Annotated in this window: 51 protein-coding genes and 2 pseudogenes (2 of these 53 cut by a window edge); 25 read left to right on the forward strand and 28 right to left on the reverse strand. The window is 65.1% G+C overall.

Annotation, left to right across the window (positions count from 1 at the left end; genetic code table 11):
- Positions 1–554 (forward strand): annotated as a pseudogene (locus JHW40_RS09870) (IS3 family transposase) (it extends 787 nt beyond the left edge of the window).
- 150 nt (positions 555–704) lie between these two features.
- On the opposite strand, the gene JHW40_RS09875 reads toward JHW40_RS09870, so the two are convergent.
- The 5 genes and pseudogenes from JHW40_RS09875 to JHW40_RS09895 all read right to left on the reverse strand — a co-directional run.
- On the reverse strand, positions 705–1,199 hold the full coding sequence (locus JHW40_RS09875) for an RES family NAD+ phosphorylase (protein WP_090617927.1): 495 nt from the start codon (positions 1,197–1,199) through the stop codon (positions 705–707).
- 6 nt (positions 1,200–1,205) lie between these two features.
- Entirely contained in the window at positions 1,206–1,568 is a 363-nt protein-coding gene (locus JHW40_RS09880; protein WP_244519401.1) for an antitoxin Xre/MbcA/ParS toxin-binding domain-containing protein, read from the reverse strand.
- A gap of 754 nt (positions 1,569–2,322) precedes the next feature.
- The gene (locus tag JHW40_RS09885; protein WP_272848959.1) at positions 2,323–3,309 is read right to left on the reverse strand and encodes a hypothetical protein; all 987 of its coding nucleotides are present in this window, start codon (positions 3,307–3,309) and stop codon (positions 2,323–2,325) included.
- A gap of 106 nt (positions 3,310–3,415) precedes the next feature.
- Positions 3,416–3,895, reverse strand: a complete 480-nt coding sequence (locus JHW40_RS09890) for a TniQ family protein (protein ID WP_139208090.1) — start codon at positions 3,893–3,895, stop codon at positions 3,416–3,418.
- Positions 3,896–3,917: 22 nt separating this feature from the next.
- A pseudogene (locus JHW40_RS09895) lies at positions 3,918–4,557 on the reverse strand (transposase); the annotation flags it as partial.
- 187 nt (positions 4,558–4,744) lie between these two features.
- Here JHW40_RS09895 and obgE point away from each other — a divergent pair.
- Positions 4,745–5,779: a GTPase ObgE gene (gene obgE / locus JHW40_RS09900; RefSeq protein WP_090610201.1), complete on the forward strand. Its 1,035-nt coding sequence runs from the start codon at positions 4,745–4,747 to the stop codon at positions 5,777–5,779.
- Entirely contained in the window at positions 5,767–6,879 is a 1,113-nt protein-coding gene (gene proB, locus JHW40_RS09905; protein WP_090610200.1) for a glutamate 5-kinase, read from the forward strand. Before obgE ends, proB begins: the two co-directional genes overlap by 13 nt.
- A gap of 116 nt (positions 6,880–6,995) precedes the next feature.
- Here the strand turns inward: proB and JHW40_RS09910 are convergent, their stop codons facing one another.
- Entirely contained in the window at positions 6,996–7,361 is a 366-nt protein-coding gene (locus tag JHW40_RS09910) for an SUF system Fe-S cluster assembly protein (RefSeq protein WP_090610199.1), read from the reverse strand.
- Positions 7,362–7,481: 120 nt separating this feature from the next.
- Between JHW40_RS09910 and tgt the strand changes: the two genes are divergently transcribed.
- Entirely contained in the window at positions 7,482–8,612 is a 1,131-nt protein-coding gene (gene tgt, locus JHW40_RS09915) for a tRNA guanosine(34) transglycosylase Tgt (RefSeq protein WP_090610243.1), read from the forward strand.
- Positions 8,613–8,742: 130 nt separating this feature from the next.
- Entirely contained in the window at positions 8,743–9,924 is a 1,182-nt protein-coding gene (rnd, locus tag JHW40_RS09920) for a ribonuclease D (protein ID WP_419182437.1), read from the forward strand.
- Here rnd and JHW40_RS09925 read toward each other — a convergent pair.
- Positions 9,921–10,691: a PAS domain-containing protein gene (locus JHW40_RS09925; RefSeq protein ID WP_244519079.1), complete on the reverse strand. Its 771-nt coding sequence runs from the start codon at positions 10,689–10,691 to the stop codon at positions 9,921–9,923. The two genes, rnd and JHW40_RS09925, sit on opposite strands and share 4 nt — an antisense overlap.
- 205 nt (positions 10,692–10,896) lie before the next feature.
- On the opposite strand from JHW40_RS09925, the gene gmk reads away from it, so the two are divergent.
- The 10 genes from gmk to JHW40_RS09975 all read left to right on the forward strand — a co-directional run bounded on the left by gmk (position 10,897) and on the right by JHW40_RS09975 (position 21,431).
- Positions 10,897–11,562, forward strand: coding sequence for a guanylate kinase (gmk, locus tag JHW40_RS09930; RefSeq protein WP_090610197.1), 666 nt, complete (start codon positions 10,897–10,899; stop codon positions 11,560–11,562).
- Positions 11,559–12,080: a gamma carbonic anhydrase family protein gene (locus tag JHW40_RS09935; RefSeq protein ID WP_090610196.1), complete on the forward strand. Its 522-nt coding sequence runs from the start codon at positions 11,559–11,561 to the stop codon at positions 12,078–12,080. Before gmk ends, JHW40_RS09935 begins: the two co-directional genes overlap by 4 nt.
- Complete coding sequence (locus tag JHW40_RS09940) at positions 12,077–13,186, forward strand: sensor histidine kinase (RefSeq protein WP_090610195.1); 1,110 nt, start codon at positions 12,077–12,079, stop codon at positions 13,184–13,186. Before JHW40_RS09935 ends, JHW40_RS09940 begins: the two co-directional genes overlap by 4 nt.
- Before the next feature lie 87 nt (positions 13,187–13,273).
- Positions 13,274–14,032, forward strand: a complete 759-nt coding sequence (gene rpiA / locus JHW40_RS09945) for a ribose-5-phosphate isomerase RpiA (protein WP_090610194.1) — start codon at positions 13,274–13,276, stop codon at positions 14,030–14,032.
- Positions 14,029–15,417 carry a glutathione-disulfide reductase gene (gene gorA / locus JHW40_RS09950; RefSeq protein WP_090610193.1) on the forward strand — a complete coding sequence of 463 codons (1,389 nt, stop codon included), beginning with the start codon at positions 14,029–14,031 and terminating at the stop codon, positions 15,415–15,417. Before rpiA ends, gorA begins: the two co-directional genes overlap by 4 nt.
- Positions 15,418–15,543: 126 nt before the next feature.
- A complete protein-coding gene (gene hflK, locus JHW40_RS09955; protein ID WP_090610192.1) occupies positions 15,544–16,740 on the forward strand; it encodes an FtsH protease activity modulator HflK in 1,197 nt (398 codons plus the stop codon).
- On the forward strand, positions 16,740–17,996 hold the full coding sequence (hflC, locus tag JHW40_RS09960; RefSeq protein WP_244519078.1) for a protease modulator HflC: 1,257 nt from the start codon (positions 16,740–16,742) through the stop codon (positions 17,994–17,996). Before hflK ends, hflC begins: the two co-directional genes overlap by 1 nt.
- A 393-nt stretch (positions 17,997–18,389) precedes the next feature.
- Positions 18,390–19,766: a DegQ family serine endoprotease gene (locus JHW40_RS09965; RefSeq protein WP_244519082.1), complete on the forward strand. Its 1,377-nt coding sequence runs from the start codon at positions 18,390–18,392 to the stop codon at positions 19,764–19,766.
- A 114-nt stretch (positions 19,767–19,880) separates the two neighbouring features.
- On the forward strand, positions 19,881–20,204 hold the full coding sequence (locus JHW40_RS09970; RefSeq protein ID WP_090610241.1) for a 2Fe-2S iron-sulfur cluster-binding protein: 324 nt from the start codon (positions 19,881–19,883) through the stop codon (positions 20,202–20,204).
- A 477-nt stretch (positions 20,205–20,681) separates the two neighbouring features.
- Positions 20,682–21,431, forward strand: coding sequence for a sugar transferase (locus tag JHW40_RS09975; protein ID WP_244519077.1), 750 nt, complete (start codon positions 20,682–20,684; stop codon positions 21,429–21,431).
- 37 nt (positions 21,432–21,468) lie between these two features.
- On the opposite strand, the gene JHW40_RS09980 is transcribed toward JHW40_RS09975, so the two are convergent.
- Positions 21,469–22,053, reverse strand: a complete 585-nt coding sequence (locus tag JHW40_RS09980) for an ImuA family protein (protein ID WP_244519075.1) — start codon at positions 22,051–22,053, stop codon at positions 21,469–21,471.
- Positions 22,054–22,060: 7 nt separating this feature from the next.
- Positions 22,061–24,472 (reverse strand): penicillin acylase family protein, encoded by a 2,412-nt coding sequence (locus JHW40_RS09985; protein WP_090610189.1) that lies wholly within the window; start codon positions 24,470–24,472, stop codon positions 22,061–22,063.
- A gap of 175 nt (positions 24,473–24,647) precedes the next feature.
- Between JHW40_RS09985 and JHW40_RS09990 the strand changes: the two genes are divergently transcribed.
- The gene (locus tag JHW40_RS09990; protein WP_090610188.1) at positions 24,648–25,514 is read left to right on the forward strand and encodes an NAD(P)-dependent oxidoreductase; all 867 of its coding nucleotides are present in this window, start codon (positions 24,648–24,650) and stop codon (positions 25,512–25,514) included.
- A 6-nt stretch (positions 25,515–25,520) separates the two neighbouring features.
- Here JHW40_RS09990 and JHW40_RS09995 read toward each other — a convergent pair whose 3' ends face one another.
- The 8 genes from JHW40_RS09995 to trpS all read right to left on the reverse strand — a co-directional run bounded on the left by JHW40_RS09995 (position 25,521) and on the right by trpS (position 34,047).
- Entirely contained in the window at positions 25,521–26,207 is a 687-nt protein-coding gene (locus JHW40_RS09995; protein ID WP_090610187.1) for an ABC transporter ATP-binding protein, read from the reverse strand.
- Positions 26,207–26,965, reverse strand: coding sequence for an ABC transporter ATP-binding protein (locus JHW40_RS10000; protein ID WP_090610186.1), 759 nt, complete (start codon positions 26,963–26,965; stop codon positions 26,207–26,209). The genes JHW40_RS09995 and JHW40_RS10000 overlap by 1 nt, the downstream gene beginning before the upstream one ends.
- Positions 26,962–27,891, reverse strand: coding sequence for a branched-chain amino acid ABC transporter permease (locus JHW40_RS10005; protein WP_336390090.1), 930 nt, complete (start codon positions 27,889–27,891; stop codon positions 26,962–26,964). Before JHW40_RS10005 ends, JHW40_RS10000 begins: the two co-directional genes overlap by 4 nt.
- Before the next feature lie 8 nt (positions 27,892–27,899).
- On the reverse strand, positions 27,900–28,817 hold the full coding sequence (locus tag JHW40_RS10010) for a branched-chain amino acid ABC transporter permease (protein ID WP_090610184.1): 918 nt from the start codon (positions 28,815–28,817) through the stop codon (positions 27,900–27,902).
- 38 nt (positions 28,818–28,855) lie between these two features.
- Positions 28,856–30,025 (reverse strand): ABC transporter substrate-binding protein, encoded by a 1,170-nt coding sequence (locus tag JHW40_RS10015; protein ID WP_090610183.1) that lies wholly within the window; start codon positions 30,023–30,025, stop codon positions 28,856–28,858.
- A gap of 167 nt (positions 30,026–30,192) precedes the next feature.
- Positions 30,193–30,930, reverse strand: a complete 738-nt coding sequence (locus JHW40_RS10020; protein ID WP_090610182.1) for a MipA/OmpV family protein — start codon at positions 30,928–30,930, stop codon at positions 30,193–30,195.
- Positions 30,931–31,063: 133 nt separating this feature from the next.
- Positions 31,064–32,917, reverse strand: coding sequence for an ABC-F family ATP-binding cassette domain-containing protein (locus JHW40_RS10025; RefSeq protein WP_090610181.1), 1,854 nt, complete (start codon positions 32,915–32,917; stop codon positions 31,064–31,066).
- A gap of 95 nt (positions 32,918–33,012) precedes the next feature.
- Entirely contained in the window at positions 33,013–34,047 is a 1,035-nt protein-coding gene (trpS, locus tag JHW40_RS10030; protein ID WP_090610180.1) for a tryptophan--tRNA ligase, read from the reverse strand.
- 75 nt (positions 34,048–34,122) lie between these two features.
- Here trpS and JHW40_RS10035 point away from each other — a divergent pair, with 75 nt between their 5' ends.
- Positions 34,123–34,824, forward strand: coding sequence for a rhomboid family intramembrane serine protease (locus JHW40_RS10035; protein WP_090610179.1), 702 nt, complete (start codon positions 34,123–34,125; stop codon positions 34,822–34,824).
- An 84-nt stretch (positions 34,825–34,908) separates the two neighbouring features.
- On the opposite strand, the gene murJ is transcribed toward JHW40_RS10035, so the two are convergent.
- The 3 genes from murJ to JHW40_RS10050 are packed head-to-tail and all read right to left on the reverse strand — an operon-like array spanning position 34,909 to position 40,507.
- Positions 34,909–36,441 (reverse strand): murein biosynthesis integral membrane protein MurJ, encoded by a 1,533-nt coding sequence (gene murJ, locus JHW40_RS10040; protein ID WP_090610178.1) that lies wholly within the window; start codon positions 36,439–36,441, stop codon positions 34,909–34,911.
- 8 nt (positions 36,442–36,449) lie between these two features.
- Entirely contained in the window at positions 36,450–39,233 is a 2,784-nt protein-coding gene (locus JHW40_RS10045; protein WP_090610177.1) for a [protein-PII] uridylyltransferase, read from the reverse strand.
- Positions 39,234–39,244: 11 nt separating this feature from the next.
- A complete protein-coding gene (locus JHW40_RS10050; RefSeq protein ID WP_090610176.1) occupies positions 39,245–40,507 on the reverse strand; it encodes a penicillin-binding protein activator in 1,263 nt (420 codons plus the stop codon).
- Positions 40,508–40,663: 156 nt separating this feature from the next.
- Between JHW40_RS10050 and rsmI the strand changes: the two genes are divergently transcribed.
- The 3 genes from rsmI (at position 40,664) to gshB (ending at position 43,083) form a co-directional block, all read left to right on the forward strand.
- The gene (rsmI, locus tag JHW40_RS10055) at positions 40,664–41,587 is read left to right on the forward strand and encodes a 16S rRNA (cytidine(1402)-2'-O)-methyltransferase (RefSeq protein ID WP_090610175.1); all 924 of its coding nucleotides are present in this window, start codon (positions 40,664–40,666) and stop codon (positions 41,585–41,587) included.
- A 138-nt stretch (positions 41,588–41,725) separates the two neighbouring features.
- Positions 41,726–42,073: a YraN family protein gene (locus JHW40_RS10060; RefSeq protein ID WP_244519074.1), complete on the forward strand. Its 348-nt coding sequence runs from the start codon at positions 41,726–41,728 to the stop codon at positions 42,071–42,073.
- Between the two features lie 68 nt (positions 42,074–42,141).
- On the forward strand, positions 42,142–43,083 hold the full coding sequence (gshB, locus tag JHW40_RS10065; RefSeq protein ID WP_090610174.1) for a glutathione synthase: 942 nt from the start codon (positions 42,142–42,144) through the stop codon (positions 43,081–43,083).
- 48 nt (positions 43,084–43,131) lie between these two features.
- Here gshB and JHW40_RS10070 read toward each other — a convergent pair whose 3' ends face one another.
- The 3 genes from JHW40_RS10070 to JHW40_RS10080 form a co-directional block, all read right to left on the reverse strand.
- On the reverse strand, positions 43,132–44,295 hold the full coding sequence (locus tag JHW40_RS10070; RefSeq protein WP_090610173.1) for an NAD-dependent epimerase/dehydratase family protein: 1,164 nt from the start codon (positions 44,293–44,295) through the stop codon (positions 43,132–43,134).
- Between the two features lie 104 nt (positions 44,296–44,399).
- Positions 44,400–45,065 (reverse strand): ABC transporter ATP-binding protein, encoded by a 666-nt coding sequence (locus JHW40_RS10075; RefSeq protein ID WP_090610172.1) that lies wholly within the window; start codon positions 45,063–45,065, stop codon positions 44,400–44,402.
- Complete coding sequence (locus JHW40_RS10080; protein ID WP_244519073.1) at positions 45,062–46,525, reverse strand: KpsE/RkpR family capsule polysaccharide export protein; 1,464 nt, start codon at positions 46,523–46,525, stop codon at positions 45,062–45,064. Before JHW40_RS10080 ends, JHW40_RS10075 begins: the two co-directional genes overlap by 4 nt.
- 141 nt (positions 46,526–46,666) lie before the next feature.
- On the opposite strand from JHW40_RS10080, the gene JHW40_RS10085 reads away from it, so the two are divergent.
- Complete coding sequence (locus tag JHW40_RS10085; protein ID WP_090610171.1) at positions 46,667–47,494, forward strand: ABC transporter permease; 828 nt, start codon at positions 46,667–46,669, stop codon at positions 47,492–47,494.
- A gap of 9 nt (positions 47,495–47,503) precedes the next feature.
- Here JHW40_RS10085 and choV read toward each other — a convergent pair whose 3' ends face one another.
- From choV to choX, 3 genes are all read right to left on the reverse strand, one after another.
- On the reverse strand, positions 47,504–48,535 hold the full coding sequence (gene choV / locus JHW40_RS10090) for a choline ABC transporter ATP-binding protein (RefSeq protein ID WP_090610170.1): 1,032 nt from the start codon (positions 48,533–48,535) through the stop codon (positions 47,504–47,506).
- Positions 48,532–49,380, reverse strand: a complete 849-nt coding sequence (gene choW, locus JHW40_RS10095) for a choline ABC transporter permease subunit (RefSeq protein WP_090610169.1) — start codon at positions 49,378–49,380, stop codon at positions 48,532–48,534. The genes choV and choW overlap by 4 nt, the downstream gene beginning before the upstream one ends.
- A gap of 105 nt (positions 49,381–49,485) precedes the next feature.
- Positions 49,486–50,430: a choline ABC transporter substrate-binding protein gene (gene choX / locus JHW40_RS10100; RefSeq protein ID WP_090610168.1), complete on the reverse strand. Its 945-nt coding sequence runs from the start codon at positions 50,428–50,430 to the stop codon at positions 49,486–49,488.
- Positions 50,431–50,517: 87 nt separating this feature from the next.
- On the opposite strand from choX, the gene betI reads away from it, so the two are divergent.
- The 3 genes from betI to betA are packed head-to-tail and all read left to right on the forward strand — an operon-like array spanning position 50,518 to position 54,196.
- On the forward strand, positions 50,518–51,084 hold the full coding sequence (gene betI / locus JHW40_RS10105; RefSeq protein ID WP_090610238.1) for a choline-binding transcriptional repressor BetI: 567 nt from the start codon (positions 50,518–50,520) through the stop codon (positions 51,082–51,084).
- 2 nt (positions 51,085–51,086) lie between these two features.
- Positions 51,087–52,526: a betaine-aldehyde dehydrogenase gene (betB, locus tag JHW40_RS10110; RefSeq protein ID WP_170851694.1), complete on the forward strand. Its 1,440-nt coding sequence runs from the start codon at positions 51,087–51,089 to the stop codon at positions 52,524–52,526.
- Positions 52,527–52,552: 26 nt separating this feature from the next.
- Positions 52,553–54,196: a choline dehydrogenase gene (gene betA / locus JHW40_RS10115; RefSeq protein ID WP_090610166.1), complete on the forward strand. Its 1,644-nt coding sequence runs from the start codon at positions 52,553–52,555 to the stop codon at positions 54,194–54,196.
- Positions 54,197–54,309: 113 nt separating this feature from the next.
- Here betA and moaA read toward each other — a convergent pair whose 3' ends face one another.
- Positions 54,310–55,323 (reverse strand): GTP 3',8-cyclase MoaA, encoded by a 1,014-nt coding sequence (moaA, locus tag JHW40_RS10120; protein ID WP_170851693.1) that lies wholly within the window; start codon positions 55,321–55,323, stop codon positions 54,310–54,312.
- 125 nt (positions 55,324–55,448) lie between these two features.
- Here moaA and JHW40_RS10125 point away from each other — a divergent pair, with 125 nt between their 5' ends.
- Positions 55,449–55,952 carry a hypothetical protein gene (locus JHW40_RS10125; RefSeq protein ID WP_090610164.1) on the forward strand — a complete coding sequence of 168 codons (504 nt, stop codon included), beginning with the start codon at positions 55,449–55,451 and terminating at the stop codon, positions 55,950–55,952.
- Here the strand turns inward: JHW40_RS10125 and JHW40_RS10130 are convergent.
- Positions 55,942–56,416, reverse strand: partial view of a DNA alkylation repair protein gene (locus JHW40_RS10130; protein WP_090610163.1) — the 3' portion only. Its footprint extends 197 nt past the window's final position; the window shows 475 of its 672 coding nt (coding positions 198–672); its start codon lies beyond the right edge, outside the window — the gene reads right to left on this strand; the stop codon is at positions 55,942–55,944. The genes JHW40_RS10125 and JHW40_RS10130 overlap by 11 nt on opposite strands.

A 56,416-nucleotide genomic window follows, 5' to 3' on the forward strand; every position in this document is an offset into this window, starting at 1 on the left:
CCGAGCCCAATGGACGACGACTTCACCTATGTCGCCACCTGGAAAGGCTTCGCTTACCTTCGGGTCATGCCCTCGAACCGATGGCGGGCAGACCCTCAACTTTCGTGATCGATGCCTATGCCCGCAAGATCGTCGGCTGGCGCGTTAGCACCTCGGCCCATGCAGGGCTTGTTCTTGATACCGTGGAACAGGCGGTTCACGAACGCCGCCCAACCAAAGGCATGGGGCTGATCCACCATAGCGACCGTGGTTTGCAGTATCTGAGTATTCGCTACAGTGAGCGGCTGGCGGAAGCTGGCATCGAACCATCGGTGGGCAACGTCGGTGACAGCTATGACAATGCCTTGGCCGAGACAATCAACGGCCTGTTCAAAGCCGAGGTGATCCATCGACGGGGATCCTGGCGCGGTTTCGATGCCGTAGAATATGCTACGCTCGAATGGGTCGATTGGTTCAACAACCGCCGTCTGCTCAAACCGATCGGGAACGTCCCGCCAGCCGAAGCCGAGGCAAACTTCTACGCGGCTCTGGGAACTGAAGTCATGGCCGCGTAACTAATCCAAATCAGCCTCCGGCAAACCCGGTGCGGTTCAGACCTAAAGATCGGCCGGTGCGTTTATAATCAATGCTTTCAGGGTGATCACTGCCTGCGACTTGGCCTTTACCGCAATGTCACACTTCCTGGCGATGGCTTTTCACGCTGATCACTGCAGCCGTCCTTCGTCGTCCACAAGGGTGACACAGGCAGGCTGCGTGTTGCCCCACATCCAGAGAACGATGTTCAGGTCGGCATCCGTGGCCCCCTTGGCGAAACTGCGGGCAAGAATACCGGTATACCCATCCCGGATCAGGCGCTCGGCCAATAGCTGCGTCGGGGCCTTGCCGTCTTCGCGCATCCGGATCCGCCAATCTGCAGCAGCCAGATCTGCAGGGCTCAGGCTATAGTGTGCCAGGGCATTCGCGTCCGTGGCATCGAATATCGCTTCAAGATCGGCCTGATAGGCGACCAGCGTCGTCGGCTGCAGGGTGCCGACCTGGTTCGCCTCGCGGATCGCGGTCATGATCGACAGCGCGGTGTAGAGCGCTGGCGTGCCCTTGGGATTGAACCGCCCCCCAAAACGTCGCGCGCCTTCGCCCGACAGCGGGTTGTGTGCCCAGATCGGATTGAGGGCGCGATAGAGCAGGCCACGATAGTGCATGATGCCTCAGGCGTGGACGCCGGCCTCGACCGCGTCGATATAGTCCATGACATCTGCCGCGTGACCATCACGCACCAGTTGCATTGCCGTCAGGCCGCCAAAACCGGCCAGCGGCTCGGAGCGGTACCATGCGTAGGCAATCAGCGAGGAACCGAAACGGGGTTCGACCCTGTTCAGGATCTCGACCATCTCGCGCAGGCGCTTCTGGGTCTTGGCGCTGGCAACGCGATCAGGGCGCATGACGGCGTCGCGGCCGAGGCCGACCGTGCGGGCGACTTCGTCCTTTGTCGTGCGCAGGGTCTCGGCGATCCGACCGGGCGCAAACTGCCCACCTTCTGCAAATGCTTCGATGCGCATCATCGCCTCCATCTATCTTGACTTGATATAGCGTCACTTCAAGTGGTAATCAAGGTGCCGAGGCATGCCACCAGTGCCTGCGCCACGGCACGAGAGACGGCATCTGCCGCGGAGCGCGGACCGTCGGTTCTCTGATGTCGGTCGTGGCACAGCAGTGACAACTGCGACGAGCGACAAGCGGACTGGTGACAATCTGGACGGGGTCTGCAACGTATTCTGCTTGAGGCTAACCTAACAGACTGGATCAGTCGAGCGGCATAGGTGAAGCCTCGACGCAGTGACATGAGATTTCAGGTCATGATAAAGACGGCCGAGAGCGGCAGTCCGGCATTGGTCATAATATCGTGCTGAATCTGGCGGGGCAGATGGCGAGCCCGCCACACCGCCCTGCGTGATAAGGTTTGAGGCTCTGATCACCACCGCTGCTGAAAATTTGATGGATTTGGCCGTTGAGGTCGCGTTTGGACGAAAATTTTGTCAGCGTTTTCATTATATTACACTTGCGCACGTTATTCCTTTTCCGCGCATGAATTTGCTTTCCGCGAGCAACCAAGGGCGAAATATCTCATTGGAATAAAATGACTTTCCAACTCGGCGAATCACCATTGATCCAAGCTTGCGCAAATATTTGCTTTCTCTGGCGCCAGCCAGAAGCCAGAAAAAGGAATAGAGTGCGCAAAAGCAAGCAATAGCGTGCGCAAGCCCGGTCAAGGAAAATCGACGCTGGGGTGGCGATAGTTCGCTTACCTGCTGAATCTGCAGGGTTTCATAGCCCTGTCGAAGCCACACCCTGCAGGAGCGGACCGGTTTCGCTCTTGCGATAGATGCGCAGGCACCCGTCGATCGGCGCGATACCGAAGCCCTCCAGACGCTGGTCGAGCGCATCCCAGGACAGTCCGTGTGCCAGTGCAAGCCGGCGAAAGCTGACGAAACTCTCATGAAAACCCGCGACCTGCTCTGGGGTCAGCATGATCCGGTCCTTGCGTCCGGTTTCGCGTTTGGCAATTTCAGCGGGCGAATGGTCCTTCCTGAAAAAGCTCAGCATCTCGCTGAAGGTCAGCCCCTGCGACTGGGCAAACATCTCCGCCGAAATCTCGCCGCCGTCATGGCCGGACAGATTCACAAGGATCGACGCAAATCCCGACCGCTTCAGATGCCGCCCCACCCATGGCAGCCGGCCGTCCCTGATCCTTTCGACGATCTGGGCTGGAGAGCATCCAAGGTGAACGGCTGCCTGTTCGAGAGGCATCCATTCCGGGGCCAGACGGCCAACCTGCTGAGCCCCCAGAAGCAGCTGCTCGACGATCCCCTGACCTGCAAACACATCCCAGCCCCGATCGTTTTCGCACCGCGCCTCATCAGGAATGCCGCAGCCAGCCAGGTCCTGGAACAGGTCCGGGCTGAGCGACAAGCACTCACAGAACTGGCCGTCGGTCAGCTGGGCCGTCAGGTCGGACAGGGCTGATTTCGCCTTCCTGGCATCGAACAGCGCCCAATCGTCCGGCTTGCGGCGCGAGAACTCGGACAGGTCGGGCCCCAGTTTGTCCCGAAGGGCAGTTGCCTCCACCCGCAAAAGGCGGGCCATGGCACCGACCGAATAATGCCGGCGCTCAAAAACAGGTTCGCCGAGCAGTTCGTCTCCCGGACCGAGCGGCCAGGTTGTGCTGACATGATCCCGCAACAACTGACGGAAGGGGCGAAGGGATTCCGGAACGGCATCACCCGCCAGCAAGGAATGGAGCCCGCCGAACACCCGCTTCTGCCCGTTCCCTGGAGACCAGGCCTCCTGATGCTCGACGAGAAATCCGCGAATGGCCCCCTCGCCAGCCCGCGCCAGGCGAAACCCCAGATCCGCGTGATCAGGGGCGGCTGGGGTCCAGGCCGGGCCCCGCCCCCCTCTCGCGTCCTTCGATCAGACGTCCAAGAGCAGCACAGAACGCCGCCGCGGCCTGCAAGCCAAATTGGTCAAGCCAGTTCGAGTGCTGCTTTTCTTGCGACAACCGCCCATGCACCCATCTGTCATAGATCGTCGCGGAGGTGCTCATTCGCGCAGAAGAAGGGCCAGCGTTTCCTTGAAAATGCTTGGTCAGACGCAGCGCCGTGTCGTGACGCTCAAAGCGATTATAGCGGCTCCATAAAGGCTCAAGCGGAACCCCGTGGCGCGGGCAGGTCCGCAGCAGTTCCAGCATCCAGATGCCGCGGATAAAGCCCTGGCCGGGCTCACCCAAAACATCCTCATTCAGCCAGGTCCGGCACCCCCTGATCGCGGTGCTTCGGAAGGCCTTTGCCGAAAACGGCTCGCCCCGAAACCACCATTGCCCCTTATGCAGTTTCGGCATCGATAACGCCTTGAACGTTTTAGCCGACATGGCCAGTGTGTTGCGCCCGCGTTGCCATGGCACGAGCGTCCGGATCTGTCAGCGATATCTGCCCATCCGGCGCTGTTTCCAGTTCCCGGCGCAAGGTTGCCATGCGGTCTATCTCCAGCCGGACCCGGTGATAATGGCTGGTCAGATGGGCTATTTTTTCCGCGTGTGCCTCGCCAGTTGCCTGCCGATCCGCCCGCCCGGCCTACTCGATATAGCGGCCGAGCTTCTTTTCCAGATGCGCCCGGCGGCGGGCGATCTTCGCCTTGGTACAGTTCCGGTCGGTTCGGCTCGTTCTCGCGCCGGTAATCGGCGATGGTCTTGTGGTCGAGCACCAGACGTCCGGTCAGCCGCATCACCTCGACATTGCCTCCGGTCTCGCGCCCGAGGCGCCGACTGGACGGGATGCGGTTCGGTTAACCGTAGATGAACAGCTTGAGCAGTACTGCCGGATGACGACCCCTCCGTCCCGTCCGGACGGCCGCATGGCGATGAAAATCGAGGGCGGCAAGGTCGAGTTCATCGCCGAAGAGATCAACGACACGGACAAGGTTATCTTCGCCGATCCAGTCCTCCAGACGTACAGGAAAAAGCGTTGTCTGATCCCGGTTCACGCCCTCGATGAAACCCGTCATGCCAAGCCTCAAAACCATGGGGAAATGCAGCATAAACCAGGGTATTTACACCGCCTCCCTCCTGCCGAGGATATTTGCGCACCAGTGATGAAGGCGTTTCGGACGTGGATCCCGGGGCTTTGCGTGGGGTGCCCCTTGCGTTTTGGGGGTGCTTGCGCGTATCGCAATCGGCAAAAGGAGCCGCGACATGAAGTTTCTCGATCTGGCCAAGGTCTATATCCGCTCGGGTGGCGGGGGTGCGGGATGTGTCTCGTTCCGGCGCGAGAAGTTCATCGAATATGGCGGGCCGGATGGCGGCGATGGCGGCAATGGCGGCGATGTCTGGGTCGAAGCCATTCAAGGGCTGAATACGCTGATCGATTTCCGCTATCAGCAGCATTTCTTTGCCAAGTCCGGCCAGCACGGCATGGGCAGCCAGATGACCGGGAAATCGGGCGACGACATCACGCTGAAGGTTCCGGTGGGCACAGAGATCCTGGACGAGGACGAGGAGACCGTCATCGCCGATCTGACCGAGCCCGGAAGCCGGGTGTTGCTGGCCCGGGGTGGCAATGGTGGCTGGGGGAACCTGCATTTCAAGACCTCGACCAATCGCGCGCCGCGCAATGCCAATCCGGGGCAGCAGGGGGTCGAGCGCACCATCTGGCTGCGGCTGAAGCTGATTGCGGATGCCGGGCTGGTCGGTCTGCCCAATGCCGGGAAATCGACCTTTCTGGCCGCGGTCTCCAATGCCCGGCCCAAGATCGCGGATTATCCCTTTACAACGCTGCATCCCAATCTGGGGGTGGTCGGCGTCGATGGGCATGAATTCGTCATGGCCGATATTCCCGGCCTGATCGAAGGTGCCAGCGAAGGCCGGGGCCTGGGCGATCAGTTTCTGGGTCATATCGAGCGTTCGCGGGTGCTGCTGCATCTGGTCGATGGCACTTCGGAGGATGTGGCGGGGGATGCGCGCACCATCCTGACCGAGCTTGCGGCCTATTCCGGGGTGCTGATGGAGAAGCCGCGCGTGACGGCGCTGAACAAGATCGATGCGCTGGATGAAGAGACCCTTGCCGAACGCAGGGCGGCGCTGGAGGCCGAGATCGGCGAGCCGGTGCTGCTGATGTCCGGCGTGGCAAAGACCGGTGTGACCGAGGTGCTGCGCGGGTTGTGGGCCGAGATCGCGCCCACGCGGCAGGTGAGTTCCGATGACGGGTCCGACGCGCCATGGCAGCCCTAGCACCCTTGTTGACGGATGCTCGCAGGCTGGTGATCAAGATCGGTTCGGCCTTGCTGGTCGGGCCCGAGGGGCTGCGCGGCGACTGGTTGCGGGCGCTGTGCGACGATGTGGCCGAATGGCGGGGCCGGGGTGTCGATGTGGCGCTGGTCTCGTCAGGGTCGATCGCGCTGGGGCGGCGGGTGCTGGGCCTGCCCGACGGGCCTTTGCCGCTGGAGCAGGCGCAGGCGGCGGCGGCTGTCGGGCAGATCCGTCTGGCCCGCGCCTATGAAGAGGCGCTGGCGCCGCATGGCGTGACCACGGCGCAGGTTCTGGTCACGCTGGAGGACAGCGCCGACCGTCGCCGCTATCTGAACAGCCGGGCGACCATGCAGACGTTGCTGGGGCTGGGCGTCGTGCCCATCGTGAACGAGAATGACACCATTGCCACGGATGAGATCCGCTTTGGCGACAATGACCGGCTGGCGGCGCAGATTGCCGTGACCTGCGGGGCGGATCAGCTGTTGTTGCTGTCGGATGTGGATGGGCTTTATACCGCCAATCCCAAGACCGACCCGGATGCCCGCCATCTGCCGGTGATCGGGGCGCTGACGCCCGAGATCGAGGCGATGGGCGGCGATCCGGTCTCGGGTCTGTCCAAGGGCGGCATGAAGACCAAGCTGATGGCGGCGCGCACCGCGATTGCCGGGGGCTGTGCGATGGCGATCGCCGAAGGTTCGGTGCTGAGGCCGCTGTCTGCGGTGGCGAATGGTGCACGGGCCAGCTGGTTCCTGCCCGAGAGCGATCCGCAGATTGCCCGCAAGCGCTGGATCGCGGCGATGAAGCCGAAAGGCACGCTGATGATCGACGATGGCGCGGCCGCGGCGCTGGGGCGCGGCAAGTCCCTGCTGCCTGCCGGGGTGCGTCTGGTCATCGGAGAGTTCGGGCGCGGCGATCCGGTGGCGGTGGTGGGTTTGGCCGGGCAGACGCTGGCCATCGGGCTGACCCGCTATACCGGGGATGAGGCGCGGCGCATCGCAGGGCATCGCTCGGCCGATATCGAGGGTATTCTGGGATATAGTGGCCGCGCGGCGTTGATCCATCGCGACGATATGGCGCTGTAGGCGGGTTGAACCGTCGGGAAGGGGGAAGCCTCTGCCTCCCCATCGAGGGGCAGCAGAGGCTCGGGGGGCAAGCCCCCGGTCCCGGCCACCCGCCCGGTCATTCGTGGGGGGCGTGATTACATGAAGCCCAGTTCCAGCCGCGCTTCGTCGGACATCATGTCCATGCCCCATTGCGGCTCGAAGGTCATTTCGACATCGACCTGCTTGACGCCGGGCACGGATTCGACCGCATCGGCGACCCAGCCGGGCATCTCTCCGGCGACGGGGCAGCCGGGGGCGGTCAGTGTCATGATCACCCGGACCTCGCTGGCCTCGTTGATCTCGAGCGTGTAGATCAGGCCCAGATCGAAGATATTGACCGGGATTTCCGGATCATAGACGGTTTTGCAGGCATCGACGATCGGTTCGTAAAGGGCGTGGTCGGTGGTCGAGGGCCGGATCAGGGGCTCTCCTTCCGCGATGGGCTGGTTCATGGGCGTCATCCTGTCAATTCATCCAGATATATAGGGCAGAGACCGGGTCGGGTCCAGTGCGGCGCGTTGCGCCGGCGGCGCAAAAGGGCTAAGGACGGCGCTTCATTTTCGCCCTGATGGATGCCGCAGATGACCGACCGTTTCTCATTCACGCTTGATGCGACCGATGGCAAGGCCCGCACCGGACGGATCGACACCCCGCGCGGCACCATCCGCACGCCCGCCTTCATGCCGGTGGGAACGGCGGCGACGGTCAAGGCGATGTTGCCGGAATCGGTGCGCGCGACCGGGGCCGACATCCTGCTGGGCAACACCTATCACCTGATGCTGAGGCCCGGCGCGGAACGCATCGCGCGTCTGGGTGGGCTGCACCGTTTCATGAACTGGGACCGCCCGATCCTGACCGATTCGGGCGGCTTTCAGGTGATGTCGCTGGCCGGTCTGCGCAAGCTGACCGAAGAGGGCGTGACCTTCGCCAGCCATATCGACGGCTCGAAACACATGCTGTCGCCGGAAACCAGCATGGAAATCCAGCGGCTGCTGGGATCCGATATCGTCATGTGTTTCGACGAATGCCCGGCACTGCCTGCCGATAAGCAGACGGTGGCGGCCTCGATGCGCATGTCGATGCGGTGGGCGCAGCGGTCGCGCGATGCCTTTGGCGACCGGCCCGGGCATGCGCTGTTCGGCATCATGCAGGGCGGTGTCACCCGCGAATTGCGCGAGGAAAGCGCCGAGGCATTGAAGGCCATCGGTTTCGACGGCTATGCCATCGGCGGGCTGGCCGTGGGCGAGGGGCAGGAGGCGATGTTCGGCGTTCTCGACTATGCCCCCGGATGCCTGCCTGCCGACAAGCCGCGCTATCTGATGGGGGTGGGCAAGCCCGACGATATCGTGGGCGCGGTGCAGCGGGGCGTGGACATGATGGATTGCGTGCTGCCCTCTCGCTCGGGGCGGACCGGGCAGGCATGGACCCGGCGCGGGCAGTTGAACATCAAGAACGCGCGTCATGCCGATGATCCGCGCCCGCTGGATGCGGATTGCAGCTGCCCCGCCTGCACCGGCTATTCCCGCGCCTATCTGCACCACGTTTTCCGTGCGCAGGAGATGATCTCGGGCATGCTGCTGACCTGGCACAACCTGCATTATTTCCAGGAATTGATGGCCGGGCTGCGGGCGGCCATCGCGGCGGGCATGCTGGACGATTTCGTGGCGGATTTCCATGCACAGCGGGCCGGGGGGGATATTCCACCGCTTTGACGTGGCGGAACCTGCATCAATCTTTGGCCGGATTCGTTCAGTTTGCATTGCGTGCAGTCTTTTCAAATCCATGACTTGGTCTTATGGCTTGCGGATTGGCGGATGACCCGCCACGAAGTGAAAGAGCTGCATGAGCGCCGACATCATCACGATCACCGAAACCGAGGCTCTGGCGCGTTTCTGTCACACGGCAAAACGCGCGCCCTATGTCACCGTCGATACCGAATTCCTGCGCGAGCGGACCTATTGGTCCAAGCTGTGCCTGATCCAGCTGGCGTTGCCGCCGGTCTCGGATGCCGACAATCAGGGCGGCGAGGCCGTGCTGGTCGATCCGCTGGCCCCCGGACTGTCGCTGGAACCGCTATATGATCTGTTCCGGCACGAGGCCACGGTCAAGGTGTTTCACGCCGCGCGGCAGGATCTGGAAATCTTCTTCCACGATGCCGGGCTGTTTCCCAAGCCGCTGTTCGACACGCAGGTTGCCGCCATGGTCTGCGGCTTTGGCGAGCAGGTGGGATACGAGACATTGGTGCGCAAGATCGCGCGGGCCAGTCTGGACAAATCCTCTCGCTTTACCGACTGGTCGCGCAGACCGCTGTCGGATGCGCAGAAATCCTATGCGCTGGCGGATGTGACGCATCTGCGTTCGATCTATGAATTCCTTGCGGCCGAGCTGCGCCGGAATGATCGCGAAAGCTGGCTGGCCGAGGAACTGGCGGTTCTGGAGAACCCCGAGACCTATATCACCCGGCCCGAGGAAGCCTGGATGAAGGTGCGTACCCGCACCAATTCCCCGCGCTTTCTGGCGATCCTGCGCGAACTGGCCCGCTTTCGCGAAAGCTATGCGCAGGAACGCGACATACCCCGCACGCGCGTTTACAAGGACGATGCGATGATCGAGCTGGCCTCGACCAAACCGGCCTCCGAGGCCGATCTGGGCCGGTCGCGCCTGTTGCTGCGCGATGCGCGCCGGGGCGATATCGCCAATGGCATTCTGGCCGCCGTCCAGCTGGGGCAAGAAACCAAGGACCTGCCCAAACCCAAGGCGGAAGAGCCGGGCAAGCCGGGCAATGCGGCGCTGTCGGATCTGCTGCGCGTGCTGCTGAAGGCCAAGGCGGATGCGGCCGGGGTGGCGCCCAAGCTGATCGCCTCGTCCTCGGATCTGGATGCGATCGCGACCGGAGACCGTGAGGTTCCGGCGCTGAAGGGCTGGCGGGCCGAGGTGTTCGGCAATGACGCGCTGCGGCTGGCGGCGGGCGAAATCGCCCTGTCGGCGCGCGGCGGTGCCGTGCGGGTCGTGCCAGCGGACTAGGTTTCGTCCTTGCCGTCGATCAGGCGGAACATCGCCCGCCGCTCGGCCGGCGTCTGGGGGATGTCGCGCGGCTGGGGCACCGGCTTGCGCGGCGCCCGGGTGGCGTGGCGAAAGTCGAAACGGCCCGGCTCTTCGGCGAATCCGGCCGTGGCGGGGGGGCGTGACAGCGTGGCCGAAGGCGCCATGATGCCGCCGCCGTCGAACAGCGGTTGCAGGTCTTCCCCCACGATGTCGAAGCGGCGCGGCGCGGCGCCCGGATCGCCTTCGGATATCAGGCAGCCAAGCGCCCGCGTCACATCGCCCAGATCCGACCGCAGCGGCAGGACCAGCATGCGTCCGACCAGTTCCGGCCGGGCATAGTCGGCCTGTGCGCGCAGACGGAATTCGGCGATCTGGGGGGCGCGAAAGACGGTTTCCAGCACGTCAGAAAAGCGCCCGCGCGACGAGGGGTTCAGCATCGTGCAGATGGGCATGCCGCGCACCTCCATCCCCATCAGGTCGATCAGATGCCGTCCGGCCAGCCGGAACCGCGCGGCCCCCGGCGCGATCCTTTCCAGCACGAAGGCGTAATCCAGCGCCCGGCTGATGCCATGCGGTTCCACATCGGCGCGGGCGGGAACGGCGCGGCCACGGCGCAGGCTTTGCCAGTAATCGCGCAGGTCGGTCAGGATCCTTGCCATGCCGATGCCGCCGTAATCCGTCAGCCGCAGAAGCTGCGCGCCGTCCGGTTGCTGGCCGGGGGCATCGTCCTCGCCGGGTTCGGACACGATCGGGAAACCTTTCTGACAGTACTTGCACCACGAACGACGCCACCCACCCGCCGGGCCGCAGCCATCCTTGGTGCGAAACATAGCACTGCCCGCCCGCCATGCCGAGTCGCAAGTTAAGAAGAGGTTAAGATGCGGGCACTTGACCGGCGTGGCCTGCTGGTCCATCCCGTCGCCGACGGGAATTTGCGAAGGATGGTGCCTGATGGATCACGCAGCGGATCACAGGACGGGGCCCGGGCAGAGGACGGGGCTGCTGATCATCCTGTCCTCGCCCTCGGGCGCGGGGAAATCGACGCTGGCGCGGCGGCTGATGGAATGGGACCCGCATCTGCGCTTTTCGGTCTCGGCCACGACCCGCCCGCCGCGTCCGGGCGAGGTTGACGGGCAGCATTATCATTTCACCACCGCCGATTCCTTCCGCTCTCTGGTCGGGGCGGGGCAGATGCTGGAACATGCCGAGGTCTTCGGCAATTTCTACGGTACTCCGCGCGGCCCGGTCGAGGTCGCCATGCGCGAGGGTCGTGATACGCTGTTCGACGTGGACTGGCAGGGGGGGCAGCAGATCCGCGCCTCGGCGCTGGGATCGCAGGTGGTGTCGATCTTCGTGCTGCCGCCCTCGCTTGCGGAGCTGGAGCGGCGGCTGCGTACGCGCGGGCAGGACAGTGATCAGGTCATTCGTGGCCGGATGGAAAAATCGCGCGCCGAGATCAGCCATTGGGCGGAATATGACTATGTGCTGATCAATGACGATCTGGATCAGACCGAGGCAAGGCTGCGCACCATACTGATGGCCGAACGGTTGCGCCGTGAACGCCAGACCGGGCTTGGTCCCTTCGTACGGGCGCTGATGGAGGAGAACGAGGCATGATCTGGGAACTGGACGGCATCGCACCGCATCTGGCGCAGGACGCATGGGTGGCGCCGGATGCGCAGTTGGTGGGCAATGTCGTGCTGGAACCGGGCGCTTCGGTCTGGTGGGGCGCGGTGCTGCGTGGCGATAACGAGGAAATCCGCGTGGGCCGGGGCAGCAATGTGCAGGACCTCTGCGTCTGCCATACCGATCCGGGTTATCCGCTGCGCATCGGCACCGATTGCACCATCGGCCATCGCGCCATCCTGCATGGCTGCACCATCGGCGACGGCGCGCTGATCGGCATGGGGGCGACGATTCTGAACGGCGCCCGTATCGGCGCGGGTGCGCTGATCGGGGCGGGCGCGTTGATTGCCGAGGCCAAGGAGATCCCCCCCGGCGCGCTGGTGATGGGCGCGCCCGGCAAGGTCATCCGCACTCTGGACGACGAGGCGCGACAGGGGCTGCTGGCCGCGGCCCGACGTTATCGCGACAATGCCGCCCGGTTCCGCGCCAGCCTGCGGGCGGTGGGATGACGCAGGACCTGTCGCGCCGGATCACCGGGTTGTGGGATGGCGTGCCGGTTCCGGTGCTGATCGTCGATTCCCGCGCAAGGATGATCGGCGCCAACAGCGCCGCGCGGGCGATGTTCGGCGACGATCTGCTGGATCGACCCTTTGTCACCGTCCTGCGTCAGCCCGCCGTTGTGCAGGCCGTGGACTGGGTGCTGAAGCCGGGTCAATATCCCGCGCCGACCCCCGATCCCGCGCTGCCGACCCCGGCCGAAGGCGCGGTGCGGCTGCGCACGGTGATCGGAGCCGACGGGCGCGATCTGGCGGTCGAGGTGACGGTTTCTCCCTTGCCTGACAAGCTGGCGGGGGGCGCGATGATCGTGTTGCAGGACCGCACCGCGGACGAACAGGCCGAACAGATGCGCCGCGATTTCGTCGCCAATGTCAGCCACGAGTTGCGCACGCCGCTGACCGCCATGACCGGCTTTATCGAGACCCTGCGTGGCCCGGCCCGCAATGACAGCGCCGCGCGCGACCGCTTTCTGGACATCATGGAGCGCGAGGCCGCCCGGATGAACCGGCTGATCCACGATCTGCTGTCGCTGACCCGGGTGCAGTCCGATGAACGCCGCCGCCCCGCGACCATGGTGGACCTGCCGCTGTTGCTGCGCGGCGTGGTGGCCACGATGTCACCCGCCGCCAGTGCCGCCGGGGTGCGGATCGAGACGCAGGACATCGACGGCAGCCAGCGCCTGCCTGCCGATCCCGACCAACTGGTGCAGGTGTTCCAGAACCTGATCGAGAACGCGGTGAAATACGGTGGCTCGGGCGGGGTGGTGCGGGTCACCATGTCCCGCATCGACCACGAGCCGTTGCTGCGCGGCCCCGGCTGGGCGGTCGATGTCGAGGATCAGGGCGAGGGGGTCGATGAAATGCACCTGCCGCGCCTGACCGAGCGTTTCTATCGCGTCGATACCCATCGTGCGCGGGCGCAGGGCGGCACCGGGCTGGGGCTGGCCATCGTCAAGCACATCATCAACCGCCATCGCGGCAGGCTGAAGATCGAAAGCCGCAAGGGGCAGGGCAGTCGCTTCACCGTGATCCTGCCCGAGACGCTGACGCGGGGGTGACCCGTGACCCGGTTGCGCGCATCTGGCCCTCGCCCTTGCCGGATGCTTCCCCTATAAATCCCTCGACCCGAGGAACTGGAGGTGCCCATGACGACATCATCGCAACCCGATCCCGCCAAGCTGGCTGCATCCCGCGCGGCTGTGGCACTGGTTCAGGACGGCATGAAGCTGGGGCTTGGCACCGGCTCGACCGCGTCGATCATGGTCGAGGTGCTGGCCGAGAGGGCAAGGACCGAAGGTCTGTCGCTGCGTTGCGCCGCGACCTCGAAGGCGACGGCGGAACTGGCCGCGCGGCTGGGGCTGCGGGTCGAAAGCCTTGACGATATCGGCTGGCTGGACCTGACCATCGACGGCGCCGACGAGGTCGATCCCGACCTGAGCCTGATCAAGGGCGGCGGTGGCGCGCATCTGCGCGAAAAGATCGTCGCCCGCGCCAGCGACCGGATGGTGGTGATCGCCGATCCGGGCAAGGTGGTGGACCGGCTGGGCGCCTTTCATTTGCCGGTCGAGGTCGTGCCCTTCGGCTTTGACGCGACGCGGGTGCTGATCCAGCGCGCGCTGGACGGGCTGGATCTGGCGGATCGTCCGGTCCTGCAACGGATGCGGGGTGATGCGCCCTTCGTGACCGATGAGGGGAATTTCATCCTCGATCTGTCGCTGGAGGTGATCCCGGACGCGCCCGCGCTGGCCCGCGCCCTGTCGGCGATTCCGGGCGTGGTCGAGCATGGCTTGTTTCTGGGCATCTGCGATCTGGCCATCATCGGGCGTCCCGATGGCAGCGTGGCCGAACTGCGCCGCCCCGAAGAAGGCGAAGTGCCGGTCGCGGACGAGGATACCGCGCCATGAGCTTCGACTATGACCTGTTCGTGATCGGCGGCGGTTCGGGCGGGGTTCGGGCGGCGCGGATCGCGGCGTCCCAATACGGTGCGCGGGTCGGTCTGGCCGAGGAAAGCCGCATGGGCGGCACCTGCGTCATTCGTGGCTGCGTGCCCAAGAAGCTGATGATCTTTGCCGCCTCCGCCCCCGGCATGGCCGAGGAGATGCGCGGCTATGGCTGGCAGGGGGCCGCGACGGGACTGTTCGACTGGGAGGTGTTCCGCCAGAAGCTGGATGCCGAACTGGTGCGGCTTGAGACGATCTATGCCTCGGGGCTGGAAAAGGCCGGTGTCACGATCCACAAATGCCGCGCCCGGCTGGCCGATCACCACACGGTCGAGCTGGCGGACGGCGCCCGCGTGACCGCCCGCCATATCCTGATCGCCGTGGGCGGACGCCCTGCGAAACCGGGCATCCCGGGCGAGGATCTGGGCCTGATCTCGGACGATCTGTTCCTGATGGAGCAGCTGCCGCGCCGCGCGCTGCTGGTCGGCGGCGGCTTCATCGCCTGTGAATTCGCCACCATCCTGAACGGGCTGGGGGTGGGCACGGTGCAGGCCTATCGCGGCGATGCGGTGCTGCGCGGCTTTGACCGCGAGGCGCGCGATCTGGCAACCCTGCAACTGTCCACCTGCGGCGTCGATCTGCGCCTTGGCGTCAGCCCGACGCGGCTGGAACGGCAGGGCGACCGGGTGCTGGCGCATTTCGACGACGGTGCCAGCGAGGAATTCGACGCGGTGTTCTTCGCCACCGGCCGCAAGCCCTATACCGGCGATCTGGGGCTGGAAAATACCGGCGTCCGGCTGGGCAAGGGCGGCGCGATCGAGGTTGACGAATGGTCGCAGACGGCGGTTCCCTCGATCTTCGCGGTGGGCGATGTCACCGACCGGGTGAACCTGACCCCGGTCGCGATCCGCGAGGGCCACAGCTTTGCCGACACGATCTTCGGGGCGAAACCGCGCAAGGTCCGTCACGATCCGGTGGCCAGCGCCGTCTATATGCGCCCGCACGAGCTGGGCAGCATCGGCCTGACCGAGGAACAGGCGGCGGAACGCGGACCCGTCGATGTCTATTCCGCGCAGTTCCGGCCGATGCAGTCGATGTTCGCGGGCTCGGACGCGAAGGTGCTGATGAAGCTGCTGGTCGATCCCAGCGACGACCGGGTGCTGGGCTGCCACATCTTCGGCCCCTCGGCCGGAGAGATGATCCAGCTGGCCGCGATCCCGATCACGATGGGTTGCACCAAGGCCGATTTCGACGCCACAATGGCGGTGCATCCGACCATCGCCGAGGAACTGGTCACCATGCGGTCTCGGTCCCGGCGGATCGGCGAAAACGGCGGAAATGATGGCTGATCGGGGCGGGCGCGTCCCTGCGCCGCATCCGCCAGCCATGCAATAGAGGCAAACCGGGGTTGACTTTCCGGTCATCGACCCCAGTTTGCAGGCAACGGAAATCACACGCGAAAGAAGGTCGAGCATATGGCAAATCAAGGCCCTTGGGGCGGCGGAGGCAATGGCGGCGGTGGTGACGACGACCGCGACAAACGTCCGGCGAACCGACCTTGGGACAATCAGCAGCCGCCAAAGGGGCCACGCAAGCCGGGGCAGGGCGATCAGCAGATGCCCGAAATCGAAGAGCTGATGAAGAAGGGGCAAGAGCGTCTGCGCGTCCTGATGGGCGGGCGTGGCGGCGGCGGTGGTGGCGGGCGCGGTGGTGGCCGCGATCCCTCGGGTCCGGGTTTCGGCCTTAACCGCAACACGCTGGTCATTGCCGGTCTGGTGGCGGTCGGGCTGTGGGCCTTCAGCAGCTTCTATCGCGTGCAGACCAACGAAAAGAGCGTCGAGTTCCTGTTCGGCCGCGCCGTCGCCGTGGGGACCGAGGGTCTGAACTTTGCCCCCTGGCCCTTCGTCACGGCCGAGGTGGTGCAGGTCACCAACGAACGTGTGACCGAGATCGGCACCGGCCGGGCCGGGCCGATGGACAGCGGGCTGATGCTGACCCGCGACCAGAATATCGTGGATATGGAATATCAGGTGGTCTGGAACATCACCGACCCCGAAAAATACCTGTTCAACCTGGCCGATCCGGGCGACACGATCCGCGCCGTATCTGAATCGGCCATGCGCGACATCATCGCGCGCTCCGAACTGGCGCCGATCCTGAACCGCGATCGCGGCACCATCGCCAGCGACCTTCAGGACGCGGTGCAGCGCACGCTGGATGCCTATCAATCGGGGATCAGCGTGGTCCGGGTGAACCTTGACCGCGCCGACCCGCCCTCTGAGGTGATCGACAGCTTCCGCGAGGTTCAGGCCGCGCAGCAGGAACGCGACCGGCTTGAGAAAGAGGCCGACGCCTATGCCAACCGGGTTCTGGCCAGCGCCCGCGGTGAAGCCGCCGCGATGCTGGAACAGGCCGAGGGCTATCGCGCCCAGGCGGTCAACAGCGCCCAGGGTGAGGCGTCGCGCTTCAACTCGGTCTATGAGGAATATGTCAAGGCGCCGGAAGTGACCCGCCGCCGCATGTATCTGGAAACGATGGAGAAGGTTCTGGGAGACGTGGACAAGGTCATCCTGACCGAGCAGGGCGAGAATTCGAATATCGTGCCCTATCTGCCGCTTGACCAATTGCGCCGTCAGCCGCCGCAATCCGGCAATGAAGGAGGGTCGAACTGATGGCCCCGCGCAGAAGAATCCCCCTGTCCACCCTGTTGATCCCGGCGCTGGTCGTGGTCGGCGTTCTGGCGGCATCGTCGCTCTATATCGTGGATGAACGCGAAAAGGCGCTGGTGCTGCGCATCGGTCGTGTCGTGTCGGTGCAGGAAGAACCGGGACTGGGCGTCAAGGTGCCGTTCCTTGACAATGTCGAGAAATTCGACGGCCGCATCCTTGGCCTGCCGACGACGCCGCTGGAGGTCACGCCGCTGGATGACCGCCGTCTGGTCGTCGATGCCTTTGCCCGCTGGCGCATCGTCGATGTGGTCCGCTTCCGTCAGGCGGTTGGCCCGAACGGCATTCAAGGCGCGCATGGCCGGCTGGAACCCATCGTCCGCAACGCCATCCGCGAGGTTCTGGGTACCGTTCCTTCGACGCAGGTGCTGTCGGATGACCGGACCGCGCTGATGAACCAGATCCGCGACGAGGCGCGCAACAACTCGGCCGGGCTGGGGGTCGAGATCATCGACGTGCGCCTGACCCGCACCGACCTGCCCGAGCAGAACCTGACCGCGACCTATGCGCGGATGCGGGCCGAACGGCAGCGCGAGGCCGCCGACGAGATCGCCCGTGGTGGCGAGGCCGCGCAGCGTGTCCGCGCCGCCGCCGACCGGACCGTGGTCGAACTGACCTCGGAAGCGACGAAACGGTCCGAGGTGATCCGCGGTGAGGCCGATGCGCAGCGGAACGCGATCTATGCCGATGCCTTTGGCCGCGATCCGGAATTCTTCGCCTTCACCCGCTCGATGACGTCATACGAACGGGCGCTGCGGGGCGAGAACAGCTCGATGGTCATCAGCCCGGATGGCGAGTTCTTCACCTATCTGCGCGATGATGGCGGCAGCCGCGCGACCCCGGCCTCCGAGCCGGTGCCGCCGGGCAACCGCGCGTCGTCCATCGTGCCCGAAGCAAGGACAGAGACCGAGGATGATGACGACGATCTGGTGACGCCGACCGTCACCGACCGCGAGGGCAACCCGCTTGGCGAATCCGCCGGGGTCAGGCTGACGCCGGTGCCGGAAAATCTGGTGACGCCGCCGCAAACGCCCTCCGCCGCAGTCCCGCCCGCCGAGGCCGAGAACGGCGCGGATGAAGCCGCGCCCGCCGCCGACCCCGAAGCGGATCCGGTGCCAGAGGCCGAGCCCGAACCGGATCCCGAACCCGCGCCTGCAGATGCGCCGGACGAGGCCGCTGAGGGTGCGGAACAGACCAACTGAAACCAGAAAGGCGGGCGGAGGTGGTGATCTCCGCCCGTTCTGCATCAAGGTCCTGCCGCGAAAAGTGCGGCTGCAATGAAAATCACGATCACTTCATCTTCCGCGAGCGTGGTTTATTTGTAACATCGACCTATATCCGTTTTGATCGGCGCGTCCCGGCGGCACAATATCGGTCGCAAAGGATCATCCCGACAGATGAGGACACCACGAATGAAAACGCTTTCCCCCCGGCATCTTCTGACGGCCTCGGCCGTTGCCCTGACACTGGGCCTGGGCTTTGCGGGTGCGCAACTGGCCGCCCAGGACATCTCGCCCGAGGCCAGCCAGCAGGCGCAGGAAGCGGCGAACAACAACGAACCGCTTGGCGCGCGCAATGGCGAAGCCCAGCAGGTCATGCCCAACAGCTTTGCCGATCTGGTCGAGCAGGTGGCCCCCGCCGTGGTCAACATCACCACCACCGCCGTCGTTTCGCAGCCGACCAACGGGCCGATGTTCCCCGAGGGCAGCCCGTTTTCGGACCTGTTCCGCGAATTCGGCTTTCCCGGCATGCCCGGACCGGGGCAGCAGGCGCCGGGCGGGCGCGGCATGCCGCCGCAACGCTCGAACGCGCTGGGATCGGGTTTCGTGATCTCGGCCGACGGGTTCATCGTCACCAACAACCACGTCATCGACGGCGCGGACGAGATCGAGATCGAGTTCTATTCCGGCAAGCGCCTGCCCGCCACCGTTGTGGGCCGCGACCCGAATACAGATGTCGCGCTGCTGAAGGTCGAGGGCGACGAGGCGCTGCCCTTCCTTGAATTCGGCGATTCCGATGCCGCGCGGGTGGGCGACTGGGTGCTGGCGCTGGGGAACCCGCTGGGGCAGGGCTTCTCGGCCAGTTCCGGCATCATCTCGGCCCGCAACCGCGAATTGTCGGGCACCTATGACGATTATCTGCAAACGGACGCGGCGATCAACCGGGGCAACTCTGGCGGGCCGCTGTTCAACCTTGAGGGCGAGGTGATCGGGGTGAATACCGCGATCCTGTCGCCCAATGGCGGCTCGATCGGGATCGGTTTCTCGATGGCGTCGAATGTCGTCTCGTCGGTGATCCACCAGTTGCAGGAATATGGCGAGACCCGGCGCGGCTGGTTGGGCGTCAAGATCCAGGACGTTACCCCCGACATGGCCGAGGCGCTTGGCCTGTCCACCGAACACGGCGCGATGGTCACCGATGTGCCCGACGGCCCGGCCAAGGATGCCGGGATGCGCGCGGGCGATGTCATCACCAGCTTTGACGGTGGCGACGTTCAGGATACCCGCAGCCTTGTGCGCCGCGTGGCCGAAGCCCCTGCCGGAGAGGCGGTCGATGTCGTGGTCATGCGCGAGGGCAATCCCGAGACGCTGAGCGTGACGCTGGGGCGCCGTGAACTGGCCGAAGGCACCAGCAGCGGCGAAGAGGGCGGACCAGCGGACAGCAGCGGCTCGTCCGAGGTTCTGGGCATGTCGCTGGCCCCGCTGACGCCCGAAGTCGCGGCCGAGCTGGGCCTGTCGCGTGATGCGACCGGGCTGGTCATCAACGAGGTTAATCCCGAAAGCGCCGCCGCCGAGAAGGGGCTGGCACCGGGTGATGTCATCACCGAGATGGGCCAGCAGCCGGTCGCCACCGTCGCCGATCTGGACAGCCGCATCGACGAGGCGCGCGAGGCGGGCCGCAAATCGGTGCTGGTGCTGATCCGCCGCGCCGGAGAGCCGCGCTTTGTCGCGCTGCCGGTGGGCGAGGAATAAGCGCCCGGGGCGTTCCGACACGGGTTCAAATGGTGGGGCGGTCCTTTGGGGTCGCCCCTTTTCAATGCGGTCCCGATGGCCTATTTCGCTGGCAGGCAAAGGGAAGCAAGCGACATGGCCAGAATTACCTATATCGAGCATAACGGCACCCGTCACGAGGTCGAGGTCAAGCCCGGCATGACGGTGATGGAGGGCGCACGCGACAATGGTATTCCCGGCATCGATGCCGATTGCGGCGGGGCCTGTGCCTGTTCGACCTGTCATGTCTATGTGGATCCCGCCTGGGTGGACCAGTTGCCGCCCAAGGACCCGATGGAAGAGGATATGCTGGATTTCGCCTATCAGCCCGACCCGGAGCGTTCACGGCTGACCTGCCAACTCAAGGTGACCGAGGCGCTGGACGGATTGGTCGTGCAGATGCCGGAACGGCAGATTTAAGCTGAATTTCAACTTGTTTCATTCAGGCGCTGCCCGCGGGCGGCGCCTTTTTCATGATCTGCGTCCGGCGGGCGACCCATTCATGTAACTTGTACCCGCGTCAACATGCAGCGTCCCGCACGGCCCGGGATACGCGATATGTGTATGAGGCCTGCAATTTCGACAATCCGGCCATTCCTGACGCAACGTCGCTGCCACGAATCACCATTCAGTTCCGAATCAGTTTCCGGCGTCGGCGATAGTCCACCAATGGTATACACCCCCTTAGATTGTATTCTATTTCATTCCGTAAATCTAAAGGGGCTTTGCCCCCTCTGACCTATCCCAAAAGTCAGGTTAATTAAACGTTAACTCAAGTTTTAACGATGGGCGGAAAGGTGCCGAAGTGCTAATTTCCATTTCATAGAGACGACCCCCGCCCTTCGATGAAGACAACGCCAGAGATAGGGTATTCAGGCGCGAGAGGCCTGCTGACCTGTGCCAGCAAGTTTCGCCGGGGTGATGAGTGTTATTTTAAGTGGTCTAAGAAGGGCGGGGGACATGAGTGCAGAAAATCAAGCGGTTATCGCTGGTTCCGTTCATGCCGGTCAGACAACTGTTTCGGCATCGCCGCGCCGCACCAGTCTGTATCGGCGCTATGTCAAACGTCCGCTGGATGTTTTTCTGGTTTTACTTGGTTCGCCCATTGTTGTTCCGGTCGTGTTCATCCTTGCCCTGCTGGTTTGGAAGAGCGGGGGGCAGCCGTTTTATTCCCAGCAGCGTGTCGGGCGCGACGGGAAACAATACAGAATGTGGAAGCTGCGCAGCATGGTCATTGATGCCGACCAGCGCCTTGCCACTTATCTGGAGGAGAATGAAGAGGCGCGTCTGGAATGGGAAACGACGCAGAAGCTGCGCCATGATCCGCGCGTGACTCCGGTCGGCCATTTCATCCGCCGCAGTTCGCTGGATGAACTGCCGCAGCTGTGGAACGTACTGAAGGGAGACATGAGCCTGATCGGTCCGCGCCCGATGATGCCCTGTCAGGAAGATATGTATCAATGCGATGCCTATTACGTCATCCGGCCCGGCATCACCGGCTATTGGCAGACGGCGGGCCGCAATGACACCTCTTTCGCTGACCGGGCATGGTTCGACGAACGCTATGAACGGGATCTGAGCTTCGGCAATGATCTGGGAATTCTGGTGCGGACCGTCGGCGTGGTTCTGAAGGCCACCGGTCACTGATCCGAATTGTGCTGTGAAGAGTACCGGCCCCGTCTGTTCAGGTGGGGCCTTTTTCCTTGTCCGGATCAGTGGGCAGGGGCAGCCATTCCGGTTGCGGGCTGCCATGGTGCCAGCGGACCTGCCACGCGCCTGCCGCGCCGGATTTGTTCTTCAGCAGTTCCCACCGCATCAGCGCCCGGTCCATGTCGGGCGGCCCGGGATCAAAGACCGGGCTGGCGCGCCAGCGGGTCTCTGATGCGTTGCTGCCCATGCCCTCGGGGATCAGGCACAGGCCGGTCGCCTGTCCTGCCCTTGCGGCAAGTTGCAGGCGGCGGCCTTCGCGCAGGTCCAGCGGGCGGGTGATCTCGATCACGACAAAGCCGGTGGCACCGTCCTTCAGGGCCTCTTCGGCGGCGGCCAGCGCATCGGTCTGATCGGCGGCCTTGGCGATCAGCAGCCGGTCGGGATCGAGGATGCCGGCCAGCCCCAGCGGGTCCGGGCCACCGCTGCGCCAGCCCTCGCGGATCCACAGGGCCGGGCCGTCGGTTTGGGCGATGGCCAGCAGGGCAAAGCCAAAGGCGCCGGGTCCGAGCACCTCGTGGACGCGGCCCCGGCGCAGGGGAAAAGGGGCGTCGGCGGGCATGGCGGGCCTAACGCGGGATCAGGCGGGTGGTGCCGACCGCCGCCGCGCGGGCCAACTGCGGGTCCAGCGACATCGAGATATATTCGCCCCGCCGCCACAGTCCGGCCAGATCGTCGTAGTGCCGCGACAGCGGATGGCCCGACTGCCCGGTCGAGATGATGAAGACCGAACTGTCTGGATCGGCCAGATCATAGACCCCGCGATAACCCGCGCCGGTGACCGCCTGCCACGGTGCCGGATCGCGGCCCTGACTGGCCGATTGCGCCACGGTGAAATCCCCGCCCGAGACCGATTGCGTCAGGTTCATGATCCAGCCCAGCCCGGTCCTGTCGCCCAGCCCCGGATGGATATGGCGCGCCTGATGCAGGTTGCCCCAGCGCCAGCTGGTGACATCGGGGCCGAAATGCGCCGACAGCTCCAGTATCGCCAGATCCAGCGATTGCCGGGCGATGGTGGTGCAATCCTCGTCCGGGGCGCTTTGCACGATATCGCACCAGCGCGCGGCGCCGCTGCGGTTGCGCAGCACGGCGTCGATGAAGGCGGGATGCAGGCTGTCTATATCATCGGCCAGCGGGCCAAGCTCGTCCCGGATCAGCCGGTCCTGCAAAGCGGCCATCCACGCGGAATAGATCAGCGGCTCCGGCAGGTGTTCGTTCATCTGCCCGTCCCATTCGGCCAGCAGGCGCAAGGCGTCCTGACGCTGGCGTTCGGGGGTGCCGGGGGCGGCGGGCTCTCCGGTGAACCACAGATCGGCGCCAACCAGCGGCAGCAGCGCCCGCGCCGCCGGGCTGACGATATCCAACTGCGAGGACACGAAGCTGTCGCGCGAATGGATCTCGCGTTCCTGCAACAGGTGCTTCAGGCGCGCACGACGCAGGCCGCCGGCGTGCTCTTCGGTTCCGATGACCATGTTGTCATCGCCGAGCGCGACCCTTGCGGCGGGCAGGATGTCGGTCCAGCGCCCCTCTCGCAGCCAGCCGGGCACCGGCATGGCGCCGCGGGTGGGATGGTCGTCGGCGCGTTGCGGCAGCGCCCCCACCAGCGACTGGCTGACGCCCGACGCATCGGCCAGCGTCACCGTCATGGCGGGCGCGACCACCGCCGACAGCACGTCGCGGGCCTGCGACTGGCCCTGCGCCGACATCAGCCCGATCAGCGCCGACATGGTACGGTCATTGGTCGCCAGCCCCGTCCAGCGGACCGAGGCGACATGACCCAGCGGCAGGATATCGCGCAGCCCGGGGTCGATGGTGGTCACCACCGGGCCGTTTTCGGTTTCGCGCAGGGTGATGGTCTGATCGACCCCGTCGCGCACCCGGATCACCTCTCGCCGGGTGGCGAATTCGGTCCAGCCGGTCTGGCCGCGATAGCGCGAGGCATTGCCGGGCTGGACCTCTTCGACATAGATGTCGGTATCGTCGATCCCGGCAGGCGCCATGCCCCATGCCAGTTGCGGATTGCGCCCCGACAGGATCGCCGGAATCCCCGGAATGGTGGCGCCGATCACGCCCCCTGATGCCAGCTCCAGCCGCGCCAGATAGAACAGCGAGGGCGCGGTCAGCGGCACATGCAGGTCATTGGCCAGCAGCGCGCCCCCCGCCGTCGTCCGATCGGCCGAGGTCGCAAAGCTGTTCGCGCCGATGCCCAGACCCGGCGCCAGAAAGCCGATCAGGTCGCGATGGCGGTCGGCGTCGGTCCGGCGGCGTTCCGGCAGGCCAAGACGCGCGCCCGCGAACAGCGCCGCATAGGGTTGCAGCACCGGCCCGCTGCCGCTGAGCGAGACGATCTCGGGGCCATGTTCGGGCCATGCCAGAGACAGCCGGGCGCGCAGGATCTCATCGGCGGCGGCGGTGCTGCTGGCGGCGGCCAGCAGTTTCAGGATGGCGATGGAATCGGCGGGCTGCCAATAGGTGATCTGGTCGGGGAACAGAAAGAACTCGGGCGCGCCCCGGCCCCTTGCCTCAAGGTTGACCTGCGCAATCCATTGGTTGACCCCGGCGGCATAGGCCGCCAGCGCGCGTTTGGTGCCCTCGTCCTGCGCCGCCAGCGAGGCGGTGGCGTGGCGCTGAAATCCCAGTCTGCGGGCCAGATCGTCGGCGGGCAGGCTGCCCGGCCCGAAGATTTCCGACAGGCGGCCCTGCGCGGCGCGGCGCAGCACCGTCATCTGGAACAGCCGGTCCTGCGCATGGGCGACACCAAGGGCAAAGAACACGTCCTCGTCGCTGTCGCCGAAGATATGCGGCACGTTTTCGGTCGAGCGCACGATCTCGACCGGGGCCGAGATCCCCTCGACCCGGAAACTGGCGTCGTAATCGGGCAAAGAGCGGATGGCGAAATACCAGATCAGCACGCCCGAGACCACGCCCAGCACGATCAGCGCCACGGTCAGCCGAAGAAGCCAGCGGAAGATTGTCAGCATCGTAAGGCCACTTCCATGCCTGTCGGGGCTTTGCCCGCTTGGTTATGTTCGCCGCCGCTTGACCCTGACGCGCCGGGATGTTGTCGTGCTGCATAAGACAGCGCCGCGGGCATTTCAACGCAACTGCTGCCGGGCTGCGGCGTGGATCGGAAAAATAGCTGTGAATGAGGGGAAGATGGCGAAACTTGCATTTCTTGGGCTGGGGGTCATGGGGGCCCCGATGGCGGGGCATCTGGCGCGCGCGGGACACGAGGTGACGGTCTATAACCGCACCGCGGCGCGAGCCGAGGCCTGGGTGGCCGAACATGGCGGCCACCACGCGCCAACCCCGCGAGAGGCGGCCGAAGGCGCGCAATTCGTCATGAGCTGCGTGGGCAATGACGACGATCTGCGGCAGGTCTGTCTGGGCCCGGACGGCGCCTTCGCAGGCATGGCGGATGGCGCGGTGTTCGTCGATCACACCACGGTTTCGGCGGCGGTAACGCGCGAACTGGCGGCTGTCGCCTCCGAGGCCGGGCTGGGCTTCGTGGATGCGCCGATCTCGGGCGGGCAGGCGGGGGCCGAGAATGGCCAGCTGTCCATCATGTGCGGCGGCGCGCAGGCCGATTATGACCGGGTCGAGCCGGTTCTGGCGGCCTATGCCCGCATCTGCCGCCGTCTGGGCGATGTCGGCGCGGGGCAGATGACCAAGATGTGCAACCAGATCGCCATAGCCGGGCTGGTGCAGGGGTTGGCGGAATCGCTGGCCTTCGCCCAGAAGGCCGGGTTGGACTCCGATGCCGTGGTCGAGGTCATCAGTCAGGGCGCGGCGGGCAGCTGGCAGATGGCCAATCGCCACAAGACCATGGCCGAGGGCCGGTTCGATTTCGGTTTCGCGGTGGACTGGATGCGCAAGGATCTGGCGATCTGTCTGGCTGCGGGGGATGAGATTGGCGCGCCGCTGCCGGTCACCGCGCTGATCGACCAGTTCTACAAGGAGGTGCAGTCGATGGGTGGCGGGCGTTGGGACACCTCGTCGCTGATCGCGCGGCTGACGCGCTGAGACGGATCAGACATGCAGGAAACGCTCTTTGATGTCGGGCGTTTCCTGCAATTCGCGACTGTCGCCGGTCCAGACGGTGCGACCCTTTTCGATCACCACATGACGGTCGGCCAGACGGCCGAGCGCGTCGATGTTCTTGTCGATGATGAGGATCGATTCGCCCTGCGCCTTCAGCGCGGCAAGGCAGGACCAGATCTCGTCCCGGATCAGCGGCGCCAGCCCCTCGGTCGCTTCGTCCAGCACCAGCAGGCGCGGATTGGTCATCAGCGCCCGGCCGATGGCCAGCATCTGCTGTTCGCCGCCTGACAGCTGGTTGCCCTTGTGGCCCAGCCGCTCGCCCAGACGCGGGAACATCGCCAGCACGCGGGGCAGGGTCCACGCGCCGGGCCGCGCCATGGCAATCAGGTTTTCGCGCACATCCAGCGTCGGAAAGACCTGCCGCCCCTCGGGGACCAGCCCCAGACCGGCCTGAGCGATGCGATGGGGGGCTGCGTTGGTCATGTCGCGCCCGCCGATCCAGACCCGGCCCGCGACGGCGGGCAGCAGGCCGAAAATGGTGCTGATCGTCGTGGTCTTGCCCATGCCGTTGCGGCCCATCAGGGTGACGACCTGACCCTCGGCCACATGCAGGTCAATGTCGAACAGCACATGGCTTTCGCCATAGGCGGCCTGCAATGCCTCGACCTTCAGCATCAGCCCTCCTTTCGGGCGGTTTCCTCGCCCAGATAGGCAGCGCGGACCTGCGGATCGCCGCGGATTTCGGCCGGGCTGCCGGTGGCGATGATGCGGCCATAGACCAGCACGCTGATCCGGTCGGCCAGCGCAAAGACCGCGTCCATGTCATGTTCGATCAGCACCAGCGTCACCTGACGCTTGAGGTTGCGCATGACCCCGATCAGCCGCTCGGCCTCGGACCCCGAGGTGCCCGCCAGAGGTTCATCCAGCAGCAGCAGACGCGGTTCGGTGGCCAGCGCAATCGCCAGTTCCAGCTGCCGCTTTTCGCCATGCGACAGGCGGCCCGCGCGGATACGGGCGCGGCTTTCGATGCCCACCCGTGCCAGCGCCTGCATCGCGGCATCGTTCAGCGCGGTCTCCTCGGCCACCGGCGCCAGAAAGCGGAAGCTGCTGCCTGCGCGGGCCTGCACGGCGGTCGCAACATTTTCCAGCGCGGTGAAGCCCGGCAGGATCGAGGTGATCTGGAAGCTGCGGGACATGCCCGCCCGCACCCGCGCATGCATCGGCTGGCCCATCATCTCGGCCCCGGCAAACCGCACCGAGCCGCCATCGGAACCGCTCTGGCCCGACAGCTGCGCGATCAGCGTCGATTTGCCCGCGCCGTTGGGGCCGATGATGGCATGCAGCTCGCCCTCTTCGACGGCAAGGTTCAGATCGTCGGTCACCTTCAGCGCGCCATAGGATTTGCGCAAGGCCCGGACTTCCAGCAGGCTCATCCGCGATCCCTCCGGAACAACCCGCTGATCCCATCGCGCGAGACCAGCACCACGATCACAAGCATCAGGCCGAAGAACAGCGGCCAATGCTCGGTCAGCATGCCCAGCCCCTCCTCCAGCATCAGGGCGATGGTCGCGCCCGCCACCGCGCCCAGCAGATTGCCGGTGCCGCCAAGGACGACCATCACCACCAGTTCGCCCGAGACATGCCAGTTCATGAAGGCGGGCGAGACGAAGCCGGTCTGATTGGCCAGCATGACCCCCGCGACCGAGGCCATCGCGCCGGAAATCACGAAGGCCGTCAGCTGATAGCGGAAGGGCGAAAAGCCCACGGCCTGCATCCTGACCGGATTTTCGCGCGCCCCGGTCAGCACCCGGCCAAAGCGCGACCGGGTGATCGCCACCGCCAGCAGGTAAAGCCCGATCAGGATCGCCAGCGTGGCAAAATAAAGCGCCCGGTCATCCTCCAGCAGCGGCTGGCCCATCAGGGTCGAGCGCGCCCGCAGCGTCACCCCGTCATCGCCGCCATAGGCTGACAGCGACACGAAAAAGAAGAACGCCATCTGCGCGAAGGCCAGCGTGATCATGATGAAATAGATGCCGCGCGTGCGCAGCGATATCGCCCCCGTCACCAGCGCGAACAGCGCGGCGGCAGCGATCGCCGCCAGCAGATGCGCCCCCAGATCGGTGATGCCCGCCCGGCCAAGGATCGCCACCGAATAGGCGCCGATGCCGATATAGGCGGCATGACCAAAGCTGACCATGCCGCCGTAACCAAGGATCAGGTCCAGCGCCAGCGCGGCGATGGCAAAGCCAAGGATGCGGGTCGCGATCACCACCAGATAGTGGTCGTTCAGCGCCGATGCGATCATCGGCAGCAGCGCGAAGGCGGCAAACAGCAGCAGCGCGGCGGTTTTGCGGGTCATCAGGCGCATCATGTCTTTTGCCCGAACAGACCGGCGGGGCGCAGCACCAGAATCACCGCCATCAGGATATAGACCAGCATCGGCGCCAGCACCCGTCCGGCCTGACCTGCGGCGGCGGGCTCCATCACCAGCCGCAGCAGGATCGGGCCGAAGCTGCGCCCCAGCGTGTCCACGATTCCTACCAGCAGCGCCCCGGCAAAGGCGCCGCGGACCGAGCCGATGCCGCCGATCACGATCACCACGAAGGCCAGGATCAGCACGCTTTCCCCCATGCCCGGATCGACGGTCAGGATCGGCGCGACCATCGCGCCCGCGAAACCCGCCAGCATGGCGCCAAAGGCGAAGATCACCGTGAACAGGCGGCGGATATCCACCCCCAACGCCGCGACCATGGCGCGGTTGGTGGCGCCTGCGCGCAGCCTCATGCCGATGCGGGTGTGGCCGATAATCAGATACAACCCCAGCGCCGTGGCCAGCCCCGCCCCGATCACCGCCAGCCGGAACACCGGATAGCGCATCTGCCCGATCAGCGGGATCGAGCCCGACAGCGCATCAGGCATGGCGACCGACAGCGGCGCGGCGCCCCAGATGATCTCGACCGCCTCGCTGATGATCATCACCAGCCCGAAGGTCGCCAGCACCTGATCCAGATGCGGGCGGTCGTACAGCCTTCGAAAGACCAGCAACTCCAGCACCAGCCCGATCAGCAGCGTGGCGGGCAGCGTCAACAGCAATCCCAGCGCGAAACTGCCGGTCATCTGCGTGAAACTGACCACCAGATAGGCGCCGACCATATAGATCACGCCATGCGCAAGGTTCACGAAATCCATGATCCCGAAAACCAGCGTCAGCCCGGCGGCGATCAGGAACAGCAAGATGCCGAACTGCACCCCGTTCAGGAACTGAAGCAGAAACAATGAGGTCATGGCGGTCGGTCCGGGATGTGCTGCGTCGCAGCCATCCCTTAATTCATCGCGCAGTCAGAGACATAGCTGTCCTGATAATCCTCGAAGATCTTTTCGACGATCGAGGTGGCGTATTTGCCGTCCTCGCGCTGGATCACCTTGGTCAGATAAAAGTCCTGAATCGGAAAGTTGTTCGGGCCAAAGCTGAAATTGCCGCGAACCGAGGTGAAGGGCGCCTCTTTCAGCGCTGCCAGCAGCGCGTCGCGGTCGGCCGCTCCGCCCGCCTGACGCACGGCCCCATCGATCAGCTTGGCCGCGTCATAGGCCTGCATCGCATAGACCGCCGGAACCTGATTGAACTTTGCCTCGTAAGCCTCGACAAAGGCCTTGTTTTCCGGCGTATCCAGATCGGGTGCCCAGTTCGAGCCGCCAAGAAAGTCGATGGCCGCATCCTGCTGGGCGGGCAGGGTCGATTCGTCCACCGTGAAGGCCGACAGAAACGGGATCGTCTCCAGTCCCGCCTGTCGATACTGGCGCACAAGGTTCACGCCCATGCCGCCGGGCATGAAGGCAAATACGGCATCGGGCTGCATGGCCGCGATCTGCGCCAGTTCCGCCGAATAGTCCAGCTGGCCCAGCTGGGTGAAGATCTCGCCCGCGACGCCGCCGTCATAGCTGTGGCGGAACCCGGCCAGCGCGTCCTTGCCCGCCTGATAGTTCGGCGCCAGCAGGAACACATTGTCGAAACCCTGCGCCTTGGCATAGGCGCCCATCACCTCGTGCATCTGGTCGTTCTGATACGAGGTCGCAAAGACGTTCGGATGACATTCCGTCCCGGCGAAGGTCGAGGGTCCGGCATTCGGGCTGATCAGGATCGCGCCCGCATCGGTGACCGGCTTGGCAACCGCGCCCATGATGTTGGAAAAGATCGGCCCGACCACGATATCGGCACCATTGCGCTGGACCAGTTCGCGCGCCTTGTTGGTGGCGACATCGGGTTTCAGCTCGTCATCGACGACGATGATCTGGGTCTTCATGCCGCCGATCTCGCCGATCTCTTCGGCGGCCAGCAGAAAGCCGTCGCGGGCCATCTCGCCCAGCACGGCAGAGGGGCCGGACAGCGTCACCAGAAGGCCGATGGTCAGCGTGTCGTCCTCTTGCGCGGCGACGGGCCCGGCAAGGCAGGTCGTCGCGGCAAGCAGGGCGGGAATTCTGCGAAAATGGCTCATCTCTGCCTTCCTGTTGCTGTGGGCCGCGTGGGCGGCAGCCTGCATGATGTCGTTTTCTTTAGACCGCATCAACAGCCGGCATCGAGTCAAGAAATTATTATGGACTTGAAATAGTTCAACTGCAACGCAGCGGGTAAATCCGCTGCATCAGGACGGGATGGTCGGCCTCAGAAGCTGAACGAGAACTTGCGCACGATGCCCAGGCGGACCAGCGGCTGATCCTTGTCCTGCACAATGGGGGAATCGGCGGCGTCGCCGATCAGGCGGCCATATTGCACCTCGCCCAGAAGGGCGGTCGAATCGGTGATGGCATAGCGGGCCTCGAACTTCGCGGCTGCCGAGGTGAAGCCGCCGCCGGGCGTATATTCGTCGTAATCCGAGGCGGCGGATTGATCCGCCGTCACGCCGAAATAGGTCTGGCTGAAGTCGGAATCACCGTAACCCAGCACAAGACCCGACCAGACGGTCAGCCGGTCATTCACATCGACGCGGTATCTGACGCCCAATTCGCCCGCGATGCCATCATGGCCGTCAAAGCCCTTGCGGGCCGCCGCATAGGCCGTCACCGGCCCGATGCCATAGCTGACCTTGCCGCCGACCTCATAGGCGCGGTTGATATCGCCCAGCCCGGCCAGCGCCGCGTCATCGTCCTGATCGCGGCTGCCCAGCATACGCAGCGAGGGCGTGATCGACAGCCCCTGCCGGTCGCCGGTGCTGCTGTCGCCGAAATGGGCATTGCGCATGATCAGCCAGGGCGATGCCTCGCCATCATCCGAACCTGGGAACGAGGGGCCATAGCTGACACCGGCGCCCAGATCGAAAGAGAACGTATCCCCGCCCAGACCGAAATTCTGCGCGTGCAGCGGAGAAGCCAGAAGCACGAGGGCCAGAGCGAGTTTTTTCATGGACATGACCCGGAATCGAAAGCTGGGGAATCGGTTGCGTTCAGATAGGGGAACGCGTCGTGTCAGGGCAACGGGGAAAATTCCGACCAAAAGACTTTGGGCCCGACAAGGGCAATCGCGCAACAGTTTCGCGTCATCCCTGTTCGGCCAGTTCCAGATTCTCCAGCGCGTTCATCCAGATGCTTTCGGCCCGCGACATCGCCTCGACGGCTTCGGCATGTTTGCGGCCCCATTTTTCGGCCTCGGCCGGGTTCTGGTAAATCGTCGGATCGGCCAGTTTCAGATCCAGCTTTTCCAGCATCCCGGTCAGCTTCTGCACTCGTTCCTCGGCCCGGCGAACCTCGGCCCGCAGGCCCAGCAATTCGTCGCGGGCAGGACGGCGTGGCGCGGGTTTCGGGGCTGCGGGTTTTTCCGGTCTGGCCGCGGTATCGCCCGCCAGCAGGAAACGCCGGTAATCGTCCAGATCGCCCTCATAGGCGGTGACCGCGCCTTCATTCACCAGCCACAGCCGGTCCGCGACCAGCCCCAGCAGATGCATGTCGTGGCTGACCAGAACCACGGCGCCGGTATAGTCGTTCAGCGCCTCGGACAGGGCCTCGCGGCTTTCGATGTCCAGGTGGTTGGTCGGTTCGTCCAGCACCAGCAGATGCGGCGCGTCGATGGTGGCGATCAGCAGCGACAGCCGCGCCTTCTGTCCGCCCGACAACTGCCCGACCTTCGTTTCCGCCTGCGCCTCCATCAACCCGAACCCGGCCAGCCGCGCGCGCAGCCGCGAGGGCGCCTCGTCGGGGCGAAGGCGGCGCACATGGTCCAGCGGGGTATCATTCAGATGCAGTTCATCCACCTGATGCTGGGCGAAATAACCCACGCGCAGCTTGCCGGATCGGGTGATCCGCCCCTCCATCGCCGCCAGCCGTTCGGCCAGCAGTTTCGACAGGGTGGACTTGCCCTGACCGTTGCGGCCCAGAAGGGCGATACGGTCATCCTGATCGATGCGCAGGTTCAGCCGATGCAGCACAGCGCGGCTGCCATAGCCCACGGACACCCCGTCCAGCGCCAGAATCGGCGGCGACAACTGTTCGGGCTGCGGAAAGCTGAAACGGTGTTTCGCGGCGTCCTGCGGGGCGGTGATCGGCTCCATCTTCGCCAGCATCTTGATGCGTGCCTGGGCCTGCCGCGCCTTGGTGGCCTTGGCGCGGAAACGGTCCACGAAGCTTTGCAGATGGGCGCGGCGTTCGGCCTGCTTTTTCGCCTCGGAGGCCAGCAGCGCGCGTTTTTCCGCCCGCATCCGCGCGAAATCGTCATAACCGCCGGTATAGAGCGTCAGCCTGCGGTCCTCGACATGCAGGATGTGGCCAACGGCGCGGTTCAGCAGGTCGCGGTCATGGCTGATGATGATGACCGTATGCGGATAACGCGCCAGATAGGTTTCCAGCCACAGCGCGCCCTCAAGGTCCAGATAGTTCGTCGGTTCGTCCAGCAGCAGCAGATCGGGTTGCGCGAACAGCACCCCGGCCAGCGCCACCCGCATCCGCCAGCCGCCCGAGAAATCGCTGGTCGGCCGCGCCTGATCCTCGGTCGAGAAACCAAGCCCGCCAAGGATCGAGGACGCCCGCGCCTCGGCCGACCATGCGTCGATATCGGCCAGCCTTGTCTGGACCTCGGCGATGCGGTGGGGGTCGGTGGCGGTGTGGCTTTCGGCCAACAGCGCGGCACGTTCCAGATCGGCGGCCAGCACCGTGTCCAGCACGGAACGATCGGTGCCCTGCGCCTCTTGCGCGACACCGCCGATGCGGGCGCGGGATGGCAGGGTGATGTCGCCGCCATCCAGCGACAGCTCGCCCCGGATCAGGCGAAACAGCGTCGTCTTGCCCGCGCCATTGGGGCCGACAAGGCCGACCTTGTGCCCGTCGGGAATGGTGGCCGAGGCGTGTTCGAACAGCGGCCGACCCTGAATTGAATAACTGATATCATTGATGCGCAGCATATGCGCGGCATGGCGCAAGCGGGCGGGCAGGTCAATGGGGCAACGAGGATGAACGGGACGGCAAACGCCCCGCAGCGGGGCGTTTGCGCAGGCGGTCAGGGACGAGAGCGCAGCAGGCCCATGATTTCCTTGGTGCTCTCAAGGATCGGGGTCGCGACCTCATCGGCGCGGACGGCGCCCTGACCAAGGATGCGGTCGATTTCCGCCGGGTCGGCCATATATTCGCCCATCCGCCGGCTGATCGGTTCCAGCGCCGCGACCGCCACATCGGCCAGCGCGGGCTTGAAGGCGCCGAAGCCCTGACCCTCGAACCGGGCCAGCACCTGATCGGGGGTCTCATCCGACAGGGCGGCGTGGATATTGACCAGATTGCGCGCCTCGGGACGATCCTTCAGGCCCTCGATGCTGCCGGGCAGGGGTTCGGCATCGGTGCGGGCCTTGCGGATTTTCTGCGCGATGGTGTCGGCATCGTCGGTCAGGTTGATGCGGCTGGCATCCGAAGGGTCGGATTTCGACATCTTCTTCGAACCGTCGCGCAGGGACATGACGCGGGTCGCCACGCCCTCGATCAGCGGTTCGGTCAGCGGGAAATGCTCGGTCTGGTAATCGTGGTTGAACTTGGCGGCGATGTCGCGGGTCAGTTCCAGATGCTGCTTCTGATCCTCGCCCACCGGCACGGCGGTTGCCTGATAGGTCAAGATATCCGCGGCCATCAGCGCCGGATAGGCCAGAAGGCCAAGGCTGGAATTCTCGCTGTTCTTGCCGGCCTTGTCCTTGAACTGGGTCATCCGATACATCCAGCCGACGCGGGCCACGGTGTTGAACAGCCACGCCATTTCGGCATGGGCGGAAACCTGGCTCTGGTTGAACAGGATCGACTGTGCGGGATCGACGCCCGAGGCCATGAAGGCCGCTGCCCCCTCGCGGATATTGCGGCGCAGGGTTTCGGGGTCCTGCCAGACGGTGATCGCGTGCAGATCGACGAGACAATAGATGGTCTCGGCCCCCTGACCCTGAAGCGCGGCGAAACGCTTCAGCGCGCCAAGATAGTTGCCAAGTGTCAGCCCGCCCGAGGGCTGGATGCCCGAGAAGATACGGGGGGTGAAAACGGTCTTGCTGGTCTCGTTCATATCCAACCTGCTTGGATTTTGGTCCCTGCTGGCTTAGCCCTTGGCCGCATGGATCGCAACCGGGAAGGACAGCCGATGAATCACGCCACCCATGAGACGCCGATCAATCCGCTGCCGCCGGTGGTCTGGATGCTGGCCTTGCCCGTCATCGCAGCCGAGGCGGTCTTTGCGCTGGGGCAGGCCGGTCTGGTGGGGGGCGCGGACGGGATCGGGCTGCGGCTGTCGGCCGTCGGGCAGGCGGCCTATCTGCCCGATGCGCTGCCCTGGATGGTGCGCACCGGGCAGTTCGACCCGATGCTGGCGCTGCGGCTGCTGACCTATCCCTTCGTGCATATGTCGCTGACCCATGCGCTGTTCGTTCTGGTGTTCTTGCTGGCGCTGGGAAACATGGTTGCCCGCATGTTCCGCCCGGTAGCGTTGCTGGTGCTGTTCTTCGGATCGGCCATCGGTGGCGCGCTGGTCTATACGGCGCTGTCGCTGTGGTTGCCGGGTCAGGCGATGCCGCTGATCGGCGGCTATCCGGCGGTCTATGGGCTGATCGGGGCATTCACCTTCGTGCTGTGGACCCGGCTGGAGCAGATGCAGGGCAACCGCATGCGGGCCTTCACGCTGATCGGGCTGTTGATGCTGTTCCAGCTGACCTTCGCGATCCTGTTCGGCGGGATGGGCTATGGCTGGCTGGCCGAGATCGCCGGATTCGCGACCGGGTTCTGTCTGAGCTTCGTGCTGGTGGATGGCGGGGTGGCGCGGGTTCTGCGTCAGATACGGCAGCGTTGAGGGCGTGATGCGTGGAGGGGGGATCCGTGGGGGCGCTGCCCCCACACCCCCGAGGTATTTTTAAGGAGTGCGAGGGGGGCGAGGTCAGCCCTTGCGGCGGATGGCGGTTTTCAGTTCGGACAAGCGATAGGCGCCGGTGGCGAAGCTGAGGGCGAAATAGATCGCGGCGCCGCCCAGAACCAGCAGGGTGAGTTCGGGGATGCGGGCCATGCCGCTGGCGCGGGTCCAGTCCAGCATGAACCACAGCGCGACGGCCATCAGGGCGGCGGCCAGCGTGATGCGCGGCGCGGTGCGGCGCAGGCGTTGATCGGCGCGGGCGGCCTGACCCATCTGTCTTGTGCCCCACCACAGCTGCGCCACCATCGTCCAGGCGGCGATCGTGGTGCCGATGGCGGCGGCCAGAAAGCCGATGAAGGACATCAGCCCCAGCGCCAGCACCGCATTCACCACCATCGACCAGAGCGCGAAGCGGAACGGGGTTTTTGTATCCTCGCGCGCGAAATAGAGCGGTTGCAGGATCTTTTGCAGCACGAAGGCGGGCAAACCCAGCGCATAGACCAGCAGCGCGCGGGCCGTCTGGGTGGTGTCATGGGCGGTGAATTCGCCGCGCTCGAACAGGGCGGCGACCATCGGCTGGGCGATGATGGCGATGGCGAAGGCGGCGGGCAGGGTCAGGAACAGCCCGAATTCGGTCGCCCGGCTATAGGCGGTCTGGCCGCCCTGATCGTCCCCGGCCTTGAGGCGGCGGGCCAGTTCGGGCAGCAGCACCACCGCCACCGCCGCGCCGACGATGCCGAGCGGCAGCTGGTAAAGGCGGTCGGAGTAATAGAGCCATGAGTTCGCGCCCTCGAAATGGCTGCCGACCTGACGGCCGACGAGCAGGTTGATCTGCACCACGCCACCCGCGAAGGCGGCGGGCAGGGCGATGGCCAGCAGGCGGCGCATGTCCGGGGTCAGGCGCGGGCGGCGCGGCCGGAACGTCCAGCCGGTGCGATGGGCGTCCCACCAGACCAGCGCAAGCTGGGCGATCCCGGTGATCGGCGTGGCCCATGCCAGCGCCAGCCCGATATCCCAGCCCTGCCATTTCGCCAGTCCCATCGCCGCCAGAAACAGCAGGTTCAGCAGGACCGGCGCGGCGGCGGCGGCGGTGAAGCGGCCGTTGGCGTTCAGCACGCCCGAGATCATCGAGGCCAGCGAGATCAGCAGGATATAGGGGAATGTGATGCGCCCGTATTCGACCGCCATGTCGAAACGTTCGTCGCCCGCATAGCCCGAGGCCATCATCCAGACCAGCACCGGCATGAAGATCATCGCCACGCCCGTCAGGATCATCAGCAGCATGAACAGGCCGGAAAACGCCTCGTTTGCGAAACGCTGCGCATCCTGCCGGTCCTCCAGCTTTTTCGAGAAGAGCGGCACGAAGGCGGTGTTGAACGCGCCTTCGGCGAAAAAGCGGCGGAACATGTTGGGCAGCGCCAGCGCCACGACGAAGGCATCGGCCATGCCGCCGGTGCCCAGCCAGCGGGCCATCAGGATGTCGCGCAGAAATCCTGTCAGGCGCGAAATGAAGGTCCAGCTTCCGACCGAGAGGAAGCCGCGCAGCAGTCCGGATTTCATGGCCTGTCTTATTCCTCTGCCCGTCTTGCGCCGTCGGTGATGGCCTTGCGCAGCTTGCGCTCGAGCGTTTCCCGTTTCGAGTCGCTGTGCAGCTTCAGCCCGAACATGTCCTTGACATAAAAGCTGTCAACCACCTGCGCGCCGAAGGTCGCGATCACGGCGCTGACGATCTGGATGTGATTGGCCGCCATCACCCGCGTCAAGTCATAGAGCAGGCCGGGGCGGTCGCGGGTATCGACCTCGATGATGGTATAGATGTCGCTGCCTTCATTGTCGAAGGTGACATGGGTGGGAAAGCGGAATTCACGCACACGCTTGCGGGGCTTGTCGCGGGTCGCGAAGGCCTCGCGCGCGACGATATCGCCGTTCAGCGTGCGCAGGATGGTCTGGCGCAGACGGGGCAGGCGATCCTCGGCATAGGGGCGGCCCTCGGCATCCTGCACCCAGAACACCGCCGTCGCATAGCCGTCGCGCGTGGTATAGGTGCGGGCATCGACGACATTCGCGCCCATCAGCGTCAGCGCCCCGGCAAGCCGCGAGAAGATGCCGGGATGGTCCGACAGCACGAAGGCGGCGCGGGTCGCGTCGCGGTCGATATCGGGATGCAGGTCGATGCGGATCTCGTCGGCGCTGATGCCGCGCAGCAGTTCGGCGAAGACGGCATGGGTCTCGGTCGGAAGGCCGCTCCAGTAATTGTCGTAATGGCGGCCCAGTTCGGCGCGGATGACCTTGGCCTCCCATCCCCGCGCGATCAGCAGATGGCGCAGCGCGCGCTTGGCATCGGCCTGACGGCGGTCGCGGTTCAGCTCTTCCAGCCCGTTTTCCAGAACCTGCGCGGTCTCGGTATGCAGCTTGCGCAGCAGCGCGGCCTTCCAGTTGTTCCATGTGCCGGGGCCGACGCCGCGAATGTCGCAGACCGTCAGCACCAGCAGCATGTCCAGCCGCCTGCGCGTCCTGACCGCCTTGGCGAAGTCGCGCAGCGTGCGCGGGTCCGAGATGTCGCGCTTCTGCGCCACGTCCGACATCAGCAGGTGGTTGCGCACCAGCCATTCGACGGTCTCGACCTCGTCCTGCGCCAGACCGAAGCGGATGGCGATGCGCCGCGCGATATGGGCGCCAAGGATCGAGTGATCCTCGGGGCGGCCCTTGCCGATATCATGCAGCAGCGTGGCCAGATACAGCACCTTGCGGTTGATCCCCGTTTCCATGATCCCGCTGGACAGGGGCAGGTCTTCGGGATGTTCGCCGCGTTCGATCTCGGCCAGCGCGGCCACGCATTGGATCGAATGTTCGTCCACGGTGTAGTGGTGATACATGTTGAACTGCATCATCGCCACGACGGGTTCGAATTCGGGGATGAAGGCGGCCAGCACGCCCAGTTCGTTCATGCGGCGCAGGCTGCGTTCGGGATTGCCGTGTTTCAGCAGCAGGTCGATGAAGATCCGCGTCGCCTCGGGGCTGGCGCGCATCTCGTCGTCGATCAGGTCCAGATTGGCGGCGACAAGGCGCATGGCGTCGGGATGAATCAGAATGCCGGTGCGCAGCGCCTCTTCGAACAGGCGCAGGATGTTCAGCGGGTCCTTCAGGAATTCGGCATCATCGGCCACCGCCAGCCGCCCGCGCAGATCGACGAAACCGGCCCGCATCTTGCGGCGGCGGCGGAACAGGCGGCCCAGAAAGGGCGCGGTGCGGACATGGCGCGATTCCAGCTCGGTCAGGAATACGCGGGTCAGCTCGCCCACGCGGGTGGCGTGGCGGAAATAGTCCTGCATGAAATATTCGACGCCGCGACGGGCACGGGCATCGGCATAGCCCATGCGGCGGGCGACCTCGACCTGCATGTCGAAGGACAGCACATCGACAGGGCGGCGCGCGATCAGATGCAGATGGCAGCGCACCGCCCAAAGGAAATCCTCGGCCTGCCAGAAGGCCAGATGCTCGTCGCGGCTGAAAACGCCCAGATCGACCAGTTCCTGCGCCCGGTCCACCCGGTGGATGTATTTCGCGATCCAATAGAGCGTCTGCAGATCGCGCAGGCCGCCCTTGCCCTCCTTGACATTGGGCTCCAGCACATAGCGCTGCCCGCCCTGCCGCTTGTGACGGTTCGAGCGTTCCTTCAGCTTGGCCTCGATGAATTCGGGGATGGTCTTCGAGAAAAGCTCGTTCCACAGCCGGTCGCGCAGTTCCTCGGCCAGCGGCGCATGGCCGGTGACCAGCCGGTGTTCCACCAAAGAGGTGCGGATGGTGATGTCCTCGGCCCCCAGACGCAGGCAATCGTCGATGCTGCGGATCGAATGGCCGATCTTCAGGTTCAGATCCCACATCATGTAGAGCATCGATTCGACCACGCTTTCGGCCCAGGGCGTGATCTTCCAGGGCGTCAGGAACAGCAGGTCGATATCGGAAGACGGCGCCATCTCGGCGCGGCCATAGCCGCCGACGGCCAGCACCGCCAGCCGCTCGGTCTCGGACACGCTGTACTGCGGATGCAGCCGGGTGGTTGCGACATGGTAAAGCGTGCTGACAATGGCATCGGTCAGCGTGGCGATGGCGCGCACGGTCTCGCGCGCGGCACGGGGATGGGTGGCGAAACCGGTCTCGATCGCGGCCATCCCGGAGGCGCGGGCCTCGGCCAGCAGCGCGACGGTGGCGCTGCGGATCTCGCGCGGCTCAGCCAGCGGGGCGATATGGGCATCGACCCGGGCCAGCAGGGCATCGGCATCGAAGAGGGCGTCAGGGACGGGCGCCCCGGGCATGGCCGGGGCGCTGGGGAGGGGTTGTTCCGTGGTCATTCGTGCCTTGCTCAGAAACCGAAGCCGCCAAAGCCGCGCGGGGCGGGTTCCAGCACGACAACCTGATTGTTGCGGATCGTGGCGACGGCCAGCCCGCGCTCGGCGGTGCCATCGGGGCGGAAGCGGAAGATCCCGCCGACGCCGGCAAAACCGGTGCGCTGGGTCAGCCCGCTGCTTTGCACCGCGTCGCGTTTGCCCGCGCGGGCCAGCGACGAGATCGCGGCGATGCCGTCATAGGCCAGCGTCGCCAGCTCGTGCGGGGTTTCGCCATAAGCGGCGCGATAGCGGGAAATGAACTGGTTGCGCAGGTTCTGGTCGGGAAGGGCGAACCAGCCATTCTGCAACTGCGGCATCCGCAGGCGGGCGGCGGGCTCGTCCCAGCGGGTCAGGCCCATGAAGGGCGTCGTCTGCGGATTGACCCCGGCGGCGGTCAGTTTTTCGGTCAGATAGGGCAGGGCGGCCTGATTGTTGCCGGTCATGAAGATAGCATCGACCTGACCCGAACGCGCAGCGGCGACCACCTGCGGGGACACCGCGTCAATGCCGCTGATCGAGACCGAGTGGTTGCTGCGCCCGGCCAGCCTTGCGCCGTTGCGGGCGATGGCGGTCTCGATGGCGCGGCCGCCGATCTGACCGGCGACATCGTCCTCGGCCACGACATAGATGTTGCGCTTGCCCTGGCTGACGCCATAGCCGACCAGACGGCTGGCGATATTGGCAAAGCTGTTGCCAAGGATGAACACATTGCCGCCCGCGATCTCGGCATTGTTCGAGAAGGACAGCACATTGACGTTGTGGGGGCTGACGGCATTGCCGACCGCATTGGCCGATTCGGCGAAAAGCGGGCCGAGGATGATCTTGGCGCCGTCATTCACCGCCGCATTGGCCTGCGCGACCGCCTGCGAGGCGCTGCTGCCGGAATCATATATGCGCAGGTCGATGCTGGCGCCCTGCGCATCCGCTGCCGCCATCCGGGCGGCGTTCTTGAGGCTGCGCGACAGCCATTCCAGATCGGCCGAGCCGGTGCCGCCCGGAGCCAGAAGCGCCACCTGAATCGGCTGGCGCGGGTCGATCTGCTGGCCCGTCACCGGCCCGCCCGCCAGCCCGGTGCCGCCCGAAGGTTCGCAAGCCGCCAGGGCGAAAGCCGACAGCACGGCCCCGGCCTTCAGCGCCAGCCCGCGCCAGCCCCGCGGCGCCGCCCGCCCTGCCCCTGCCGGTCGCGGGCGACGACCTGCCGGTTTGGCTTGTCTTTGGCTTGTGGCGAATGCGAACATGTGAAACTTCCCCGCTGTGGCGTTCCGAGACGGCGTTACGCGGGCAGCCTATGTCCTGAATTTGCGCTTGGCAATGAAGCGATGGGCATGTTTCCGGGGTGATATGTCCTCGGAACCATAGCCCGACCCAAGGCCGTTGCGGCGAAAGGAGATCACATGACCGATCGCGCGAAACCCGGCCCCGCCGAGGCGCCGACGGACGAACCCGCAAGGCGGCTTGCGGCGCATGTCGAGGCCGCGTCGCTGGCGCCGGGCCTCTATCTGGTCGCGACGCCGATCGGCACCGCGCGCGACATCACGCTGCGGGCGCTGGACGTGCTGAATTCCGCCGATCTGCTGGCGGCCGAGGATACGCGGGTGATGCGCCATCTGATGGATATCCACGGCATCCCGCTGCGCGGACGGCGGATCCTGTCCTATCACGACCACAATGCCGACCGGCAGCGCCCGGCGCTGATCTCGGCGCTGGAGGCGGGTAAAAGCGTGGCCTATGCCTCGGATGCCGGAACGCCGCTGGTCGCCGATCCCGGCTATCGTCTGGCGCGCGAGGCGGTCGAGACCGGCCTGCCGATCCATGCGGTGCCGGGGGCCTCTGCCGCGCTGGTCGCGCTGAGCCTGTCGGGCCTGCCAAGCGACCGCTTTCTGTTTGCCGGATTCCCGCCCGCGACCCGCGCGGCCCGCGCCAGCTGGCTGCGCAAGCTGATGCAGATCGAGGCGACGCTGATCCTGTTCGAAAGCCCGCGGCGCGTTAAGCAAACGTTGGAAGAATTGTGCGAGATTGAGGCGAATCGATTTACAGTGGTGGCAAGGGAACTGACAAAACGCTTTCAGGAGGTCATTCGTGGACCGGCGGCGGAACTGGTACAGGATCCCCGTATCGGTTCGATCAAGGGCGAAGTGGTCCTTGTGATCGACCGGCCCGGTGAAACCGCGCCGGATGAGGCTTCGGTGCAGAAGGCGCTGCTGGCGCGCCTGCAACATATGACGGTGAAGGATGCGGCCCGCGAGGTGGCGCAGGAATTCGGACTGGCGCGGCGCGATGTCTATCAACTGGCGCTGACGCTGGCAGACGGAAATTGATGCGCGGCTTCGCCGCCGCTAGGGAAGGATGGGATCATGGGTCAGCATATACGCGAGATGGACTGGCAGGCCGGGGCCTGTGCCGTTCCCTTGCCCGTCCGATCTGCGCCTTCGGTTGCACGTTCTGCACGCGGTCATATGGCACATCTCGCAGGCGCGATGGCCGAGGATCAGGTTCTGACGAAATACCTTCGGTCGGGTTACGAACTGGTGGCGCGGCGCTGGCGCGGGCAGGCCGGTGAAATCGACCTGATCCTGCGGCAGGGCGACTGTCTGGTCTTCGTTGAGGTCAAGCGGTCCTCCAGTCATGCCGCAGCGGCTGAACGTCTGGGGCGGCGGCAGATGAACCGGATCTGTCTGGCAGGATGTGAATTCTGCGGTGGTCAGCCGGGCGGACAGTTGACCGAAATGCGGTTCGATGTGGCGCTGGTCGATGGAATCGGCCGCATCGACGTTCTGGAAAATGCGTTTGGTGCCGATTGGTGACGGGCGGCATTCACTTGCATTGATCGTCGGGGCGCGCGACAAGCGCCCGATCAGGCAAGGAGTGCAGGATGAGCCTTTACGTCGCATTGCAGATGGACCCGGTCGAGGATGTCTCGATTGACGGTGACAGCACCTTTCGCATCGGGCTGGAGGCGCAGGTGCGCGGCCATCGTCTGTTCCAATACACCGTCGATCAGATGCGCTATGATGAAGGGCGCGTCATCGCCCGGGGGCGCGACATCACCCTGCGACGCGAGGCGGGCAATCATGTCAGCTTTGGCGATTGGGTCGAGAAGGATCTGACCGAATTCGATGTGGTCTGGCTGCGGCAGGATCCGCCTTTCGACATGGCCTATATCACCTCGACCCATCTTCTGGATCGGGTGCATCCGGCGACTCTGGTTGTGAACGATCCGTTCTGGGTGCGCAACTGCCCCGAGAAGCTGATGGTTCTGGACTTTCCCGATCTGACGCCGCCGACCATGGTGGCCCGCGATCCGGCGGCCTTTCGCAGGTTTCGCGAACGTCATGGCGAGATCATCGTCAAGCCGCTTTACGGCAATGGCGGCGCCGGCGTCTTTCACCTGCGGCCGGGGGATCCGAACCTGTCCTCGCTGTTGGAGACCTTTGCCGGCATCAATCGAGAGCCCCTGATCGCCCAGAAATACCTGCCCGCCGTGGTCAAGGGCGACAAGCGCATCATTCTTGTCGATGGCGAGGCTGTCGGCGCCATCAACCGGGTTCCGCAGGATGGCGAGACCCGGTCGAACATGCATGTCGGCGGGCGGGCCGAGAAGGTCGGCCTGACCGAGCGTGAGCGGGAAATCTGCGCAAGGCTGGCGCCGGTCCTGCGCGAGAAGGGGTTGATTTTCACCGGCATCGACGTGATCGACGGCTGGCTGACCGAGATCAACGTGACCTCGCCCACCGGTCTGCAAGAGCTGGAAAGGTTCGACGGCATCAACGCTTCCGCGCTGATCTGGGACGCCATCGAACGCCGCCGCGCCTGAAACAGATCGGATATGGCCGGGCGTCACAGCCTGGCCGTGTCGAGTCTCTCAGCCTTTGCTCCATTTCGAGACGCAGGGGATCTTCGTGCGGTCGCAGCGATCTGCGTATTTGCGGGCGATATCGCAGACCTCGCCGATCAGCCCGTCCTGCAGCCGGATCGGGTCGAGACCCAGCCCAAGGAACCGGTCGTTGATGACGTGCAGGTCGTTCTCGTCGGCCTCGTTGCGCGGGTTGGGCAGCATGGCGATCTCGGCGCCGGTCTGTCCGGCGATCATCTGCGCCAGATCCCGCACCCGATGGGTTTCGGTCATCTGGTTGAGGATATTGACCCTTTCGCCCCTCTGCGGCGGGTTCATCAGCGCCAGTTCGATACAGCGGCAGGTGTCCTGGATATGGATGAAGGCGCGGGTCTGCCCGCCGGTGCCATGCACCGTCAGCGGATAGCCGATCGCCGCCTGCATCAGGAACCGGTTCAGCACCGTGCCGTAATCGCCGTCATAGTCGAAGCGGTTGATCAGCCGCTCGTCCATCCGGGTTTCCTCGGTCTGGGTACCCCAGACGATGCCCTGATGCAGATCGGTGATCCGCACGCCGTCATTCTTGTTGTAATAGCTGAAGAACAACTGATCCTGGGTCTTGGTCAGGTGATAGATCGAGCCGGGATTGGCGGGATACAGGATCTCCTGCTGGCTGGGTCCGTTCGAGGTATCGACCGTAACGCGCAGATAACCTTCGGGTATTTTCATGCCCGCCGTGCCGTATCCATAGACGCCCATCGTGCCCAGATGGACCAGATGGATATCCTGCCCCGATTCCACGATGGCGGCCAGCAGGTCATTGGTGGCGTTCAGGTTGTTGTTGACCGTGTAACGCTTGTGCCAGCTGGATTTCATCGAATAGGGCGCGGCGCGCTGTTCGGCGAAATGGATTACCGCATCGGGCTGTTCCTGTTGGAGCAGCGTCAGCAGCCGGTGATAGTTTTCGCCGATCGTAAAGCTTTCGGTGCGGATGGTCCTGCCGGTCAGTTCCTTCCAGGCGGCGACACGTTCGCCCGGATGCCGGATCGGGGTCAGAGAGCCGACCTCCAGTTCGACATCGATTTTCCGGCGCGACAGGTTATCGACGATGATGACATCGTGCCCGCGGGCCGAAAGGTGCAATGAGGTGGGCCAGCCGCAAAAGCCGTCACCACCCAGAACGATGATCTTCATTTATGTGCCTTTTGCATGTCTTGCACGTCTGGCGCCGATCTTAGCCGCAGTTCCGGCAAGGGCCAGAGGCGGGAACCGGGCGGGGCGGCCAATCGCCGGTGCATTCATGCCCGCGCCTGTTCCATGTTCTGCATGTGGATTTCGATCGCCTCTTCCAGATCGTGGTAATAGCTCAACCTGCCCGCCTCGAGCACGGCACCGGCCTGACAGGTCTGGCGCAGCATATTCAGCGAATGTGACACGACGATGGCACCGGCATGACGCATCCGGTCGTTGAAAAGACGGTTCGACTTGGCCTTGAACGAGGCGTCGCCCACGGCGGACACCTCGTCCACCAGATAGGTGTCGAAGGGCACCGCCATGGACACGCCAAAGGCCAGCCGCGCCTTCATCCCCGAGGAATAGCTGCGGATCGGCAGGCGGAAATGATCGCCCAGTTCGGCGAAATCCTCGACGAAATCGATCATCTCGTCGGTGTTTATGGCATAGAGCCGGGCGATGAAGCGGCAGTTCTGCTCGCCCGTCAGCTCGGCATTGAAAGCGCCGCCGAACCCCACAGGCCAACTGATCGTGCCGGTGGACAGGATGCGCCCCGATGTGGGCAGCATCGCGCCCGAGATCATCCGCAGCATGGACGATTTGCCCGCCCCGTTGCGCCCCAGCAGCGCGACCGCAACGCCGGTGGGAAACGTGGCATTGATCCTGTCGGCCACCACCTTGCGGCGGCCGTTCAGCGTATAGATCTTGGTCAGGTTCTCCAGCCGGATCATCGCCGGTCGCGCAGGCTGTAGAAGATCAGAACGCCGATCGTCCACAGGATCAGCAGAAAGCCCGACAGGATCGCCATCAGCTTTTCCCGTTCGGGATATTCGGCGGTCTGGGCCAGCGTCGGGCGGACATAGGCGGCCAGATAGCGCGACTGGCGTGCCGCCTCGGCCCGGGCGGCGTCATAGGCGGCCAGCGACGCGGTATAGCTGGTTTCGGCGAATTGCCGGTCCACCGACAGCGATTCGAACTGGCCGACCACATCCGACAGGGCCTCGCCGGTTTCCGAACCGAATTTCAGCCGCTCGGCCTCGATCTGTTCGCGGATGATCGAAATGCGCAGCTCTCCCTGTTCGATACGGGGATCGTTGGCCTGAGCATTGGCGCGCAGCAGGCCAATCGCGACCAGTTGCTCGGCCAGTTGCTGCTGCAACGAGCTGACGACGCCGACCTGCCCCTGCACGTCGGCGCTGGGATCGACAAGCTGGTGGCGGTTGCGGAATTCGGTCACCGCCTGACGGGCCTCTTTCAGCCGCTCAAGCGACTGGTCCAGTTCCTCGCGGGCATAGCGCAGTGTGTCCTCGCGGGCGATGTCGTTCAACTCGTTGATGCGGATGGTGCCTTCGTCCAGAATGGTCTGCGCGATGGCATGGGAATCCTCGGGCGTGAAGGCCAGCACGCGCAGGTCGATCATGCCGTTGTCGTAATAGATGCGGACCTTGCGTTCCCATTCGGCCAGCAGATCCTCGATCGAGCCGTCGCCGCGATAGGAAAAGACCGGATCGCCTTCGGCCCGCGACCAGATCTCTCGCAGGTCCAGCCGGGCATTCACCCGGTCCACCAGATCCTGGCTCTGGATGAACTTGTAGAGGATATCGGAATCGGTCGAGGTGCTGCTGGTCATGCCCACCAGCGTGGACAGCCCGCCCATCAGCTCTGCTGCGGCGGGGGCGGATTCGGTGCGCACCGAAAAACCCAGATAAGAGGCATATTGATCCTCGGCCCGCGCCCACAGATACCACGCGCTGATCAGGATCGGCAGCAGCACGGCCAGCAGGAAGCTGAGCGCGATGACCTTGTGGCGCCGTTCGATCCGCGCCGGGCTGGCGGCGGGGCGCACCGGCCCTTGCGGCCTGACGCGGCGCGGATGGGGCAGGGCGCCTGCGCGTGCGGCCTTGCCGCCGCCCTTGCCACCTTTGCCTCGCGGGCCTGCGCCCTGTCGCGCGGCGGCACCTGCCCCGGCACGGCCCCCGGCACCGGCCCGCCGCCGTGCGGAACGCGGCGTGGCCTCGGCCTCGGGTTCCGGCGTGTCGGGATCGGCCGCGTCATCCGCCGCGGGTTGCGCATCGTCGCGCAGTCTCAGCGGCGCGGCGGTCAGGAAACCGGGGCGGGTCTCGGCCGTGGCCGGGCGGCGCTCGGTGGCGCGGGGACCGCTGCGGGTGTCGTCATCATCTTGCGCAGGCATCTGCTCTGGCCTCTGGCCGTTTTCCGGCGTCTGTTGATCTCTGACCGCAGGTCATACATAAAGCCGAACTGCACTTCCAGCGCCGATGCCGTCGTCTGGATGAGCGTTACGTGATCGAAACCCCGGGGTCGCACGCCTGTCATGTCCGATAACAGCACACTTCACGACGTGAACAGCCCGCGCCTGCGCCCGGTGTCCGGCCAGCGTCGTTTCGGCAGTCTGCGCGCCATCGGCGCCCTGATGCTGCGCGAGATGTCCACCAGCTATGGAAAATCGGCGGGCGGCTATTTCTGGGCCATCGCCGAGCCGGTGGGCGGGATCGTCCTGCTGACCGTGATCTTTTCCGCCGGGTTCCGGACGCCGCCGATGGGCACCAATTTCGCGATCTTCTATGCCACGGGGATCGTTCCGTTCTTCACCTATATGACCATTTCGTCCAAGGTCAGCGCGGCGATCACCTATTCCAAGTCGTTGCTGGCCTATCCGGCGGTGACCTTCATGGATGCGTTGCTGGCCCGGATCGCGGTCAATGCGCTGACATATGCGCTGGTGGCCTATCTGATCTTCACGATGATCTATCTGACCCAGGACACCCGCACCGATCCGCAGATCGGCGGTATCGTGCTGTCGATTCTGATGACGATGTCGCTGGCCATCGGGGTCGGGACGATGAACTGCTTTCTGTTCGCCGCCTTCCCCTGGTGGCGTCATGTCTGGAGCATCGTGAACCGGCCCCTGTTCCTGTTGTCGGGCATCTTCTTCATCTATGACGATATCCCGCCGCCCTATCAGGACTGGCTGTGGTTCAATCCGCTGATCCATGTCGTCGGCCAGATGCGCAAAAGCTTTTATCCATCCTATTCAGGTGATTACGTCAACCTGATCTATTTCTTCAGTGTGTCGGCCAGCCTGACATTGGTCGGGCTGGCCATGCTGGTGCGTTACCACCGCGATCTGCAACACAGCTGAGCGGCTGCGTCAGTTGTGCGGATGGACCAGCCGCGCCAGCACCCCGTCGCGGGTGATCCGTCCGCCGCCTTCGACCGGCAGCGCGTCGCGGTCGGCCAGCAGCACCATCACGTCGCGCACGGCCATGTCGCGGGGGACGGTCGGCCCCTCGGCCTCGCCGGGCAGGGCCACATCGGCGGCGGTCAGCACCCCCAGAGGGTTCATGTGGGCCACGAAATCCGCGACGTAATCATTGACCGGATTGGCGATGATCTCGCGCGCGGTGCCGATCTGGACGATGCGCCCGCCCTCCATCAGCGCGATCCGGTTGCCCAGCTTGAAGGCTTCGTCCAGATCGTGGCTGACAAAGATGATGGTGCGCTGCGTCTTGGCCTGAAGCTCCAGCAACTCGTCCTGAAGCCGGGCGCGGATCAGCGGGTCCAGCGCGCTGAAGGGTTCGTCCATCAACAGGATCGGCGCCTCGGTGGCAAAGGCGCGGGCCAGACCGACGCGCTGCTGCATGCCGCCCGACAGCTCGCCCACCTTGCGTTCGGCCCATTCCGACAGGCCCACGGTCTGCAACTGCTGGTCCACCTTTTCGCGCCGGGCCGAGGCCGACATGCCCGCCAGCTCCAACCCCAGCCCGACATTCTCGCGCACGCTGCGCCAGGGCAGCAGGCCGAACTGCTGAAACACCATCGCCACATGGCGCAGCCGGATATCGCGCAGCGCCCGCCGCCCCGAGGCGGTGACCGAGATCATACGGGTTCCGTCCCAGACCCGGACCTCGCCCCGGCAGACATGGTTCAGCGCATTGACCGCGCGCAGCAGCGTCGATTTGCCCGAACCCGACAGCCCCATCAGCACCAGAATTTCGCCCTGACGGACATTCACGCTGCAATCATGGACACCCAGAACCTGCCCGGTTTCCTCCTTGATCGGGCCGCGGTCCAGACCTTCATCCATCAGCGGCAGCGCGGCGTCGGGATTGTCGCCAAAGACGATCGAGACATTGTCGAACTCGACGGCATTCGGGGCCGTCTGATCGGGGGCGTGGGTCATTTGCGTCCCTCCATGCGCAGCATCCGGTCCAGGAGGATCGCCACGATCACGATGACGAAGCCCGATTCGAAGCCAAGCGCGGTGTTCACGCTGTTCAGCGCCCGGACCACCGGCACGCCCAGCCCCGATGCGCCGACCAGTGCCGCGATCACGACCATCGACAGCGACAGCATGATGGTCTGGTTCAGCCCGGCCATGATCTGGGGCAGGGCGCTTGGCAATTCGACCTTCCACAGCAACTGGCGGTTGGTGGCGCCAAAGGCGCGCGCGGCCTCGATCAGCGAATCGGGGGTCGAGCTGATGCCAAGCTGCGTCAGCCGGATCGGGGCGGGCAGCACGAAGATCACCGTCGCGATCATGCCCGGCACCATGCCGATGCCGAAAAAGACGATGGCCGGGATCAGATAGACGAAGGTCGGCAGCGTCTGCATCAGGTCCAGCACCGGCCGCATCCACGCATAAAGCCGGGGCCGGTGGGCGGCGGCGATGCCGACGGGAACGCCGATGGCCATGCAGACGATGCAGGCCGACAACACCAGCGTCAGAGACTGCATCATCTCGGTCCAGTAATTCTGGTTCAGGATGAACAGCAGCCCCAGCGCCACCAGCAGGCAGGTGCGCCAGTTGCGTTGCAGCACCGCCGTCAGCACCACCGCCAGCAGGATGAACAGCAGCGGATGCGGCGCGTTCAGCGCCCCCAGAATGCGCGCGATCAGCCATTCCATGGCGCCGGACATGGCGTTGAAGATCCATCCCGCATTCGCGTTCAGCCAGTCAAAGACCGCTTTCGCGGTCCGGCCGACCGGTATCTTGTTGTCGGTCACCAGTCCGGTCAGTTGTTCCATGCGCGTCCTCTCGTTTCGGGAACCGGAGGGCGGGTCATGCGTGCCCATCCGGCCCTTGTGTCTGTCACGAGGACGCGGGCGCGGGCGCCCGCACCCCCGCCGGGATCAGCCGGCCAGAGCCTCGGTCAGGGCCGCCTGCGCGTCGTCGCCGTCAACCGTGGTCACACCTTCCAGCCAGGGCATGGCGGCATCGGGATTGGCCTTCAGCCATGTTTCCGCCGCCGCGGCCGGGGCCTGTCCGTCATTCAGGATCATGCCCATGACCTCGTTTTCCATCGCCAGCGTGAATTCCAGATTTTGCAGGAACTGGCCGATATTGGGGCATTCCTCGACAAAGCCGCTGCGGGTATTGGTGCGCACCTCGGCCCCGCCCAGATCGGGACCGAAGACATCGTCGCCGCCCTGCAGATAGGTCATCTCGAACTGGGCGTTCATCGGATGCGGCTCCCACCCCAGAAAGACCACCGGCTTGCCCGCACCATCGGCACGGGCGACCTGTGCCAGCATCCCCTGTTCACTGGATTCCACGATCTCGAAGGTGCCCAGCCCGAACTGATCCTCGGCCACCATCTCCAGCAGCAGGCGGTTGCCGTCATTGCCCGGCTCGATCCCCAGGATCTGGCCGCCAAGCGAGTCTTTCTGTTCGGCGATCTGCGCGAAATCGGTGATTCCCAGATCGGCGCCCGCCTTGTTGGTGGCCAGCGTGTATTTCGCGCCGGTCAGGTTGGTGCGCACCGTATCGACGGTTCCGGCATCGTCATAGGGGGCGATATCGGCCGCCATGGTCGGCATCCAGTTGCCCAGAAACACATCCACATCATCGGTGGACAGCGCCGTATAGGTCACCGGCACCGACAGGATCTTGGTCTCGGTCCGGTAACCAAGCGCCTCCAGCACCGTGGTCGTCAGCGCCGTCGTGGCGGTGATGTCGGACCAGCCCACATCCGAGAACACGATGCTGCGGCACTGGTCGGGCTCGGCCGCCGCGGCGGTGCCTGCGGTCAGCGCGGTCGCCAGCGCCAGACATAGGGCGGTGCGGGTTCGGGTCATTCTGGGCTCCCTGTTGTTGATTGACCAGTCAATTAAAAGTCGGCTAGATTAGAAACGCAACAAAAATCCCATCCACGGGTGCAGATCATGCCGAAACTTGGTGCCGAGCCTATCCGAAAAGCAGCTTTAATCAACGCCACGATCGCCGAGGTCGGGCGGATGGGATCGCTGGATGTGACCGTGGCGCAGATTGCCCGCGCCGCCGGAATGTCGCCTGCGCTGGCGCATCACTACTTCGGCTCGAAGGATCAGATGTTTCTGGCGGCGATGCGCCATATCCTGACCACCTATGCCCAAAGTGTGCGCGCATGCCTGCCCGGCACCGGCCCGCGCGGGCGGCTGGACGGGATCATCTCGGCCAGCTTTGCCCAAGCGAATTTCCGCCGCGAGGTGATCAGCGCATGGCTGAACTTCTATGCGCTGGCGCTGATCAACGAACAGGCGGCGCGGTTGCTGCGGGTCTATCACCGCCGGTTGCATTCCAATCTGGTCGTGGCCCTGGGCGACCTGACCACGCGGCCCGACGACATCGCGCGCACGCTGGGGGCGCTGATCGACGGCGTCTATCTGCGCGAGGTGCTGATGTCGGGGCCGACCGATGCCGCAGGTGCCACCGACACCATCAACGCCTATCTGGACGAGGTCCTTGCATGAACCTGAACGCCCAACCCACAGCCAGCCTGTTCATCGACGGCCGTCCCGTCGAGGGCGAGGGCGCGGCGCTGCCGGTCTTTTACCCCTATACCGGTCAGGAAATCGCCACTCTGCGCGAGGCCAGCACCGATCAGGTGGCGCTGGCCTGTCAGGCGGCGGCCCGCGCGCAACCCGCTTGGGCGGCGCTGGCCCCCGTTGATCGTGCCCGCGTCCTGTCCCGTGCCGCCGCCATCATCCGCGCCCGCAACGACGAGTTGTCGCGACTGGAGACGCTGGATACCGGCAAGCCGATTCAGGAAACGCTGATCGCGGATTGGGAATCGGGGGCGCAGGCGCTGGAATATTTCGCCGGTCTTGGCCCCACGCTGACCGGGCAGATGATCCCTCTGGGCCGCGATTGGGCCTATACGCGGCGCGAACCCCTGGGCGTCTGCGCGGGGATCGGGGCCTGGAACTATCCCAGCCAGATCGCCTGCTGGAAGGCTGCGCCGGCGCTGATCATGGGCAATGCGATGGTGTTCAAGCCCTCCGAGGAAACCCCGCTGGGGGCATTGCAGTTGGCCGCGATCCTGACCGAGGCCGGGCTGCCCGCCGGTATCTTCAACGTGGTGCAGGGCGGCGGTGCGGTTGGCGCGGCGCTGGTCACGGATGTGAATGTCGCCAAGGTCTCGCTGACCGGATCGGTGCCGACGGGGCGGCGCGTCTATGCCGCCGCCGCCGAAGGGATGCGCCATGTCACGATGGAACTGGGCGGCAAGTCGCCGCTGATCGTCTTTGACGATGCCAGCCTTGAGGATGCCGTGGGCGCGGCCATGCTGGCGAATTTCTATTCCTCGGGGCAGATCTGTTCCAACGGGACGCGGGTTTTCGTGCAAGAGGGCATCCGGGACGCCTTCCTGCGCCGCCTTGCCGAACGCGCGGCCACGATCCGCATGGGCGATCCGCTGGACGCTGAGACCCAGCACGGCCCCATCACCAGCCCCGCGCAGGCCGAAAAAATCCGCGCCGCCATCGCGGCGGGTCAGGCGGCTGGCGCGCGGCTGGTCTGCGGCGGCCCGGGCGAGGGCGCCTTCATTCCGCCCACGGTCTTTGCCGATGCGACCGACGACATGACCATCGCCCGCGACGAGATCTTCGGCCCGGTGATGACGACGCTGACCTTCCGCGACGAGGCCGAGGTCATCGCCCGCGCCAATGCCACCGGCTTCGGACTGGCGGCGGGGGTGTTCACGCAGGACCTGACCCGCGCCCATCGCGTCACCGCCGGGCTTCAGGCGGGAACCTGCTGGATCAACGCCTATAACCTGACCCCGGTCGAGATGCCCTTCGGCGGCGTCAAGCAATCCGGCATCGGCCGCGAGAACTCTGCTGCAGCCATCGAACATTATTCGCAACTGAAATCCGTCTATGTCGGGATGGGCCCCGTCGAGGCGCCCTATTGATCCCGTGAACACACAGGAGAACGGCCATGTCTGTCTCGGATTACGTCATCGTCGGTGCAGGCAGCGCCGGCTGCGCGCTGGCCTATCGGCTGACCGAGGCCGGCCACAGCGTCACCCTGATCGAATATGGCGGCAGCGATATCGGCCCCTTCATCCAGATGCCCGCCGCGCTGTCCTATCCGATGAACATGCCGCGCTATGACTGGGGCTTTTCCACCGAACCCGAACCGCATCTGGGCGGTCGCCGTCTGGCCACCCCGCGCGGCAAGGTGATCGGCGGATCGTCGTCGATCAACGGCATGGTCTTCGTGCGCGGTCACCGCAAGGATTTCGACCATTGGGCGGCATCGGGGGCGACCGGCTGGGGCTATGAGGATGTGCTGCCCTATTTCAAGCGGATGGAGACATGGCATGGTGGCACATCTGAATGGCGTGGAACCGACGGCCCGCTGCATGTGACGCGCGGGCCGCGCGACAACCCGCTGTTCGACGCCTTCATCGAGGCCGGTCAGCAGGCGGGCTGGCCCTATACGGCTGACTATAACGGCGAGGATCAGGAAGGCTTCGGCCCGATGGAGGCCACGATCTGGCAGGGCAGGCGCTGGTCGGCGGCCAATGCCTATCTGCGTCCGGCGCAAAAAACCGGGCGGGTCACGCTCATCCGCGCGCTTGCCCGCCGCGTCACCTTCCACGATGGCCGCGCCACGGGGGTCGAGATCACCCGCAACGGCCAGATCGAGACCATCCCCGCCGCGCGCGAGGTGATCCTGTCGGCCAGTTCGATCAATACCCCGAAACTGCTGATGCTGTCGGGCATCGGCCCCGCCGGGCATCTGCGCGAACACGGGATCGAGGTGCTGGCCGACCGCCCCGGCGTCGGCGCGAACCTTCAGGATCATCTGGAGGTCTATATGCAATACAAATCACTGCAGCCGGTCACGCTTTACAGCCATTACAACCTGTTCGGAAAGGGTATGGTGGGCGCGGAATGGATGGTGCTGAAAAGCGGTCTGGGCACATCGAACCAGTTCGAAAGCTGCGGCTTCATCCGCTCTTCCGATCAGGTGGACTATCCCGATATCCAATATCACTTCCTGCCGCTGGCGGTCCGTTACGATGGTAAATCGGCGGTCGAGGGGCATGGATTTCAGGTCCATGTCGGCCCGATGCGCTCGAAATCGCGCGGCAGGATCAGCCTCAATTCCGCCGATCCCGACCAACCGCCCCGGATCAGCTTCGACTATATGTCGCATGCGGACGACTGGACCGAATTCCGCGCCTGCATCCGCCTGACACGCCGGATCTTCGACCAGCCTGCCTTCAGACCCTATCGCGGCGACGAGATCCAGCCCGGCGCATCAGTGCAAAGCGATGCGGAAATCGACGCCTTCATCCGCGACCACGCCGAATCGGCCTTCCACCCCTGTGGCACCGCGCGCATGGGCGCGGCGGATGATCCCGGCGCGGTTGTTGATCCCGACCTGAGCGTCATCGGGGTGCAGGGGTTGCGCGTGGCCGACAGCTCGATCTTTCCACGCATCACCAACGGCAACCTGAACGCCCCCTCGATCATGACCGGCGAAAAGGCCGCCGACCATATCCTGGGCCGGATCGGATCCCTGCCTGACGAGACGCGGCACGACCCCGCCCCGGAACATGCGGCCCGATAACCCTATCTTTGGTGCATGAAATATCCCGGGGGAGCGCAAGCCGGACCCCATTGAGGGGTCCGGCTTGCGCGGGGGCAGAGCCCCCGGCCACCGCGCCACCTCGACCGTTCCTGTCAGCCGCCGGTATGGCTCATATGCCGGGTCATCTGTCCGCCGATTCCCTGACGGGAATAGTCGAAATCATGCCCCTTGGGCTTCAGGGCGATGGCCTCGCGAATCGCATCGCGCAGCAATCCGTCATCTTCGGATGCGCGCAACGGCCGGCGCAGATCGGCGCGGTCCTCCTGCCCCAGACACATATACAGCTCACCCGTGCAGGTCAGTCGCACCCGGTTGCAGCTTTCGCAGAAATTATGCGTCAGCGGCGTGATGAAACCGATCTTCTGCCCGGTCTGCTGCAAGCGGACATAGCGCGCCGGGCCACCGCTGCGCTCGGCCAGATCGAGCAGGGTGAAACGTTCGGCCAGCCGCGCGCGCAGATCGCTCAGCGGCCAGTATTGACCCAGCCGGTCCTCGCCCTCCAGATCGCCCATCGGCATGACCTCGATGAAGGTCAGGTCGTGATCCTCGGCCGCGCACCAGGCGAGCAGATCGAACAGTTCATCCTCGTTGAAACCCTTCAGCGCAACGGTATTGATCTTGACGCGCAGCCCGGCGGCCTTCGCCGCCTCTATCCCGCGAAGCACCTGCGGCAGCCGGCCCCAGCGGGTGACCCTGGCAAATTTATCCTCGTCCAGCGTATCGAGCGAGACATTGACCCGCCGCACGCCACATTCCGCCAGTTCATCGGCGAAACGTCCCAGCTGGCTGCCATTCGTGGTCAGCGTCAACTCGTCCAGACCCTGACCCAGATGCCGCGACATCTGCCGAAAGAAACCCATGATGCCGCGTCGCACCAGGGGTTCGCCGCCGGTGATCCGCAGCTTGCTCACGCCCAGCCCCACGAAGGCGGTGCACAGGCGGTCCAGTTCCTCCAGCGTCAGCAGCTCGGCCTTGGGCAGGAACTGCATATGTTCGGCCATGCAATAGACACAGCGAAAATCACAACGATCCGTGACCGAGACCCGCAAATAGGTGATCGGCCGGGCATAGGGATCGACAAGCGGTGCAATGACGGCGGGTTCCATATCCCTCATCTAAGCGTGATCGCCGCGTGTTACAAGAAAGCGCCGATCACGCAAGCGATGGTGGACCTGCGCTTCGGCCTCGGGATAACCTGCGCCTGACAGCGATCTTACACGGAGCCTTCGCGATGCACCTGCCACGCCACCACGTCTGGATCCTTCTGCCCATGCTGGCGCTGGCCGGTTGCAATCAGGCGGCCACGACGGCATCGCGCCCGGCGGCCGACGCCTCGCCCGAACTGATCGGCGCCGCCAGCAATGTGGCGACCGCCGTCACCCGCGCCCCCGCGCCACGCCCCGCCGCCCGCTCGACCGTGGCGCAGCTGGATACCACCACGGCCGAGCAGCGCGCCGCCGCTGCCCGACCCGCACAAAGTGCCGAGACGCGGCTGGGCACCACCGTGGCCTCGCTTGGCGATGCGACACGGTCGGGCTTCTGGATCCGCACGCCGCTGGTCAAGGAACCGGCGATGGGGCGGCTGCGCAACCCCGCCAACGGCAAATCCGCGCAGGTCGAGTTGCTGCCGCTGGACGGGCCGGCCAGCGCGGGCAGTCAGGTCTCGCTTCCGGCGCTGCAATTGCTGGGGGTGTCGCTGACCGCGCTGCCCACGCTGGAGGTCTTCAAGTCGTGATGCGCCGCGCGGCTTCGCGCCGCGCAAAAGGCTTCATCCGCGCGCCATACTCGTCCAGAAACGCCCGTGCACGATCCGAATCACGCTTGGACAGATGGTAAAGCCAGTCGGCGATGGCCTTCTGGATCGGCCATTCTCCGTCATCGGCCAGATCGGCGGCCCATGCCAGAATCCGTTCGCGGATGGCCAGATCGGCGGGTTTGGGATGGTTCATCTTGGCCCAGGGCAGGGTGCCGGTCAGGGCGGCGCGCCGTTTCCACGGATTGGCATCACGGGTCCAGGGTTCCAGCTGATCCAGCCGGGCCGGTTCCGCCAGCAGCCGCTTCTGCGCCGCGATCATGGCGCTGTCGCTGATCGCCAGACTGTCGAAATCCCCGGCCCAGAGGGTGATCAGCCGCCAGACCTCTCCGTCATCGGGCATCCGCGCCTGCGTCAGCAGCTTGGCGGCGGCAATCCGCGCCTCG

It is taken from the genome of Paracoccus alcaliphilus (assembly GCF_028553725.1).
GTDB classification, from domain to species: Bacteria; Pseudomonadota; Alphaproteobacteria; order Rhodobacterales; family Rhodobacteraceae; genus Paracoccus; species Paracoccus alcaliphilus.

Excerpts from the sequence above, each read along its gene's own strand:
- JHW40_RS09875 (WP_090617927.1), bottom strand. The coding sequence starts at position 1,199 with ATGCACTATCGTGGCCTGCTCTATCGCGCCCTCAATCCGATCTGGGCA.
- JHW40_RS09880 (WP_244519401.1), bottom strand. The coding sequence starts at position 1,568 with ATGGAGGCGATGATGCGCATCGAAGCATTTGCAGAAGGTGGGCAGTTT.
- JHW40_RS09890 (WP_139208090.1), bottom strand. The coding sequence starts at position 3,895 with ATGCCGAAACTGCATAAGGGGCAATGGTGGTTTCGGGGCGAGCCGTTT.
- obgE (WP_090610201.1), top strand. The coding sequence starts at position 4,745 with ATGAAGTTTCTCGATCTGGCCAAGGTCTATATCCGCTCGGGTGGCGGG.
- proB (WP_090610200.1), top strand. The coding sequence starts at position 5,767 with ATGGCAGCCCTAGCACCCTTGTTGACGGATGCTCGCAGGCTGGTGATC.
- JHW40_RS09910 (WP_090610199.1), bottom strand. The coding sequence starts at position 7,361 with ATGACGCCCATGAACCAGCCCATCGCGGAAGGAGAGCCCCTGATCCGG.
- tgt (WP_090610243.1), top strand. The coding sequence starts at position 7,482 with ATGACCGACCGTTTCTCATTCACGCTTGATGCGACCGATGGCAAGGCC.
- rnd (WP_419182437.1), top strand. The coding sequence starts at position 8,743 with ATGAGCGCCGACATCATCACGATCACCGAAACCGAGGCTCTGGCGCGT.
- gmk (WP_090610197.1), top strand. The coding sequence starts at position 10,897 with ATGGATCACGCAGCGGATCACAGGACGGGGCCCGGGCAGAGGACGGGG.
- JHW40_RS09935 (WP_090610196.1), top strand. The coding sequence starts at position 11,559 with ATGATCTGGGAACTGGACGGCATCGCACCGCATCTGGCGCAGGACGCA.
- JHW40_RS09940 (WP_090610195.1), top strand. The coding sequence starts at position 12,077 with ATGACGCAGGACCTGTCGCGCCGGATCACCGGGTTGTGGGATGGCGTG.
- rpiA (WP_090610194.1), top strand. The coding sequence starts at position 13,274 with ATGACGACATCATCGCAACCCGATCCCGCCAAGCTGGCTGCATCCCGC.
- gorA (WP_090610193.1), top strand. The coding sequence starts at position 14,029 with ATGAGCTTCGACTATGACCTGTTCGTGATCGGCGGCGGTTCGGGCGGG.
- hflK (WP_090610192.1), top strand. The coding sequence starts at position 15,544 with ATGGCAAATCAAGGCCCTTGGGGCGGCGGAGGCAATGGCGGCGGTGGT.
- hflC (WP_244519078.1), top strand. The coding sequence starts at position 16,740 with ATGGCCCCGCGCAGAAGAATCCCCCTGTCCACCCTGTTGATCCCGGCG.
- JHW40_RS09965 (WP_244519082.1), top strand. The coding sequence starts at position 18,390 with ATGCCCAACAGCTTTGCCGATCTGGTCGAGCAGGTGGCCCCCGCCGTG.
- JHW40_RS09970 (WP_090610241.1), top strand. The coding sequence starts at position 19,881 with ATGGCCAGAATTACCTATATCGAGCATAACGGCACCCGTCACGAGGTC.
- JHW40_RS09980 (WP_244519075.1), bottom strand. The coding sequence starts at position 22,053 with ATGCCCGCCGACGCCCCTTTTCCCCTGCGCCGGGGCCGCGTCCACGAG.
- JHW40_RS09985 (WP_090610189.1), bottom strand. The coding sequence starts at position 24,472 with ATGCTGACAATCTTCCGCTGGCTTCTTCGGCTGACCGTGGCGCTGATC.
- JHW40_RS09990 (WP_090610188.1), top strand. The coding sequence starts at position 24,648 with ATGGCGAAACTTGCATTTCTTGGGCTGGGGGTCATGGGGGCCCCGATG.
- JHW40_RS09995 (WP_090610187.1), bottom strand. The coding sequence starts at position 26,207 with ATGCTGAAGGTCGAGGCATTGCAGGCCGCCTATGGCGAAAGCCATGTG.
- JHW40_RS10000 (WP_090610186.1), bottom strand. The coding sequence starts at position 26,965 with ATGAGCCTGCTGGAAGTCCGGGCCTTGCGCAAATCCTATGGCGCGCTG.
- JHW40_RS10005 (WP_336390090.1), bottom strand. The coding sequence starts at position 27,891 with ATGACCCGCAAAACCGCCGCGCTGCTGCTGTTTGCCGCCTTCGCGCTG.
- JHW40_RS10010 (WP_090610184.1), bottom strand. The coding sequence starts at position 28,817 with ATGACCTCATTGTTTCTGCTTCAGTTCCTGAACGGGGTGCAGTTCGGC.
- JHW40_RS10015 (WP_090610183.1), bottom strand. The coding sequence starts at position 30,025 with ATGAGCCATTTTCGCAGAATTCCCGCCCTGCTTGCCGCGACGACCTGC.
- JHW40_RS10020 (WP_090610182.1), bottom strand. The coding sequence starts at position 30,930 with ATGAAAAAACTCGCTCTGGCCCTCGTGCTTCTGGCTTCTCCGCTGCAC.
- JHW40_RS10025 (WP_090610181.1), bottom strand. The coding sequence starts at position 32,917 with ATGCTGCGCATCAATGATATCAGTTATTCAATTCAGGGTCGGCCGCTG.
- trpS (WP_090610180.1), bottom strand. The coding sequence starts at position 34,047 with ATGAACGAGACCAGCAAGACCGTTTTCACCCCCCGTATCTTCTCGGGC.
- JHW40_RS10035 (WP_090610179.1), top strand. The coding sequence starts at position 34,123 with ATGAATCACGCCACCCATGAGACGCCGATCAATCCGCTGCCGCCGGTG.
- murJ (WP_090610178.1), bottom strand. The coding sequence starts at position 36,441 with ATGAAATCCGGACTGCTGCGCGGCTTCCTCTCGGTCGGAAGCTGGACC.
- JHW40_RS10045 (WP_090610177.1), bottom strand. The coding sequence starts at position 39,233 with ATGACCACGGAACAACCCCTCCCCAGCGCCCCGGCCATGCCCGGGGCG.
- JHW40_RS10050 (WP_090610176.1), bottom strand. The coding sequence starts at position 40,507 with ATGTTCGCATTCGCCACAAGCCAAAGACAAGCCAAACCGGCAGGTCGT.
- rsmI (WP_090610175.1), top strand. The coding sequence starts at position 40,664 with ATGACCGATCGCGCGAAACCCGGCCCCGCCGAGGCGCCGACGGACGAA.
- JHW40_RS10060 (WP_244519074.1), top strand. The coding sequence starts at position 41,726 with ATGGCACATCTCGCAGGCGCGATGGCCGAGGATCAGGTTCTGACGAAA.
- gshB (WP_090610174.1), top strand. The coding sequence starts at position 42,142 with ATGAGCCTTTACGTCGCATTGCAGATGGACCCGGTCGAGGATGTCTCG.
- JHW40_RS10070 (WP_090610173.1), bottom strand. The coding sequence starts at position 44,295 with ATGAAGATCATCGTTCTGGGTGGTGACGGCTTTTGCGGCTGGCCCACC.
- JHW40_RS10075 (WP_090610172.1), bottom strand. The coding sequence starts at position 45,065 with ATGATCCGGCTGGAGAACCTGACCAAGATCTATACGCTGAACGGCCGC.
- JHW40_RS10080 (WP_244519073.1), bottom strand. The coding sequence starts at position 46,525 with ATGCCTGCGCAAGATGATGACGACACCCGCAGCGGTCCCCGCGCCACC.
- JHW40_RS10085 (WP_090610171.1), top strand. The coding sequence starts at position 46,667 with ATGTCCGATAACAGCACACTTCACGACGTGAACAGCCCGCGCCTGCGC.
- choV (WP_090610170.1), bottom strand. The coding sequence starts at position 48,535 with ATGACCCACGCCCCCGATCAGACGGCCCCGAATGCCGTCGAGTTCGAC.
- choW (WP_090610169.1), bottom strand. The coding sequence starts at position 49,380 with ATGGAACAACTGACCGGACTGGTGACCGACAACAAGATACCGGTCGGC.
- choX (WP_090610168.1), bottom strand. The coding sequence starts at position 50,430 with ATGACCCGAACCCGCACCGCCCTATGTCTGGCGCTGGCGACCGCGCTG.
- betI (WP_090610238.1), top strand. The coding sequence starts at position 50,518 with ATGCCGAAACTTGGTGCCGAGCCTATCCGAAAAGCAGCTTTAATCAAC.
- betA (WP_090610166.1), top strand. The coding sequence starts at position 52,553 with ATGTCTGTCTCGGATTACGTCATCGTCGGTGCAGGCAGCGCCGGCTGC.
- moaA (WP_170851693.1), bottom strand. The coding sequence starts at position 55,323 with ATGGAACCCGCCGTCATTGCACCGCTTGTCGATCCCTATGCCCGGCCG.
- JHW40_RS10125 (WP_090610164.1), top strand. The coding sequence starts at position 55,449 with ATGCACCTGCCACGCCACCACGTCTGGATCCTTCTGCCCATGCTGGCG.